Here is a 47,347-nt window from a genome sequence, read left to right as displayed (position 1 = left end):
GTGCTCGACCTCGCGCACGCCCTGCAGGACCTTCTCCCGGGTGAGCAGGTTGATCCGGCCCAGCTCGTCGTCCTCGCCCCAGTCGCCCCAGGTCGAGCCCGGCGGACGCTGCTTCCAACGCTTCGTCGTCATGGTCACTCCACTTCCTGGCGCCAGTCCTCGTCGACGTCCTGCCACCTGCATGCTACGTATTCTGTACCGACCGGTCAATCAAATCTTCGGGGCGCACTCGGCCGGCTCACCCCGGAGAAGCGCGACGATACGAACGTGCGGCGCGGCGCGGCGCGGCGGATGGTGTAGCGGGCTACACCAGGCATCCGGGAGAAGGGTCCCTCGTGGCGGCGCTCGAACGACGGGATCGTGGTCGGCAGAGATCAGAACCCATCCGCTCCCGCCGAAGGAATGTCCGTGAAGACCCTGCTCGCCGCCGTGAAGTCGTTCATCGCCAATCTGTTGCTGTGGTCGTTCTTCCTGGGCGGTCTCACCGCGAGCACCGCGTCCGGCGCCGTCCTGGACGGCACGGAGAAGAACGTGGCCACCTACGCCGGTATCGCCGTCTCACTGCTGGCGGGCTCACGTATCGCCAGGACGCCGAAGATCAAGGCCTTCCTGTCGAAGCCGTCCACGCTCTGGTTCCTGTTCCTGTTCAACGGCAGTGTGGCCGCGTTCTGCTACTTCACGATGGACGGCGTGAAGGGGATCGCGACCGCCGTCGGTATGGGCCTGGTCTCCCTGGGCGCGGCGGGCGGCCTCGTCTCGAGCCGCAAGGAGCGGACGGCACCCGCGCTCGTGGAGCAGCAGCCCTGGGCCTGACCGCCCGAGCACCGAAGCCCTCGTCAACCCATGAAGTGAAGGGACCCTTTCCATGCCCTCGATCCGCCGTCGTGGCCGTCGTACCGCCACCATCGCCACCGCCGTCGCCGCCGTCGCCGCCGTCACCCTGACCGCCGGACTCCTGACCGGCTGCGAAGACCTCGACAACTCCCTCGGCTGCCTCAGCAACGCCGACTCGATCTCGGACAGCATCAAGGCGATCCACGAGGCCGGCTGGGACGCGGTGAAGGACCCGTCGAAGACCGACGACTCCATAGACACCATCGACAAGAACCTCGACAAGATCAACAAGGAGACGGACGACAACAAGGTCGACAAGGCGGTCGACGATCTGGACAAGGCGATAGACGACTACAACAAGTCGATCCTGAACGGCGACACGAGCCCGGACTCCAGCAGCATCGACGCAGCCGCCGACCGACTGAAGGACGTCTGCACGTCGTGACGTGGTGACGTCGTGACGTCATGAGGGAACGTGAACGGGGCCCTGCCGTACGCCGGCAGGGCCCCGTTCACTCAGTAGCGCTTCCCGACCCTCAGCCCTCGTCGGGCGTCAGCCGCAACGAGATGCTGTTGATGCAGTACCGCTGGTCGGTCGGGGTGGCATACCCCTCCCCTTCGAACACGTGCCCGAGGTGTGATCCGCACCGGGCACACCGCACCTCGGTCCGCACCATCCCGAGCGAGCGGTCCGAGATCAGCTCCACCGCGTCGGTGTCCTTCGGGTCGAAGAAGGACGGCCAGCCGCAGTGCGACTCGAACTTCGTGTCCGAGGTGAAGAGTTCGGCGTCGCAGGCCCGGCAGGAGTAGACGCCCTTCGTCTTGGTGCCCGTGTACTCACCCACGAAGGCGGGTTCCGTGCCGGCCTGACGCAGGACCGTGTACTCGGCCGGCGTCAGCTCCGCGCGCCACTGCTCGTCCGGCTTTTCGACGTCGTACGACATGAAGCTCAGCCCCTTACTGCGAAAAGTCACCGCGAAAGTCACCGTGAAGGCACTGCGGAACCCCGAACGTCACCGTGCCAGACGGTCCAGGATCCGCGGGCCCAGGTCCGTGACATCACCCGCGCCCATGGTGAGAACGAGATCACCGGGCTTCGCCATTCCCGCGACGGTCCCGGGCACCTCCGCCTTGTCGGACACGGCCGTCACATCGGCGCCCGCGGCCCGCGCGGCGTCGATGATCAGCGTGCTCGTCACACCGGGGATCGGGTCCTCACGGGCCGGGTAGATGTCGAGGACGACCGACGCGTCCGCGAGCGCCAGCGACTCGCCCATCTCCCTGCCCAGCTCCTGGGTACGGGAGAAGAGGTGCGGCTGGAAGACCACCAGGATTCGCGCGTCGCCGACCGCCGCCCGCATCGCCTCCAGGTCCGCCGTCATCTCGGTCGGGTGGTGGGCGTAGGAGTCGATGACCTGGACGCCCGCCGCCTCGCCCTTCAGCTGGAGCCGACGCTTCACCCCTGTGTACGCCGCCAGGGCGTGGGCCAGCTCGTCGGCGGGCACGCCCAGCGCGACGCCCGCGGCCAGTGCGGCCACCGCGTTGTGCGCGTAGTGCCGGCCGGGGACCGAGACCGTGAAGGTGAGCCGGGCTCCGTCCAGCTCGACGGTCACCTCGCTCTTCAGCCCCTGCGGTACGACGGACAGCACCCGCACGTCCGCGTCCGCCGACTCCCCGTACGTCACCACCCGCACGGAGTCCGGCAGACGCCGCGTCAGCTCGCGGGCACCGTCGTGGTCGGCGGAGATCACCAGCGTCCCGCCGGGCACGATCCGGCCCGCGAACGTCTCGAAGGACTCGTAGATCTCGCCCATGGACGCGTAGTTGGCGTGGTGGTCGAGTTCGACGTTGAGGACGATCGCGACCTCGGGCGCGTACTTGTGGAAGCTGCGGTCCGATTCGTCCGCCTCGGCCACGAAGATGTCTCCGTCGCCGTGCAGGGCGTTCGAGCCGGGCGCGTCCAGGTCGCCGCCGATCGCGTACGAGGGGTTCAGGCCCAGCTCGCTCAGCGACACCGCCAGCATCGATGTCGTGGTCGTCTTGCCGTGGGTGCCCGCGACCGCGATCGGCCGCAGGCCGTCCATCAGCCGGGCGAGCGCGTCCGAACGGTGGACCACCGGGATCCCGAGCTCAGCCGCCCGCGCCAGCTCCGGGTTGTCCGCGCGGATCGCGGAGGAGACCACGACACAGGTGGCGTCGTCGGCGAGATGCCCGGCCGCGTGCCCGATGTGCACGGTCGCCCCGAGCGCCCGCAGCGCCGCGGCGGTCTCGGACTCCCTGGCATCACTGCCGGCCACCACGGCGCCGCGCTGCGCCAGGATCTTCGCGATCCCCGACATCCCGGCGCCGCCGATGCCGATGAAGTGCGGTCGGTCCATGGCGGTAGGAAGGCCGGGTGCCATGTGCTGTTCTCCCCAAGATCCGGTACAGAAGACGAGCCCCCAGCCTATTCCCTGCGAAGGGGGCGCCTCATGGCCGACGCTCAGCTCATCGACCCAGGGGCGCGGGGCCGTATCGATGTGCGGCTCCGCCGCGTGGGCGCGACCAGCCACAGCGGACCCGCAAGCCGCCACCCCACCCCGGCCAACCCCAGCCCCTACGGCGTCACTCCTTGCTGTGGGAGAACAGCTTCAACACAGGCACGCCCACCTTGTGCCGAGCCCGGGAAGCCCAGTCCCGGTGGAAGAACTCCTCCACGTAGTGGGGATCGGTCAGCACGATGACCTCGTCCGCCTCGATCTCGTCGACCAACCCCCGCAACGCATCGAGCGGATGGTCCTCGACGATCCTCCCGTCCGCCTCGTGCCCGGCCACCCGCAGCGCCGCCAGCGACACCGCGAGCGCCCGCTCCCCCAGCACCGCCGCGTCCGCCCCCTCCGGGGTGTCCCGCTCGTGCGCCGCCTCGTCCAGCTCGCCCAGGGCGATGTCGTCGATGGCCCGCAACAGCCGGTCGGCCTGGTCGCCACGGGGCTGGAGCAGCACGTGGAAAGCCACGCCCTCGTCGCCGTGCAAGGTGGTGACGAACTCCACGTCGGCGGACGTCAGGGCCTTCTCGATCATCAGTACGCTTGTGAACACGACAGGCGCCCTTCTCCTCCGTGGGCCGTTCGTAGGCCCCTGCTGAAACCATCCTGCCCCGTGATCGCACGGGGACTGCGAAATTTAGTGTGCCCAGCGAAAGACAAACGGAACGACAGATTCCGGATCGTGCCGGGACGAGCGGGACCCCGCGCGTCAGGAGCGGTGATAGCGGCTGAACAGGAAGCCGGCCTCCTCCAGCAGAGACACCAGTTCGAAGTGACGGGGAACCGGCACCGAGGGCCCGCCCGAGATCCGCTGGGCGTCCCCCACGGTGAGCATCGGGGAGATCGTCAGACACAGCTCGTCGAGCACGCCGGCCGCCACCAGCTGCCCCAGCAGCCGCGGCCCGCCCTCGGCCAGCAGCCGGGTGTGCCCGAGGCCGGCGAGGGCCTGTACGGCGCGTGCCGGGTCCACGCCCATGCCGTCACCGGCGACGACCACCCGGGCGCCCGCCTTCTCGGCGGCGGCGACCCGGTCGGGGGCGGCAGCGGCACCCGTGAGGATCAGTGTGGGAACCAGGGGCGAGGTGAACAGCGGGAGCGAGTAGTCCAGCTCCAGGCTCGCGCTGACGATCGCGATCGCCGCCGCCTCCCCCTGCCCGGCCGCCTCGCGGGCCGCGGCGAACTCCGCACGCGCGCGTGCCGGACGGTAACCCTCCTGGCGTACCGTTTCCGCACCGACGAGGACCACGTCCGCCAACGCTCTCAGGGTGCCGAAGATCCGCATGTCGGAGGCGGAGGAGATGGGCTGGGAACGGCCGTCGTGCTGGGCGGCGCCGTCGAGCGTGGACACCATGTTGGCGCGCAGCCAGGATTCCCGGCGCCCGTTCGTCCGGTCGGGGTAGGCGTAGGCGGCGGCCAGCTCCGCCAGGCTCCACTCCCGGTCGACCGCTCCGGCACCGGGCGGGCCACCGGCATCCACGGCCCCTCCCGGGACCTCGGCCACTGTCTCTTCGGTCACAGGGAACAGGCGTCGCATGCCAGGCAGTCTGGCACGGCCCTTAGCATGGTGAACCGTGCCTACCATCCCCGAGTCCCCCGGCTTCGGTCCGATACCCGAAACGGCCCCGCTGTCCCTGTGCGTGCGCGAGCCGCATGTCCCCGCGGACCGGCTGGTCGCCGAGATGGTGCCGCCGCCCCGGTTCGACTCGGTGCGCTTCGACACGTACATCCCGGACCCGAACCAGCCCAGCCAGACCGAGGCCGTGCGCGTCCTCGACGGCTTCGCGGGCGGGCTCGGCGGGGCGCACGCCATGGGGGGCGGCAGGCGGGGGTTCTTCGGGTTCGGGAAGGTCAAGGCGTCCAAGGTGCCGGCCGGTCCCCGTGGCGTCTACCTCGACGGCGGTTACGGCGTCGGCAAGACCCACCTCCTCGCCTCCCTCTGGCACGCCACCCCGGCCGAGCCCGCGCTCAAGGCGTTCGGCACCTTCGTGGAGCTGACGAACCTGGTCGGGGCCCTCGGCTTCCAGAAGACCGTCCAGACCCTGTCCGGCCACCGGCTGCTCTGCATCGACGAGTTCGAACTGGACGACCCGGGCGACACCGTCCTCGTCTCGACCCTGCTCGGCAAGCTCGTCGACGCGGGCGTCGCGCTCGCCGCCACCTCGAACACCCTGCCGGGCAAGCTCGGTGAGGGCCGGTTCGCGTCGGCCGACTTCCTGCGCGAGATCCAGGGCCTGTCCGCCCACTTCCGCGCACTGCGCATCGACGGCGAGGACTACCGCCACCGGGGCCTGCCCCAGGCCCCCGCGCCGTACTCCGAGGAGCAGGTGACCAAGGCGGCGTACGCCAACGAGGGCACGTCGCTCGACGACTTCCCGCAGCTCCTCGACCACCTCGCCCGTGTGCACCCCAGCCGGTACGGCGCCCTCACGGACGGGCTGAAGGCCGTGTGCCTCACCGATGTACGGCCGGTCCCGGACCAGTCGACGGCGCTGCGGCTCGTCGTGCTCGCCGACCGGCTGTACGACCGCGAGGTGCCGGTGCTCGCGTCCGGCCAGCCCTTCGACCAGTTGTTCAGCGAGGAGATGCTGAACGGCGGCTACCGCAAGAAGTACTTCCGCGCGATCTCCCGCCTGACCGCGCTGGCCCGCGACGCCAAGGGCCTCGTGGAGCCCTCGTGAGCTCCTGACCTGCAAACCATATGAACAACCGCAGGTCAACGATCAGTTCACGTCATCCCACCCACGCTTTTCAGGCTCTCTTCAGCCTGAAACGCTAAGTTAACCCAGCAAACAACTTCGCAGGGTTAACGTGTTTCTTGACCTGCGATTGACCAACCGTTGACGCGTACAAGAGATCGCGAACTGCCTGGAGGGGGGCGCATGTTCCGAGGTGCTACGGCCCGGACCGTGGTTTCCCTCCTCGCTGCCGCCCTGCTGGCCCTCCAGTTCTTCGCTCCTACGGCATCCTTCGCATCCGCGCACACAGCCCGTCATGCCGAGGCCAAGACCGAGCCCAGAAACAAACCCCGCGCGGCAGCCCAGCGCGACGAGTACGTCACCTGTGGTGATGGCGGCCGTCATCACGACCCGAGCCTGCCCCTGCGCACCCGGGACCGGCATCGCATCGCCGATTCGGGTCCCCAGATGCCCGAGCGCCCGCTCCTCGCAGTGGACCCCACGGCCACGCACGAACCGGAATCGCGCGTCACGGCCCGCCATCAGGCGCCCAGATCACTGACCGCGCACACCCCGGCCGCACTCCAGGTGTTCCGCTGCTGACAGCGGCGACGTCCCCCCACGTTCTGTCAACACGTCCGACTGTCATGTACGTCCGACGCGCCCTCGAGGCGCGCCAGGAGGAGTCACCACATGCAGCCCCTCATCGAGAACGCCCGCACCTTCGGCTCGCGCCCCGAGGAGTTCGCCAAGCTCGCCGAAGGCCAGTCCCCCCAGGTCCTGTTCATCACCTGCTCCGATTCCAGGGTCGTACCGGCCCTGATCACAGGTGCCAGGCCCGGCGAGCTCTTCGAGCTGCGCACCGCGGGCAACATCGTTCCCCCGTACGCCTCCGCCCGCCCCACCGGTGAGGCCGCCACCATCGAGTACGCCGTGGAGGTCCTCGGCGTCAGCGACATCGTCGTCTGCGGCCACTCGCACTGCGGTGCCGTCGGCGCGCTGGTGCGCGGCGACGACCTCACCGCCGTACCCGCCGTACGCGACTGGCTCGCGCACGCCGCCGACGCCCCCTCGACCACAGCCACGAACCCGTCCGACACCGGCGACCCGACGGTCGCCTCCGCCGTCCAGAACCACGTCCTGGCACAGTTGCTGCGGCTGCGCTCCTACCCGTGCGTGGAACAACGCCTGGCGAAGGGCCTGCTGCGCCTGCGCGGCTGGTACTACGAGGTGCACACCGGGTCCGTGCGCGAACACCGCGCCGCCACCGACGCGTTCGAAGCGCTGTGAGGGCCGCCATGTCCATACGCACCAAGGTCCCCCAGCTGCGGCAGGACTTCGCCGCCTCGCTCGTCGTCTTCCTGGTCGCCCTGCCGCTGTGCGTGGGCGTCGCCGTAGCCTCCGGTGTGCCGGCCGAACTCGGCCTGATCACGGGCATCGTGGGCGGCATCGTCACCGGACTCCTGCCGGGCAGCAGCCTCCAGGTGTCGGGGCCCGCCGCCGGCCTCACCGTCCTGGTCTTCGAGGCCGTACGCGAACACGGGCTGCCCGCGCTCGGGGTGATCGTGCTCGCCGCCGGACTGCTCCAACTCGCCATGGGCGCCCTGAAGCTGGGGCGCTGGTTCCGGGCCATCTCGGTGTCCGTCGTCGAGGGCATGCTGGCCGGGATCGGGCTCGTGATCATCGCCGGGCAGCTCTACGCGGCGGCCGGGCTGAAGGCGCCGGCCGCCGGGCTCGACAAGATCACCGGGCTGCCCGAGGCCGCCGCGAAGGCCGCGGGGAGCACCGGCGCGCTGGCCTCGCTGGCGGTCGGCGCGGGCACGATCGCCGTGATCGTGCTGTGGCAGCGACTGCCCAGGAAGATGCGGGCGGTACCGGGCGCGCTCGCCGCGGTGGTCCTGGCGACCGTCGTCACCCTCGTGTTCAGCCTGCCGGTGGCGACGGTCGAGGTGAAGGGCCTGCTGGACGCCGTCCAGTTGCCCGGGCTCGGTGCCTTCGGTGAACTGGCGAGCCTGAGCGTGATCGGTACGGTCGTGGCGTTCACGCTGATCGCGTCCGCCGAGAGCCTGTTCAGCGCCGCCGCGGTGGACCGGCTGCACGACGGTCCGCGCACCCGGTACGACAAGGAGCTGATGGCGCAGGGCGCCGGCAACACCGTGTGCGGGCTGCTGGGCGCGCTGCCGATGACCGCGGTGATCGTTCGCAGCTCGGCGAACGTCCAGGCGGGAGCGCGGACGAAGGCGTCCCGGGTACTGCACGGCGTATGGCTGCTGCTGTTCGCGGCGCTGCTGCCCGGAGCGCTGGCGCTCATCCCGCTGCCCGCGCTGGCGGGCATCCTCGTCCACGCAGGCTGGAAGCTCATACCGGTGCGCGGGGTCGTCTCGCTCTGGCGCGAGCACCGGGGTGAGGCGCTGATCCTGGTGGTCACGGCCCTGGCCATCGTGTGCGTGAACATGTTCGAGGGCGTGCTGATCGGTCTCGCCCTGTCCGTTGGCAAGACCGCCTGGGAGGCCTCGCACCTCAAGCTGGAGGTCATCGACAAGGGCGCCGGGCCCGTCCAGGCGTATCTGTCGGGCAACGCGACCTTCCTGCGGCTGCCGAAGATCCTCGACAGCCTGGAGGCGCTGCCCCAGGACCGGCCGATAGAGCTGGACCTGTCGGGCCTGCACCATCTGGACCACGCCTGCCGCACGGCTCTGGAGAGCTGGGCCGAGCGGCACAGCGCGGCCGGCACGGAACCCGTGAAGATGATGACGACCGTGCCATAGCCTCCGCGGCTCTCGCCCGCACGGCTGCCCGGTCCGGGGCTCGACCCGAGCCCCGGACCGGGCATATCGTTTGTTAAAGGTGCCGATCGGCACGTAAGAGACGGCTGCGAGAGGTCGTCGTCATGCTTCAGGAACTACTGACCGCGGGCATCGCCGCCGGGGCCGCCGGGATCGTCTACGTCGGGGCGGCGGCGCGGGTCGTCAAGCAGTACGAACGCGGGGTCGTCTTCCGGCTCGGCCGCCTCGCCGGAGACGCACGGCCGCCCGGTTTCACGCTGGTCGTCCCGTTCGTCGACCGGCTGCGCAAGGTCAACATGCAGATCGTCACGCTGCCGATCCCGGCCCAGGAGGGCATCACGCGGGACAACGTGACCGTGCGCGTGGACGCGGTCGTCTATTTCAAGGTGGTCGACGCGGCGAACGCGATCATCCAGGTCGAGGACTACCGGTTCGCGGTCTCCCAGATGGCGCAGACCTCGCTGCGCTCGATCATCGGCAAGAGCGACCTGGACGACCTCCTCTCCAACCGAGAAAAGCTCAACCAGGGCCTGGAGTTGATGATCGACAGCCCGGCGATCGGCTGGGGTGTGCAGATCGACCGGGTCGAGATCAAGGACGTCTCCCTGCCGGACACGATGAAGCGCTCGATGGCCCGGCAGGCCGAGGCCGACCGTGAGCGCCGGGCCCGGATCATCAACGCGGACGCCGAGTTGCAGGCCTCGAAGAAGCTCGCGGAGGCCGCCGGAGTGATGTCCGAGCAGCCCGCCGCACTCCAACTCCGCCTGCTCCAGACGGTGGTGGCGGTCGCGGCGGAGAAGAACTCGACGCTCGTGCTGCCCTTCCCGGTGGAACTGCTCCGCTTCCTGGAACGGGCGCAGGTTCAGCAGCAGCCGCCAGGCGGGTCACCCGGCTGAGGCGCGCTACGCGCGTGGTTCCCGGGGCCCGTGCGGCGTGATACACACAGCAAGGTCACAGTCCTGTCCGCCAGCAGGAAGGTTGCCCCCATGTCCGCATTCGGCACGCCCGAACACGACGGTTCCGCAACAGACGCTCTCCCCACGGCAGTTGACGACACCCCCGCGTCCCGACGCCAGGTCCTCGCCCGTACCGGCGCCCTGGGGGCCGGTATCGCCTTCACCGGAGCCCTCTTTGAACTCTTCGCCGGTACCGCCGCCGCCCAGGAGCTGGGTCACTCCGGCTACGGCCCCCTGATCCGCGACCCGAAGGGCCTGCTCGACCTGCCGAAAGGTTTCCGCTATCGGGTCCTGTCCCGCGAGGGCGACCCCCTGCGGTCCGGCGAGGGCGCGGTCCCCTCCAACCACGACGGCATGGCGGCCTTCGCCGGCCGGCACGGCCGCGTCCACCTGGTCCGCAACCACGAGAACCGCGTCACCGCCGAGATCCCGGTCCCGACGGTCAAGGGCTTCACCTACGACCCGATGGGCAAGGGCGGCTGTACGTCCCTCACCCTCGACCGGGACGGCGACGTCCTCACGGAACGGGTCGCCATCGCCGGTACGGCCGTCAACTGCGCGGGCGGGCCCACGCCTTGGGGCACCTGGCTGACCTGCGAGGAGACCGAGGACAAGGCCGGTACCAACGGCTACACCAAGGACCACGGCTTCATCTTCGAGGTCGACGGGGCCGACCCGCACCGCACCGGTGCCGTCCCGCTCACGGCGATGGGCCGCTTCCAGCACGAGGCGATCGCCGTCGACCCGAGAAACGGCATCGTCTACGAAACGGAGGACGCCTTCCTCCGCCCCTTCGGCCTCTTCTACCGCTTCCTGCCCAAGAGGCCGCTGGGCGGGGTGGGTTCACTGCGCGCGGGCGGCCGGCTCCAGGCGATGCGCGTGCCGGGCGTACCCGACCTCTCCTCGGTCCAGGACCCGGGTGCCTCCTTCGACCGCGTCGAGTGGGTGGACGTACCGGACCCACTGGCCGCCCAGACCCCCGTCCGGCTCCAGGACTTCGGGCCGAAGGGCATCACGCACGCGCAGAAGCTGGAGGGCTGCTACTGGGGCGGGCGGTGCGTGTACTTCGTGTCGTCGTTCGCCCGCGCGAGCGACGGCTCGGCGGCCACCCACTTCGGCCAGGTCTGGCGCTACGACCCCGCCGCGCGCCGCCTCACCCTGGTCATCGTCTTCGGCCCGGACACGGACGTCCAGCTGCCCGGCGAGTCGCCGGACAACATCTGTCTCGCCCCGAGCGGCGGCCTGATGGTGTGCGAGGACGGGAGCGGCGCCCAGCACGTGTACGGCGTGACACGCCGGGGCGAGGTGTACGCGATGGCCCGAAACGCCCAGGCGATCACATCAGCCGCCACCGCGGCGGGCGGCACCCCGGACGCCCCCGAGTGGGGCGAGTTCGCAGGCGTCACCTTCTCTCCGGACGGCCGGACGATGTACGTCAACTGCTACACACCCGGCACGACATTCGCCGTACGGGGCCCATGGAAGCGATAACGGGCGCCCCCTGAACCGGGACATGGCGGGCAGGCTCTAACCTGTCCGCCATGAACGCATCGGGGGACCTGGTCGACGGGCGGTTCGAGCTGCTGGAGCGGCTCGGCAGTGGCGGAATGGGCACGGTTTGGCGGGCCCGCGACTCCGTACTGCACCGCGAGGTCGCGCTGAAGGCGGTACGGCCCGACGCGGCGGCGACCGATGCCGTACGGGAGCGGGTGATGCGCGAGGCGCGGGCGCTCGCCCGGCTCAACCACCCGCACGTGGTCACCGTCCATCAGATCATCGACGACGACCCTCATCCCTGGATCGTCATGGAGCTGGTGCCCGGCGTCTCGCTCGACAAGCACCTGGAATCGGGCCCGCTGACGCCGGTGGAGGCGGCGCGGATCGGTGGCCAGGTACTGGACGCGCTGCGCGCGGCGCACGCGGCGGGCGTCCAGCACCGGGACGTGAAACCGGCGAACATCCTTCTGCGGCCGGACGGGAGCGCCGTCCTCACCGACTTCGGAATCGCCGCGCTCCAGGGCGCGACCGCCCTGACCATGACCGGAGAACTCGTCGGCTCCCCCGAGTACATCGCCCCGGAACGCGTCCGCGGCCCCTCCGACGACCCGGCCTCCGATCTGTGGTCCCTGGGAGTCGTGCTGTACGTGTGCGTGGAGGGCGTGAGCCCCCTGCGCCGTGAGACCTCGCTCGCGACGCTGGCCGCGGTCCTGGAGTCCGAGGTCCCGCCGCCGTCCCGCTCCGGCCCGCTGACCCCCGTACTCGAGGCGCTGCTCGAACGGGACCCGGCAGCGCGCCCCGACACGGGCCGGCTGGCGGCGATGCTGGGACAGGTGGCGGCGGGCGGGACGGCGAGATCGGTTCAGCGGACGCTGACGGCGCCCCAGCCCATGCCCCACAGCCCGGAGTCCGGTGCGACACCCTCGCACTCCGCCCACATGGCGGCCGGTGCGGACCGGCGCGAGGCGGGACAGCGGATCCCGCCCTCGCCGTACCGCCGTAAGCGGGTCGCCGTGTCCGCCGTACTCGCGGTCCTCGTCGCGGTCGCCGCCGTTTTCCTCACGCCGCGCCTCCTCGACGGGAACGGCACAGACGGTGGCTCGGGCACGTCGGCCGGTACGCGAACCTCGCCCAACCCTTCGACCGCCTCGCCCAGCGCGACCGGCCGTTGGATCGCCCAGCTCCACTCGGAGCCGGTCGACTCCGGGACCGCCGCCCGTGACGCACGGCTCGCCAAGATCAGGGAGTCGGTGCCGGAGGCGGTGTTCGTGCGCAGCGACGAGTACGCGTCCCTGCGCCCGGGTTACTGGGTGATCTACGCCCCCGGCCCCTTCGCCGACGGCCGTGCCGCGCTGGCCTTCTGCAGCGAACGCGGCCTGACGACCCCGAGCACCTGCCTGGGCCGCTATCTGAGCAACGACGTCGCCGACTTCGACGACCAGTGCCGCCCGCCCGCCGCCAACCCCACCGGGCGCTGCACACGGCACTGAGCGCTCTGCGGGAGGCGTGGTGATCAACCTGCGGGCCGGTGGGGGCAGGTCGCGCAGTTCCCGGCGCCCCTTTCCGCCCGGCGGGGCGCGGCCGGCCGGGTGACATCCGTACGAGTCGCCCTCGCGGCGACCTGCCGGGCAACCCGGGCATTTCTACCTTCATACGATGATCAGTCCCGTACGACGAGTCACCACCGCCTGTGTCCTGGGTGCCGCGCTCACCGCCCTCGCCGGCTGTGGCACCACCCCGGTTCCACAGCGGGTCGAGCGGCCTCCCGCGCTCCCGTCCAACGCCGCCCCCTCACGGCCGCCCACCCTCGCCCCCGGGCCCACCGGCCTGACCCCCGTCTTCCGGAACGGCCCGCGCACCCCGGACAAGACCGTCGCCCTCACCTTCGACGCCGACATGACCGCCGGGCAGGGCGACCGGGCGGCGCGAGGTGAGCGGTTCGACAATCCCCGGCTGATCGCCTCCCTGCGGGCGCTGAACGTGCCGGCGACCGTGTTCATGACGGGACGGTGGGCCGAGGAGTACCCGGTCCAGGCCCGCTCCATCGGACGGGACCCGCTCTTCGAGGTCGGCAACCACTCGTACAGCCACTACGCCTTCACCGAGGACTGCTACGGGCTGCCGACCATCGCCGGCTCGGCCTCCGGCCCCGCTGCCGGGGAACGGATGCGCGCCGACGTCGGGCGGGCCTTCGCCGCCTTGCGGGCCGCCGGGGTGCCCAGGGCCATGCCCTACTTCCGCTTCCCCGGCGGGTGTTACGACCGGCGGGCGCTGCGCGCCCTGAGCGCGGCCGGGGTCACCGCCGTGCAGTGGGACGTGGTCAGCGGGGACGCCTTCGCGACGGACGCCGGCGCCGTGGCCCGGGAGGTGCTGGAGGGCGTCCGGCCCGGGTCGGTCGTCGTCATGCACTGCACGCGCAGTGCCGCCCCGGCGACCGAGCGGGCCGTCCGCAGAATCGTGCCCACGCTGCGCGAGCGCGGCTTCCGGTTCGTGAAGGTGTCCGAGCTGATCGGGGCCACGGGTGGGCGGCGGTGACCGGCCTACGCTGGTGCCATGAGTGACGAGCACCAGCACACGCACGAGGATGAAGCGGTTGGGCCGCCGTACGCGGAGTGCGTGCTGTGCCGGGAGCCGACCGAGTACCCGGCGTCGCGGAAGGGCATCACGCTCTGCCCGGTCTGTGAATGGCAGGAGGCTCAGCGCAACGCCTGTTCAGGGTGAGCGGCGTGAGGTGAGGGCGCAGGCCGCGGCGGTCGCCGTCGCCGTGAGCAGGGCCGCCGCGGCCAGTGGCAGCAGGGGCACCGGGATCGTGCCCGAGCGCGAGCCGGTCACCAGGGCCGTGATCGCCGACTTGGCCGGGGAGCCGGTCACCACCATCGCCAGCAGCGCGCCGAGCATCATCGCGGGCACCGCCCGGCCGGGTGAGCGCAGCAGCGGCCAGGTCGTGAGCGCGCCGACGGCAGTGCCGAGCAGGGCGCACGCCAGGGCGGCGAGCAGCCCGGCTCCACCGGCCGGGAGCGGCTCGACCCGGATCCGGTGATCGGCGTTCGCCGGGTCGCTGATCAGGGTCACCACGACGGTCGCGGCCGTAGCGAGCGCCGCCGAGGCGGCCAGTGCCACCAGGAGACAGGCGAGGTGTGCCCGTCCGGGGCCGACGGCCGCGGCCACGGCGGCACGGGCGGCGGGCGGCTCGTTGCCCGCGCAGATCCGCACCAGCCAGGCGGCCACCGGCAGGACGGCCGCCGCGGCATACCCGAGCGAGTCGAGCACCGGCTGCCCGCCCTGCACCCCGACGCCCAGGAACACCGCGTAGAGGATGAACGGGGGCAGCCAGCGCTGCGAACGCACAAGCAGGGCTGCCTGGTAGCGCAGGAGGGCGGTCATCGGCGGCTTTCGTCGGTGGCGAGCGGTGCGGGTACGGCGGTGCCGGCGGGCGTTCCGAGGGTTTCGGGCGTTCCGGCCGTCTCGGGTCGCACGCTCACCACGTGCCAGGGCGGGCGGGCCGTGAGCAGGGCGCGGAGTACGACGTCCGAGTGGGTCCGGGGGACGGTGAGCCGGTGGCCGCCCGGTGTCGCGGTCTCCGCGCTCGACGTCGTCCACCTCAGCGCCTCGGCCGGGGGCCGCGCGCCCGGCGGACCCTGGGCCTCGACGACCAGGTGCGGGCCGGCGGTTTCCGGTGAACCGGCTTGTGTCGTACGGAGGTCGAGGCCGCCCCCGATCACGGTGTACGTCGCGTCGGGCGCCCCCGCCAGGCGGCCCGGGTCGTGGTCGACGAACACCACCGAGGCGCCGGACGCGGTGAGTTCGGCGACGACCCGCTCCAACTCGCCCCGGGCCGCGGTGTCGAGGCCCGTCCACGCCTCGTCGAGGACGAGCAGCTCCGGGTCGGCGAGGAGTGCCTGCGCGACCGCGACCTTCTGGCTGCTGCCCTTCGACAGCTCAGCCATGGGCGTCCGGGCGTACGCGGCGGCGCCGAGCCGCTCCAGCCACTCGTCGGCGGCCCGGGCGGCGGCCGTACGGGACAGTCCGTGCACGGCGCCCAGATGTGTGAGGTAGCCGTGCGCGGTGAAAGGGAGCGCTGCCGGGAAGCGCTCGGGGACGTACGCGGTGCGCGGGCGGCCGGTGAGGGTGCCTTCCGTGGGGGCGTCGATGCCGGCGAGCACGCGCAGGAGGGTGGACTTGCCGGTGCCGTTGGCACCCTCGATACGGGTGAGAGTGCCGGGCGCCAACGCCAGGTCCACGCCCCGCAGGACCCAGGGGCCGCGCAGTCCGTAGCGGCGGCCCACACCGTCCAGTCGAAGGTCACGTCGCACGCTGTCCCCGCCCTCTCCCCCGGAAGAGCCGATCTTCCGCCTGGCAGACTGAAGGACGTGACCAACGACCCGGCCGTTCCCGGCGACAGCCCTTTCCGCTCCGAGCGATCGCCTCGTGACGAGGCCCCTCAGTTCGTCCTCCCTCTCGTCGCCCGGATCGAGAAGGCCGAGCCGCCCGCTCGTACGGACGCGTTGGAGACGGCCGCCCGAGCCGTTCTCGTGATCCTCGGCGACGAGCGGTCGGCTGGCGACGGGGAGTGGGCGGAGGTCATGCGGGACTGGCAGGACGCCCGGATCCGCAAGGTCGTGCGGCGGGCTCGGGGTGCCGAGTGGCGGCGGGCCGAGGCGCTGCCCGGCATCACGGTCACCGGCAAGTCGGCCGAGGTACGGGTCTTCCCGCCCGTTCCGCTGGACGGCTGGCCCAAGGACCTGGCCCGGCTCCAGGTGTCCGGCACCGACCTGGAGGACCCGGAGCCGCCGCTCGGCCCCGACCCGGCGGTGCCCGTCCTCTGGCTGAACCCCGAGCTGGACATGTCGGCGGGCAAGGCGATGGCCCAGACGGGACACGGCGCCCAGCTGGCGTGGTGGGAACTGTCGGACGAGGCTCGCGCGCTCTGGCGGGAGGCGAGCTTCCCGCTCGCCGTCCGCACGGCGGAGCCGGACCACTGGCGCGAACTGACCTCCGGTGGACTCCCATTGGTCCGTGATGCCGGTTTCACGGAGATCGCGCCCGGTTCGGCGACGGTGGTCGCGGACCATCGCCCCCTGGGTCGCACAGGATTCAAACATCTTCGTTGAACATCCCCGGGTTCCCGCTCGTACTTTCTGACGCTGGCCATGTACCACATGCCCAACGACCAGTTGGTTTCCCCGGGAGGCTCCTTTGCCGCGCTTCAACCACTCGGCCCTCGTCATCGCGGCCCTGACGACGACCATCGCCGCGCTCTCGTTCCCGGTGTGGTCCTACGCCGACCGCTCCGGCACCGGCGTGTCGAACACGGCCGCCGGCACGGTGAACACCCAGTGGGGGCCGCTCACCGCCTCGGACCGCAGCCTGATCGTGCGCGTCCGGCTGGCCGGCCTGTGGGAAGGGCCCGCCGGGGAGAAGGCGATGGACAAGTCCAGCAGCGCCACCGTCAAGGCGGCGGCGGACCACCTGCTGGTGGGCCACGGCGACCTGGACGAGCGGGTGCGGAAGGTCGCCGCCCAGCTCAATGTCGAGCTGCCCAACCAGCCGAACGAGGCGCAGCAGGGCTTCCTCGCCCAGATGGACGCCGCCCAGGGCAAGGAGTTCGACCGGGTCTGGGCGAGCCTCCTGCGGAAGGCACACGGCACGATCTTCCCGGACATCGCGACGATCCGGAACCAGACCCAGAACTCGCTGGTGCGTCAACTGGCGACGGACACCAACCAGACCGTGCTCGACCACATCACGATGCTGGAGAAGACCGGAGCGGTCGACTTCGACGCCATCGCCAACGGCACGATCTGACTCGTGTACACGTGACAGCGGCCCAGGCCCGCTCGGTGTCCTGACCACTCCCTCACGTACGTCCCTCACCAGCCACGTATCAGTCCCCAACGACCAGTTGGGTTCCCCCGGGAGGCTCCCTTGCCCCGCACGAACGGCACGTTCCTCGTCGGCCTCGCCATCGCAGGCACCGTCGGCGCGCTCGCGTACCCCGTGTTCTACTCGTACCCGCACCGCAACGACGCCACGACGGCCGCCGCGATCACCGGAGACACGGTGAACACCCAGTGGGGGCCGCTGACCCCCTTGGACCGCGAACTCATCGTGCGCGTCCGGCTGGCCGGGCTGTGGGAACTGCCCGCGGGGCAACAGGCGATGTCGAAGTCCAGCAGTCCCGCCGTCAGGGAGGCGGCCCAGCACCTGATCACGGGCCACAACGACCTCGACAAGCGGGCACGGAGCGTCTCCCAGCAGCTCGGTGTCCCGATCCCCAACCAGCCGAACGCACAGCAGCAGGGCTTCCTGGACCAGATGACGGCGGCCTCGGCCGCGGACTACGACAAGGTCTGGGCGAACCTCCTGCGGCAGGCGCACGGCAACATCCTCCCGGTCATCGCGACGGTACGGAACAAGACCCAGAACACGCTGGTGCGTCAACTGGCCTCGGACACCAACCAGACGGTGCTCGACCACATCACGATCCTGGAGAAGACCGGCAAGATCGACTTCCAGGCGATCGCCGAGAAGGCCGCCGGACCCAGCGCCAGTCCGACCGGTCCGCCGCCGCCGTCCCCCGGAGTGGTGCCGCCCGTCGCGCCCGCGGTGGAGCCGACCGGCAACCCCGTGACGTCCTCGAAGCCGTCGCCGCCGGCACCCGGCACGATCAACACCAACCGGCCGGAGGCCCCGGACCCCAACAAGCTCGCCCAGGGCCAGTAGGCGGACGGGAACGGGCGGGCGCAAGCTCAAATGTTGCTCTGAAGGTCGCCGGGGAGGGGTTCGACCCCGGCAACCCGGGCCATCACTCCGTGGACCGAGAAGGTCGGAGAAGGGGACGGACCATGAAGCGACCGGAGCGACTGGGTACGGGCATCGGGTGGCGGCCGGAGATCGCGGACGCCGTGGAGGCCATGCCGGGCATCGACTGGGTCGAGGCGGTGGCCGAGAACCTCTGCCCCGGGCATCTCCCCGAGTCGCTGCTGCGGCTGCGCGAGCGCGGCGTGACGGTCGTCCCGCACGGTGTCTCCCTGGGCCTCGGCGGCGCGGACCGGCCCGCCAAGGACCGGCTCACCGCGCTCGCCGAGCGGGCCGAGGCGCTGGGCTCGCCCCTGGTGACCGAGCACATCGCGTTCGTCCGGGCCGGCGGTCCGCTGACCGCGTCCCCGCTGCTGGAGGCCGGGCACCTGCTGCCCGTGCCCCGCACCCGGGACGCGCTCGACGTGCTGTGCGAGAACGTCCGTATCGCACAGGCGGCGCTGCCGGTGCCACTGGCCGTCGAGAACATCGCCGCGCTCCTCGCCTGGCCCGGCGAGGAGCTCACGGAGGGCCAGTTCCTGTACGAGCTGGCCGACCGGACCGGCGTACGCCTCCTCATCGATGTCGCCAACCTGTACACGAACCACGTCAACCGGGGCGAGGACCCGGCGAAGGCCCTGGCCGAGCTGCCCGTCGAGGCCATCGCGTACGTCCATGTCGCGGGCGGCTTCGAACGGGACGGCGTCTGGCACGACAGCCACGCCCACCCGGTCCCGCCCCAGGTCCTCGACATCCTCACGGACCTCGCCTCCAGGGTCACGCCGCCCGGCGTGCTGCTGGAGCGGGACGACAACTTCCCCGAGGCGGGCGAGCTGGAGCGGGAGCTGGACGCGATCCGCGGGGCGCTGAAGGCTGCCGCGCCCTCAAAGCCCCCAAAGCCGGTCACCGCGGAGGCGACGGCTCCGGCGACGCCGGCCGCGCCCATGGCCGACGAGGCACCCGAATCCGTCTCCGCCCCCGCCCGCCAGCGCCTCGCCCTCGCGCAGGCCGCGCTGCTCTCCGCGCTCGTCGCGGGGACGCCCGCGCCGGAGGGGTTCGACCGGGTGCGGCTCGGGGTGCAGTCGCGGGCGCTCGGGGCGAAGCGGGCCGATGTCGTGGCGAAGATCGCACCGGAGCTGCCCGAGATCCTCGGGGCGGGATACCGCCCCGCCTTCCTCGCCTACGCGCACGGGCACCCCATGTCCGACGGCTACCGGCACGACGCGCTGGACTTCGCCGCGCACCTGCTGCTCGGCGGGCTGCCCAAGTCCCCCGAGACCCCCGAGAACGCGGAGAGCCGGCGGCGACTGCGCGAGTGGTGGCTCGACCGCTCGGGTCCGGCCCCGCGCTCGCAGCGCCCCACGGCCCGGCTGGCCCGGGCCACCCGACGCGTACTCCTGCGCCGCTGAGGCACTGGAGGCGCCGGGGGCACCGAGCGACGAACGTCACTCCTCCCGCGTACGCCGTCCCACCATCCGCTGCCGGGCGGGCACCTCCACCCCAACCCGTGCAAACTGTGCGGGGATTAACAGTGCCGCCCAATACACGACACTTCACCGTCCGGTTTATTGGCGTTTCACACGGTATGCAACAGGCTCACGCTCCCTCATCCGGCGTTCGCCCCCTCCCCCGGGGCCGTCTCCTCGCGTACCGCAGTCGGCGTACGACCCGCAGTACGATGCGAACTCCGTGCCCGAAGCGCATTAGCGTGCGGTGCCGCAAGCAGGAGGCACCATGCGATCCATCCACCGTCCCGGTCTCGGCGGCACCGGGCTCATCGTCGCGGGTCTGGCGACGACCCTCGTGGCACTGTTCTTCCCGGTCTGGTCGTACACGGACCGCTCCGGCACCGGCGTGGACGTGCTCAACGCGCAGACCGTGTCGACGCGGTTCGGCCCGCTGTCGGCGCTCGACCGCGAGTTCCTCACCAAGGTCCGGCTGGCCGGGCTGTGGGAACTGCCCGCCGGCCAGCAGGCCCAGGAACGCGGCACCACCGAGGCCGTACGGATCGCGGGCCGGCATCTGATCGAGGGGCACACGTTCCTCGACGAGCGGGTCCGGGACGTGGCCGCGCGGCTCGCGTTCGAACTCCCCAACCAGCCGAGCGAACAGCAGCGCGGGTGGCTCGGCACCATGGACGCGGCCCATGGCGAGGACTTCGACCGCGAGTTCGCCAACCTGCTGCGGATGGCGCACGGCAAGGTCTTCTCCGTCGTCGCACAGGTCCGCGCGAGCACCCGCAACTCCCTGGTCCGCACCCTCGCCGACGACGCGAACCGGACCGTCCTCGACCACATCCAGGTCCTGGAGGCCACGGGGTACGTCGACTTCGACGCCCTCGCCCAGGGCATGGCCGCCGCGAGCACCCCGCCGCTCACCAACTCCCCGGCCCCGCCCGGCCCGACGACCGCACCCGCGTCCGCCGTGCCGGTGACGCCCTCGCCGGCCGCGACCTATCCGCTGCCGCCGCCGGCCACCAGCCCGCCGCCGAAGCCCACGGAGCCGACGGAGCCCGCCTAGGAACCCCGAACCGGCCACCGCGCATACGTCGCGTACCGGCCATACCTCGTCCATATCCTGAAAGCCCATGGCGTTCCAGGCACCCTTCGCATAGAACAACGGCATGTTCTGGTCCTTCCTCCTGCTGCTGGCCTGGATCGCCGCCGGTACGGCGTGCCTCCGGCTGTGTCTGGCCGCCGTACACGCGGGTGCCGTCGATCCGGACGCGGGCCCCGGCGGTCGCGGGCGTGACCTGACGCTGTACGAGGCCGCGTTCCTGTCCGGCGGACCGGCGCGGGTCGCCGATCTCACGCTGGTGTCGATGGCCCGCCAACGGCGGCTGCTGCTCGCCCACACCGGCTGGGCGACCGTCGTCGATCCGAGCGGGCGCGACGAGATGGAGCGGTCGGTGATAGGCGCCATCGGGCCGGAGGGCCAGTCACGCATCGCCCCGGTGCGGACGGCCGCGGCCGGCACGGAGGCCGTACGGAGGCTCGCGGACCGGCTCGTCGCGGCGGGCCTGGCCGTGCCCGAGGGCGCCAGGCGTGGAATCGCGTTCGCGGTCCGTCAGGCGCGGGCCGCCGCGCTGGCCGTGTTCACGCTGGGCGCGGTGGCCCTGCTGGTGCCGGGGCGGGGTGCCGTGCCGCGCGACCTGGTCGCCCTCTGGTTCGCGCTCCCCCTCGTCCTCACCCTGAGCTGCCTCGCCATCGCCCGGATCGAGGTCCACCCCTACTCGCGCTGGGCGTCACCGGCCGGACAACGGCTGCTCACCACCCTGACCCGGCGGACCAGGACCACCGACCCCCACGACACCGGCGACGAACGCACGTACCTCACCTCCGTCGCCGTACTCGGGGTCCGCGCGGTCGACGAGCCCGATCTGCGCGCCGCCTTCGCACACCGGGAGCCGTAGGGCCGGTCCGGCGGACCATGGCGGAGACCCCGGCGCCCCGGGGGGTGTGCGGGGGCGCATAGGAGTGCTCGCGGCGACACCGGGCGGGCGGTGCTTGCCTTCGCCGACCGGCGCCCGAAACATCCCTTCTGTTGCCACCGAAGGGATACGCGATGCGAGCTGCCGCCCTCTACTCTGCTGCCGGGTCCTTGCTGCTGACCACCCTGGCCGCCGCCCCCGCGGAAAGCGCCCCGGGCGGGTCCGGCCTACCGGGAGGTCCCGGCTCGGCCGAGTTCCGGGGTTCCGTGCTGGCCGCTGCGCGCGCCGGGACGGCCGGTATCCGCTTCGGGAAGTGCGCGGAGGCGGAGGAACTGCCGGACAGTGTGCGCTGCGGCACCGTCACCGTGCCGCTCGACTACGCGCACCCCGACGGCAGGCAGATCAAGCTCACCGTCAGCCGGACCGACGCGACCGGCAAGGACCCGCGCGACCCCGAGCACAGGGTGGAGCGTCAAGGCGCTCTCGTCTACAACCCGGGCGGCCCCGGCGCGTCCGGCATGTTCTTCCCGATGATCGGCGTCATCCCGGAGTGGAAGCGCATCGCGGGGGCGTACGACCTGGTCGGATACGCCCCGCGCGGGGTGGCCCGGTCGGCGCCGCTGTCCTGCAAGGACCCCAAGCGCTTCTTCAAGGGACCCACGCCGGCACCGGTGCACCCCTCGGAGTCGTACAAGAGGGAGCGGATCGCCGAGGCGAAGGCGTACGCGCGCGGGTGCGCCGAGCGGTCGGGCGACGCGCTGCGCCACTACCACTCCCTCAACAACGCCCGTGACCTGGACGTCCTGCGCGCCGCGCTCGGCGAGGACCGGCTGACGTTCATGGGCGCCTCGTACGGCACGTACTTCGGGGCGCTGTACGCGACGCTGTTCCCCTCGCACGTACGGCGGATGGTGTTCGACTCGGTGGTGAACCCGGACCCGGCCGGGATCTGGTACCGCAGCAACCTCGACCAGTCGGCCGCGTTCGAGAGCCGCTGGGCGGACTTCCGGGCGTGGGTGGCCCGGCACGACGACGTGTACGGGCTGGGCGCCACACCGGAGGCGGTGCTGCGGAGTTACGACAGGGCGGCGGCCCGGCTGGCCGCCGAACCTGCCGGTGGGAAGGTGGGGCCGGGGCAGTTGCAGGGCGCGTTCCTGCAGGCGGGGTACTACGACGACTACTGGCCGCACCGTGCCGCCGCCCTGGCCGCCTACCTCAAGGGTGATCCGCAGCCTCTGATCGACCAGGCGGCACCGGTGACGGAGGCGGCCGTCGAGGCGGAGAACGGCAACGCGGTCTACACGGCCGTCGAGTGCAACGACGCCCCCTGGCCGACGAGTTGGCGGGTCTGGGACCGGGACAACACGCGGCTCGCGCGCACGGCGCCGTTCGAGACCTGGGACAACGCGTGGATGAACCTGCCGTGCGCCTACTGGCCGGCGCCCCGGCAGACGCCCCTCGACGTGCGGACCGGACCGGGCGACCTGCCGCCGGTGCTGATCCTGGCGGCCGAGCGGGACGCGGCGACGCCGTACGCGGGCGCGCTCGAACTGCGCCGCCGGCTGCCCGGCTCGGCCCTGGTGACCGAGCGGGGCGCGGGCACGCACGGCATCGCGGGCGGCCCGAACCGGTGCGTCAACGCCCACCTGGACGCGTATCTGCTGACGGGCCGCCTGCCCGGGCGGAGCGCGGACTGCGCCCCGCACGCGGAGCCTCGGCCCTCGGCCCCGGGCAGCCGTTCCGGCAAGGGAAAAGCAGCCTGAAGCAGCGGTGGCGCCGTCGGGCGAGACCGGCGATCAGCTCGCCGGTCTCCCTCCCCCGGCCGCCCACAGGGCACCGCCCCGGTCAGGCGAGCCCTTCGACCAGTTCGGCGACCGACTTGCGGCGGCCCGTGTAGAACGGGACCTCTTCGCGGACGTGCATACGGGCCTCGGAGGCGCGGAGGTGGCGCATGAGGTCGACGATGCGGTAAAGCTCGTCGGCCTCGAAGGCCAGCAGCCACTCGTAGTCGCCGAGGGAGAAGGAGGCGACCGTGTTGGCGCGCACGTCCGGGTAGCCGCGGGCCATCTTGCCGTGGTCGGCGAGCATCCGGCGGCGGTCCTCGTCGGGCAGCAGGTACCAGTCGTACGAGCGCACGAACGGGTAGACGCTGATGTAGTTCCGGGGCGTCTCGTCGGCGAGGAACGCGGGGATGTGCGAGCGGTTGAACTCGGCGGGACGGTGCAGCGCCATGTTCGACCACACCGGCTCCAGCCTGCGGCCCAGCTTGGTGCGGCGGAAGAGGTTGTACGCCTCCTGGAGCTGGTCGGCGGTCTCGGCGTGCCACCAGATCATCAGGTCCGCGTCGGCGCGCAGCCCCGAGACGTCGTACGTGCCACGGACGGTCACGTCCTTCGCGGCGAGCTGGTCGAAGAGCTCCTGGACCTCGTCGGCGTAGCCCGTGCGGTCCTCGGGCAGGACGTCCTTCAGCTTGAAGACGGACCACAGGGTGTAGCGGATGACCTCGTTGAGGTCCTTGGCCAGCTTGCCCTTGTTCGGGATGCGGGCCGCGTCGGTGGTGGGGGCGTCGTCACTCATGTGCCTATTCTCCCGCTCCGCCGGGCGCGCTCCGCACCGGGTCGGCATCGAGCGGCTCCGGCGGCCGAAGCGGTCCGAGCGCGTCCACGGCCGCGTACGCGCTCGCGATACAGGCCGGGATGCCGACCCCGTCGTACGCCGCGCCGCACACGGCGAGGCCCGGGAGCTTGGCGATGTGTTCGCGGACGCGGTCCACGCGCGCGTGGTGGCCGACGGGGTACTGGGGCAGTCCGTCGTCCCAGCGGGTGACGCGGGTCTCGACGGGGGCCGCCGTCAGTCCGGTCGCCTCCTTGAGGTCGTGGCGTGAGACCTCGACCAGGTCGGCGTCGGGGCGCTGGAGGATCTCCGTATCGGCGTACCGCCCGACAGAGGTCCGCAGGACCAGCAGGTCCGGGTTCTCCTCGGCGATCCAGCCCCACTTCTGGGAGGCGAACGTCGACGCCTTGATGGTGCGTCCGTCGACGGGGGGCACCAGGAAGCCGCTGCCCTCGGGGAGGCTGATGCCGGCGCGGCGGTAGGCCAGGGTGATCAGGGCCATCGAGGCGTACTCCACGCCCGCGAGTTCGGCGGCGGCGGCCGGTGCCTCGGCGCGGAGCAGACCGGCGGCCACCGGGGTCGGTACGGCGACGACCACACCGTCGGCGTCGAGCACCCGCTCCCCGGCGACGACCCGCCACGCCGCCGATGTCCCGGCCGTCCGGCGCAACTCGGTCACGGGCGCCCCGGTGACGATCTCGCCGCCTCGCGCGCGCACCGACTCCGCTACGGCGAGCGGCAGTTGGCCCACGCCTCCCTGGATGCCCATGAAGACCGGGCCGCCCTGCTGGGGAGCGGCGGCCATCCGAGCCTGGATACTGCGCACGCCTTCCGTCAGGGACACATGCTTCTTGGCCACCTCGAAGAGCTGGGGTACGGCCGAGCGCATCGAGATGCGGTACGCGTCGCCCGCGTACACCCCGCCGAGCAGCGGTTCCACGAGCCGGTCGACGACCTCGCGGCCGAGGCGCGCGGCGACGAACTCCCCCACCGCCACGTCGTCCCCGACCTCCGTGCGCGGCAGGTCGGCGTCGCGCCCGATCCGGGCCAGTCCCTCGTCCGAGACGACTCCGGCCAGGACCGAGGCGCTGCCGGGAACGCCCATGACGTGACCCTTGGGAAACGGCCGCAGGGCGCCCCGGGTCCAGATCGAGGCCGTCGAGGTGGCGGGCGGCCGGAGACGGTCGTCGAGGCCCACCTCGCGCGCCAGCGCGACGGCTTCGGGTCTGCGCGCGAGCATCGACTCGGCACCGAGATCGACCCGCGCGCCCGCGATCTCGCCGGGCAGCAGCTTGCCTCCGACGCGGTCGGACGCCTCCAGGACCGTGACCCGCACACCCCGGTCCAGCAGCCGATGGGCGGCGGCCAGACCCGCGATCCCGGCCCCGATGACGACGACATGCCCGGCACCCGCACGGGCCTCCACTGCGCTCATGCGACCACTTTCGCAGACCCCACTGACACTCCCGTCGGCGCACACCGCCCCTTGGTGTCCGGCACGAGTCCCGACCGTGACCTCATCGGGACCGTAACCGGCCAACGTCCCGGCCCCTTCGGGCGTCGAAGGAGCGTCAGTCGTACACCAAGACGTCCCACGACGCCCCAAGACGGTCCGAGACGGTCCGAGACCGTCCGAAACCTTCCAACGACCACCCTCGGGGGGATCCGCAAGATGAACGCCCTGCGCACAACCCGTACACGTCCTGTCCAGGCCCTGGCGGGCGTCCTCCTCGCCGCGGCCCTCGCGCTCACCGGCTGCGGCGCCAACGACACCGGTACGGCCAGCGACTCGAGAAATTCCGCGGACAAGGCCGACGCGGGCGCCCTGCAGGACCAGGCCGGGTCCTACAGCAAGCCGGGCGCCCAGGCCAGCGCGGCGCCCACGGCGGCCACCGGTACGCACATCATCCGTACCGTGTCCGTCTCCGTGCAGGTCAAGGACGTGTCGAAGGCCTTGCTCAAGGTCCGCAGCGTCACGGCGAACGCGGGCGGTTTCGTCGGCAGCGAGACGACGACCCTGGACAAGAAGGAGGGCGGCGAGAACACCGACGTCGTTCTGCGGGTGCCCGTCGCCGAGTACGAACAGGTCCTCAAGGACCTGGAGGGCACCGGCAAGCTCCTGCACCGGCAGGCGGAGGCGAAGGACGTCACCGAGCAGGTCGTCGACGTGGAGAGCCGCATCACCACGCAGCGCGCCAGTGTGAACCGCATCCGCGAGCTGATGGACAAGGCCACCAAACTCTCCGATGTGGTCACCCTGGAGGGCGAGCTGAGCCGCCGTCAGGCCGACCTGGAGTCGCTGCTCGCCCGCCAGTCCTCCCTGAAGGACCGCACGAGCCTGGCCACGATCAACCTCTCCCTGTCCGAGACCCCGCCCAAGGAGTCCGACAAGGACGACGACCCGGGTGTCCTGGACGCCCTCGCGGGCGGCTGGGACGCGTTCGTGGCGATGCTGCGCTGGATCGTGGTGGCCCTCGCCGCGGTGCTGCCGTTCGCGGCGGTGGCGGCCCTGCTGGTGTTCGTCTGGCTGCGCCTCACCCGCACGCGCCGGCAGCCCTCCGCCCCGGCGACAGCCACGGGCCCCGCACCGACGGCTCCCCCGGCCCAGCCGAACGGCCCGGACCAGGACTGAAATGCCAGGACCCGTAGCGTGTTCGCATGAGCATGAGTGATGGCGATGACGATGGTGATGGCCGTACGAGCGACACGAAGCGTGGGACCGAGCGTCTGGTGGTGATCGGCGGCGACGCGGCGGGCATGTCCGCCGCGTCGCAGGCACGCCGGCTCAGGAAACCCGACGAACTGGAGATCGTGGCGTTCGAACGCGGCAACTTCACCTCCTACTCAGCTTGCGGCATCCCCTACTGGGTGAGCGGCGACGTCCCCGACCGGGACATGCTGATCGCCCGCTCGGCCGAGGAGCACCGGGCCCGCGACATCGACCTGCGCATGCGGACCGAGGTCATGGAGATCGACGTCCCGGGCGGCCGGGTACGTGCCCGTGACCTGGAAACGGGCGCCGAGGCATGGACGTCGTACGACAAACTGGTGATCGCCACGGGTGCCCGTCCGATCCGTCCCTCACTGCCGGGCGTGGACGCCCCCGGGGTGCACGGCGTACAGACGCTGGACGACGGCCAGGCACTCCTGGACACCCTGGCCACCACCAGGGGCCGCCGCGCGGTCGTGGTCGGCGCGGGCTACATCGGCGTGGAGATGGCCGAGGCGCTCGTCAAACGCGGCTACGAGGTGACGGTCGTCAACCGAAGCAAGGAGCCGATGTCCACGCTCGACCCGGACATGGGCCGCCTGGTGCACGAGGCGATGGAGGGCCTGGGCATCACCATGGTGAACGACGCCGAGGTCACGAGGCTGCTCACCGGCGACGACGGCCGGGTCCGCGCGGTCGCCACCAAGGACGCCGAGTACCCGGCGGACGTGGTCGTGCTCGGCATCGGCGTCCACCCCGAGACGACGCTCGCACGGGCGGCGGGACTCCCCCTGGGCGACCACGGGGGCCTCCTCACCGACCTGGCGATGCGGGTGCGCGGGCACGAGAACATCTGGGCCGGCGGCGACTGTGTCGAGGTCCTGGACCTCGTCTCCGGCCAGGAACGGCACATCGCGCTGGGCACGCACGCCAACAAGCACGGCCAGGTCATCGGCGCGAACGCGGGCGGCGGCTACGCGACCTTCCCCGGCGTGGTGGGCACCGCCGTGAGCAAGGTCTGCGACCTGGAGATCGCCCGCACCGGCCTGCTGGAGAAGGACGCGCGCCGGGCGGGCCTACGGTTCACAGCGGTCACCATCGAGTCGACGAACAGCGCGGGCTACTACCCCGGCGCAGCCCTGATGACGGTGAAAATGCTCGCCGAACACCGAACAGGCCGCCTCCTCGGTGTCCAGATCGTCGGCCGTGAGGGCGCGGCGAAGCGGGTCGACATCGCCGCGGTGGCCCTCACGGCATCCATGACAGTCGAACAGATGACAGCCCTGGACCTGGGCTACGCGCCCCCGTTCTCCCCGGTCTGGGACCCGGTACTGGTAGCGGCCAGGAAAGCCACCGCAGCAGTACGCGGGGGCACTTGTTGACAGGGGCGCAGGGAACCCACGTAGGGGCGCGAGGCTGTGCCGATTTGCGGCTCCGCCGCGTGGGCGCGACAAGCCACAGCGGACCCGCATCCGGCAATCCACAAGCACCCCCACGGCGCTACGCAGTCCCGTTGATCCGGTCAATCGCCTGACGCGCCTGCTCCCCCGGCGGCCGGGACGGCAACGCGGACACGGACGCCGACGCCGACACAGACGGCGCCTGCTGCTGAGCCTGGGCCGGCTTCGCGTGGGCGCCGAGCCCACTGGACCGCAGCCGATGGCTCACGGCCTCGTCGAGCGACACCGGGCGCTGCATCTGTGTGGCCAGCCGCCCCGCCTCCTGGCCGAGCCGGGCCACGTCCTCCCATGGCAGGTGGACCACCAGCGCGAGCTCGGCCTCGCCGTTCGGCAGGGCCTGCACCGACTGCATCGGAGGAGTAACTCGGTCGTTCATCGCCTGTTCCTCACGTCGTCCCCGCGGCGCGCCTTCGTCGTGCCGCGGACGTTGAGGACAGATACGGACACACGGACAGTCGCGTTCACCGATTCGCGAGACGCATCGCGGGCAGTATTTTCTTGTGGTCATCCCCGTCCATGACGTGAACCCCGCAAGTCGCACCCCCTGGGTCACGTACGCGCTGATCGTCGCCAACGTCCTCGTGTTCCTCTCCATGCCCGGCACAGCGGGCTCGGTGACGGGCGAGAGCGGCCTGGCACAGTTGTGCCATCTCCAGGCCTTCCTGGACCAATATGCCGCTGTACCGCAGGAGTTGATCCACCATCAGCTGCCGCGCCTGGTGCCGACGGGCGACGTCGGGATCGGCACCGGAGGGCCGGGCTGCGTGGTCGGCCCGCCGGGCTACGACAAGTCCCCCGCGCTCTCCGTGTTCACGGCGATGTTCCTGCACGGCGGCTGGCTGCATCTGCTGGGCAACATGCTGTTCCTGCTGATCTTCGGCAACAACATCGAGGACCGCCTCGGACATGTGCGGTACGCGCTCTTCTACGTCGTCTGCGGCTACGCGGCGTCGTACGGCTTCGCGCTCGTCAACGCCGACTCGGGCGACCCCCTGATCGGCGCCTCCGGGGCCATCGCCGGTGTCCTGGGCGCCTATCTGGTGCTGTTCCCGAAAGCCAGGGTCTGGGTCCTGGTGCCCTTCCTGGTCTTCCTGCCGCTGCGGCTGCCGGCCTGGATGGTGCTGGGCTTCTGGTTCGCGCTGCAGGCGGTGTACTCGTCCGGCGAGGGCGTCTCCGAGGCCGGCACCGTCGCGTACGCCGCCCACGTCGTCGGCTTCCTGGCGGGCATGCTGCTCGCCTGGCCGCTCAGGGCCGGCACCCCGGCACCGCCCGAGCCGGGCGCCCTGCTGTGGGGCAGGCAGGCACGGCATACGTGGTGACGGGCGCCCCGAGACTCGGCGACCTCAGCGGGCGGTGCTCGTGTGGACGTACTCCACGAGGCGGGTCAGGGCGTCCGGGGGCGTGTTCGGCATGACGCCGTGGCCGAGGTTGAAGATGTGGCCCTCCAGACCCTTCGCGGAGTCGAGGACCTCGCGGGTCTTGGCCTCGACGGCCTCCGTGGAGGCGAACAGGACCGTCGGGTCGAGGTTGCCCTGGAGCGCCTTGCCGGGGCCGATCCGGCGGGCGGCCTCGTCGAGCGGGACGCGATAGTCGACGCCCATGACGTCCACACCGGCCTCGCTCATGGGGGCAAGCAGCTCGCCGGTGCCGACGCCGAAGTGGATGCGCGGCACGCCGTACCCCTCGACGGCCTTGAAGACCTTCCGGGAGGCGGGGAGAACCGAACGGCGGTAGTCGGCCGGGGCGAGGGCGCCGGCCCAGGAGTCGAACAGCTGGACGGCACTGGCGCCCGCCTCGATCTGGACCTTGAGGAAGGCCGCCGTGATCTCGGCGAGGCGGTCGAGGAGGTCGGCCCAGAGCTGCGGGTCGCCGTACATCATCGCCTTGGCGTTCTCGTACGTGCGGGACGGGCCGCCCTCGACGAGATAACTCGCGAGAGTGAAGGGCGCGCCGGCGAAGCCGATGAGCGGGGTGGAGCCGAGTTCGCGGGTGAGCAGGCCGATGGCCTCGGTGACGTACGGGACGTCCTCGGGGGTGAGGTCGCGGAGCTGGGCGAGGTCCGCGCGGGTGCGGATCGGCTTCTCGACGACCGGGCCGACGCCGGGCTTGATGTCGAGGTCGACGCCGATGGCCTTGAGCGGGACGACGATGTCGCTGAAGTAGATCGCCGCGTCCACGTGGTGCCGGCGCACCGGCTGGAGGGTGATCTCGCTGACCAGCTCGGGCCGGGTGCAGGACTCCAGCATGGGGATGCCCGCGCGGACCTTGTGGTACTCGGGCAGGGAACGCCCGGCCTGGCGCATGAACCACACGGGCGTGTGCGGCACCGGCTCGCGCCTGCACGCCTTCAGGAAGGCGGAATCCTGCACGGCGTCGTTCTTGACGGCGGCAGACGTCGCTGTCGGCTGCTGGCCCGCGGGGCTCTGGTTCGTGCTCACGACCAGAAGTCTCCCACGCCCTACGGACGGTCCCGCGAACGGCCCTGCCGACGGCTCTCACCGGACTGTGGCCCGTCCCACGGGTGTCCCTCCCCGCGCAGAGGCTCCGTTCCCCTTAATCTTCCCCGCATGGCTGCGGCTCAGGGACGACTGTCGGACGGTGCTGGCGGAATGGACGACGCGAAGGGGGGAGACCGGGATGCGGTGGAGACGGCTCCGTTGCCCTTCCGGGCCGCTGTCGACGCGTTGCGGACCGCGCGGCTGAGGCCGCAGATCGAGATCGAACCGACGCGGGCGCCCCAGCGCCTGGCGCCGTTCGCGTACGCACTGGAGGCGGCGGTGGTCGACGGCGAGGAGGATCTGGCCGACGGCCGGCTCGTCCTGCTGCACGACCCGGCCGGGCACGACGCCTGGCAGGGCTCCTTCCGGCTGGTGACGCTGGTGCGCGCCGAGCTGGAGCCGGAGATGGCCGCCGACCCGCTGCTGCCCGACGTGTGCTGGTCCTGGCTGACCGGGGCGCTCCAGGCGCGCGGGCTGTCGTACGGCGAGGCCAGTGGCACGGTCACGCGCGCGAGTTCGCACTACTTCGGCGGGATGTCGGAGCGGCCGGCCGCCTCCCAGATCGAGATCCGCGCCTCCTGGACGCCTCGTGAGGGCCTCGGGGGCACCCCGGACACCGCGGCCCACCTCGCCTCCTGGTGCGACCTGCTCGCCCAGATCGCGGGCCTGCCGCCGGCCGGCCCCGGGGACGCGTCGGTGGTGACGCTCCCGCAGCGGCGGGGGCCCCAGTCCCGCTGAACCCGCCCTGAGCACCCGCTGACCGGCTGAACGGCCTTGCGGTTCCCGTACGGGGACCGCAAGGCCGTTCCTTTATATGCCCGCCCATTCCTCGCATCGGCACGCCGTCTTTAGTAGCTCTTTGTCGATACGGCCACTTTCGGCCGCGTATCGACGCAGATTGAAACCGTTCGGTCTTCGGATGATCGATCGCGTGTCCGAATTGCACGGATTGTTACTCACCAGATCGTGATCTTTCTCTAAAGGAGCACAGGTTTGATGCCGAAGACCTCTGTGACCTTGAAAGCACGGTCGATCCGGTTTCACCCCCAGGACCGGATCCGTTCCGCACTCCAGGAGGCCTGGTGTCCGTTCTTCTTGAGCAGCCCGCAAGCCTGGTCGCCTACCGCCCGAACAAGCCGACCGCCATGGTGGTCGTGGCCGACCCCCGCGTCCGCTCCACCGTCACCCGCCATCTGTGGGCGCTCGGTGTGCGCGACGTGATCGAGGCCTCGTCCATCGCGGAGGCTCGTCCCCGCATCGGCAACCCCCGCGACATCTGCGTCGCCGACGTCCACCTGCCCGACGGCAGCGGGCTCACCCTGCTGTCCGAGACCCGTGCCGCGGGCTGGCCCAACGGCCTGGCCCTGTCCGCCGCCGACGACATCGGAGCCGTGCGCAACGCCCTCGCGGGCGGTGTGAAGGGCTACGTCGTCACCGGCACCCGCAACAACATCGGGCTTCCCAACCGACCGGGCGGCGCCCCCATCGGCGCCGGCGCCCGTATGCACCGCCGTCCCCCGGGCGCCCCGAGCCACCCGGGCGGCTACCGCGAGCTGTCCGGCCGCGAGGTCGAGGTCCTGCGACTGGTCGCCGAGGGCCAGTCGAACAAGGCGATCGGCGTCTCCATGGGCCTGTCCGCGCTGACCGTCAAGAGCCACCTCGCCCGTATCGCCCGCAAGCTGGGCACGGGTGACCGCGCCGGGATGGTGGCGGTGGCCCTGCGGACCGGAATCATCCACTGACACCGATCCTGAACCTGACTTGATCACTGATCCTGATCACTGACGAACGACCATCGGCGACCGGCCGCTGACGACCGCTTCGCCCCCACTCCTGACCGAGATGACCGACAGAATTCACTGACACGTGTGACACGTGACCGGTTTACGACCCCAAGGCGCCCGCCGACGGAACGTTCCGTCGGCGGGCGCCGTCCATACACAGATACCCTTGACAGGTGACCGAAGCCCAAGAGACCGCAGCAGACAGCTCACTGCGAACCACCGGAGGCGCTCCTCCGGACGACAACGGATCTTCTGAGGCTCAGGCGCCGATCCCGCTCCTCGAACCCCGCGACGGGATTCCGCCCGTCGTCGCCGACGAGCACTCGCTCGCAGAAGTGATCGCCGCGTTCGCCGCGGGCACCGGCCCCGTCGCTGTCGACGCCGAGCGCGCGTCCGGTTACCGCTACGGACAGCGCGCCTATCTGGTGCAGCTGCGCCGCGAGGGCGCCGGCAGCGCGCTCATCGACCCCGTCGCCTGCCCCGACCTGTCGGGCCTCGGCGAGGCGCTCAGCGGCGCGGAATGGGTACTGCACGCCGCCACCCAGGACCTGCCCTGTCTCCGCGAGATAGGTATGGTCCCCACCCACCTGTTCGACACAGAACTGGCCGGACGGCTGGCCGGGTTCCCCCGGGTCGGCCTGGGCGCAATGGTCGAGGGCGTCCTGGGCTTCGTACTCGAGAAGGGCCACTCGGCGGTCGACTGGTCGACCCGGCCGCTGCCCGAGCCCTGGCTGCGGTACGCGGCACTTGACGTCGAACTCCTGGTCGACCTGCGGGACGCTCTGGAGAAGGAGCTGGACCGGCAGGGCAAGCTGGAGTGGGCCCGCGAGGAGTTCGACGCGATCGCGTCGGCGCCGCCGCCGGAGCCGCGCAAGGACCCCTGGCGGCGTACGTCCGGCATGCACAAGGTGCGCCGGCGCCGGCAGCTCGCCGTCGTACGTGAGCTGTGGGAGACCCGGGACCGGATCGCGCAGCGCCGGGACGTTTCTCCGGGCAAGGTGCTGTCGGACGCGGCAATCGTCGAGGCCGCGCTCGCCCTGCCGGTCAACGTCCACGCACTGGCCGGGCTGACCGGCTTCGGGCATCGGATGGGGCGGCGGCAGCTGGAGCAGTGGCAGGCGGCGGTGGACAGCGTGAAGGAGCTGACCGACTCGCAGTTGCCCCAGCCGGGGCAGCCCGTGATCGGGCCTCCGCCGCCGCGCGCCTGGGCCGACAAGGATCCGGTGGCCGCGGCCCGGCTGTCCGCCGCGCGGGCCGGGGTCTCCGCCCTGGCCGAGCAGCTGAACATGCCTCAGGAGAATCTGATCACTCCGGACACGGTGCGAAGGGTCTGCTGGGAGCCGCCCACTCCTGTGGACGCCGGGGCCGTGGCCATCGCCCTCGCGGGATACGGGGCGAGGGACTGGCAGGTGGAGCAGGTGACACCGGTCCTGGTCGAGGCACTGTCCGCCGAGGCTCCGTAAGCACACCGCGGGATCACCTGGTCGCTCCCTTCATGAAGCCGTTGTAGATGAACCTCTGCAACGACAGAAACGCGATCAGTGTCGGCAGGATGACCAGGACCGCACCCGCCGAGATGGTCTCCCAGTGGGCGGCGAACGGGCCCTTGAAGCGGAAAAGGGACGTCGAAATCACGCCAAGATCTTCGGAGGGCATGTAGAGGAAGGGGATGTAGAAGTCGTTGTAGACGGTGATCCCCTTCACGATCACCACCGTGGCGATCGCCGGCCTGAGCAGCGGGAAGATGATCTTCCGGTAGATCGTGAAGGCGTTGGCCCCGTCGAGGCGTGCCGACTCGTCCAGGGAGATCGGGATCGACCGGACGAACTGCAGGAAGATGTAGATCGACACGATGTCCGTGCCCATGTAGAGCGCGATGGGCGCCCAGAGGGTGTCGAACATGCCGAAGCTGTTGACGATCTGGAATGTCGCCACCTGCGTCGTGACTCCGGGGACCAGCGTCGCCACCAGGAACAGGGCGATCACCAGCTTCCGGAAGCGGAACGTGAAGCGGTCGATCGCGTACGCCGTCATCGAACCGATCAGGACGGTCCCCGTGACGGCGAACAGCAGGATGAAGGCCGTGTTGGCGAACGCGGCCATCATCTCGCCGTCCTGGAACGCCGTCACGTAGTTGTGGAAGTTCAGGAGGTCGCCCGGCAGCGAGAGCGCCCCGCTGTCGTCCGCCATCTCCTGCTCGGTCTTGAGCGAGGTCAGCACGATCACGCCCAGCGGCAGCAGGACGACCACCACCGCGAGGACCAGGGACAGGTACACGAACGTACGGGCAACCGCTCGGCGCGTCATACGAGATCCACCCTGTCGTCCGGAACGAGCCGCCGCTGCACCCAGGTCGCGGCGAGCACGATCAGCAGCAGTACGACGGCCGCCGCCGAGGCGAGCCCCGTCTTGTTGAACTGGAACGCCAGCTTCACCGTCTGGATCACGAAGGTCTCGGTGCCGGTCGCCCCGCCGGTCATGATGTACGGGATCTCGAAGACCGACAGCGAGCCCGAGATCGACAGGATCACGGTGAGGCTCAGCACCGGTTTGATGCCCGGCGCGATGATGTACCGGAACTGGTGCCAGCGGTTCGCCCCGTCGAGTTCCGCCGCCTCGTACAACTCCCCCGGGATGGACTGGATCGCGCCCAGGAACAGCACGAAGTTCAGGCCCGTGTAGCGCCAGACCGAGACGCCGGCGAGCGAGATGTTCGCCGACGCCGGGGTGCCCAGCCAGGCGTGGTCCGTGTGGACGCCGAACACGCCCAGCACCGAGTCGAGGGTGCCGCCGTCCTGGAAGAAGTAGAGGAACACGAAGCCGATCGCGACCCCGTTGATCAGGTACGGGAAGAACAGCACGCCTTTGAAGAAGTTCCGGAAGCGGACGTTGAAGCTGAGGATCGTCGCGAAGTAGAGCGCTGCGACGATCTGGAGCGCGGAGGCGGCCAGGTAGTAGCCGCTGACGAAGAACACCTCGAACAGTTCGGGACGGGTGAGGAGTTCGGTGTAGTTCTCGGCGCCCGTGTAGTGCAGTTCGGGGCTGACACCGTCCCAGTCGGTGAAGCTGTACGCGACCATGTTGACGATCGGCGCGTAGGTGAAGGTCAGCAGCAGCGCGAGCGGGGCGATCAGGAACAGCCAGGGGGTCACCCCCCGCCACAGGCGTGACCTGCGCGGGGGTGACGGCGGGCCCGGGGTGCCGGGGGCGGGCGCGGGCGGCGGTTCCTTCCGTCGCGGCGCCCTTCGCCCCGCCATGCCGGCCTCGGTCGTGTCCGTCACGACGACCCCACGGATCGCTGCGCCTCGGTCCAGCGCTTGCCGAGGTCACCGAGGAAGTCGTCGAGGCTGCCCTTGCGGGCGCCTCGGGCCAGGTCGACGAGATCCTGGCGGTAGTCGGGGGCGTAGAGACCGACCTCCGACTCGGTGTCGATGAGCTTGAGTTGCGCTCCCGCGGTGTCGTCGACCTCGATGAACTTCACCCCCGCCTCCTCGTACGGCTGGAGCACCTCGGGCAGCGGGGCGTCCTTGAGCGGGGAGATGGCCAGGTTGTCGTCCGCGTAGCCGGACTTGTCGGTGAACCAGTCGATCCAGGCGCGGGCCGCCTCCTTGTGCTTGCTGTGGACGTTGACGCCCTGGTTGTAGTCGGGGCCGACAACCGCGCAGAACTTTCCGCCCACTTGGTACGGGAAGGGCATGAACCCGATGTCGGCGGGGTCCACGCCGGCCTTCTTGGCGGCGTCCTGGAACTGGACGATCGCCCAGGTTCCGAGCCACTGCGTGGCGATGTCCCCCTTCGCCATCCTGGGCTTGGAAGCCTCCCAGTTGGTGGTCGTCGGGTCCTTCTCGGCGAGCCCGTCGTGCACGATGTCGTACAGCAGGGTGTCGCCGACGCGCAGGTCCGCGCCCTTGGCCCACGGGTCGCTCTCGACCAGTTTCGTCGTCGCCCCGGTGTCGCAGCCGACCGAGCCGTTGACGGACGTCCATGACGTGAGTGGCCACTGGGCGGCGAAGTTGGTGTAGTACGGGTCCGCGTCCGTCTTCGACTTGATCGCCTTCAGGGCGGTGATGAACTCGGCGGGTGTGGTGGGCCAGTCGGTGATGCCGGCCTCCTGCCAGATCCTCTTGTTGTAGAGGAACCCGGGTGCCACTCCTACCGGACTCTGGCCGTAGACCTTGCCGTCGACGGTGGTGAAGTCGGTGAAGCGGTACTTCTTGGCGCGCTCCGCCCGGGTGCCGAGCGAGGCGAAGAACTTCGGGTAGTCGCTCTTCTTGATCACCGCGGGGATCAGCAGGACATCGCCGTAGTTCTCCGTGTTCATACGGATCTTGACTTCGGCCTCGTAGTTGGTGAGGCCCTCGAACTCGACCTTCACCTTCGGATACGTCTTCCGGAAGTCGTCGGCGTACTTCTTCAACGTGCCGTCCTGCAGGAGATCGGTCCGCACGGTCAGGACCTTGATGGTGCCGGTCACTTTTGACGGATCGTCAGGTGCCTTGGCGTCGGCGCCCTTCGATGTTCCACCGGTTCCGGTGCACGCGGAGAGCACCAGGCCGGCGGTGAGGAGTGCGGGAATCATGCGGCGGTTCATGTGCATCAGCTCCGTTCGGGACGGACGAGCACTACAGGGATGGCTGATTCGGCACTCTGACACCACTTACTGAACCGGTACAGTCCCTATTTCGCCAAGGGTGCCACCATATTTTCCGCGCCTGACCCACGCGGGAATGGAACGGTTTAGGAGTGCGCATGCTGGAGGCCACACCACTCACCGAGGGCTGGACCGTGCGGTACGAGGCGGGCGAACTGCCGGCCACCGTCCCCGGGTGTGTGCACACCGACCTGCTGGCGGCGGGAGTGATCCCGGACCCCTTCATCGGCCGGAACGAGGCGGAGGTCGCCTGGGTGGGGCGCCGGGAGTGGACGTACGGGACGGACCTATCCGCTGCGCTCGCCCGTGAACGGCACGAACGGCACGAGGTTCGCGGGGTTCATGACGTTCATGACGTTCATGAGCAGACCGATCTCGTCTTCGACGGGCTCGACACCGCCGCCGAGATCCGGCTCGACGGTCAACTCCTGGGCCGGGTACGGAACATGCACCGCTCGTACCGCTTCGACGTGACCGGGATGACCGGGCGCCTGTCCGTCCACTTCGCCTCCGCCTATGCCGAGGCGGAGGCCGTCCGGGAGCGGCTGGGTGAGCGGCCCGGCGCCTACGCCGAGCCCTACCAGTACATCCGGAAGATGGCCTGCTCCTTCGGCTGGGACTGGGGGCCGACCCTCGTCACCGCCGGGATATGGCGGCCGGTGCGCCTGGAGCACTGGTCGACAGCCCGGATCAGCCGGGTGCGCCCCGAGGTGACGGTCGACGAACACGGCGTGGGGCGAGTGGAGTTGGCAGTCGACGTCGAGCGCACCAGAGTCGAGGCCGGGCTGACGCTGGAGGCCCGGGTCAGCGGTGGTGGTCTCTCCGGTGGCGGCGAGGTACTGGCCCGGGGCGAGATCAACGGGACCAGCGGTGTCGTACGGCTGGAAGTTCCGGACGTGGAGCTGTGGTGGCCGCGCGGCTATGGGCAACAGACGCTGTACGACGTTGAGTTGACGCTCCGTCATGGTGATGTCCCACTGGACGGCTGGCGGCGGCGGGTGGGGTTCCGGACCGTCGGCCTTGACACGTCCTCCGACGTCCACGGGACCGGGTTCACCCTGGTCGTCAACGGGGAGCGGTTGTTCGCGCGGGGCGTCAACTGGATCCCGGACGACGTGTTCCCGTCCCGGATCACCCCGGAGCGGTACCGGGAGCGGCTCGCGCAGGCGGCCGGCGCCGGTGTGGACCTCGTCCGGGTGTGGGGCGGCGGGATCTACGAGAGCGAGGACTTCTACGACGTCTGCGACGAGTTGGGGCTGCTGGTCTGGCAGGACTTCCCCTTCGCGTGCGCCGCCTATCCCGAGGAGCAGCCGCTGCGGGGCGAGGTGGAGGCGGAGGCCCGGGAGAACGTCGTACGGCTGATGCCTCATCCCTCGCTCGTGCTGTGGAACGGGAACAACGAGAACCTGTGGGGCTTCAGGGACTGGGGATGGGAGCAGACGCTCGCCGGCGAGTCGTGGGGCGAGGGGTACTACCTGGGCGTACTGCCGCGCGTGGTGGCCGAGTTGGACCCCACGCGGCTGTACACCGCGGGCAGTCCCTGGTCCGGGTCCTGGGAGCGGCATCCGAACGATCCGGCGCACGGTACGCACCACTCGTGGGAGGTGTGGAACCGGGAGGACTACGCCGACTACCGGCTCGAAGTCCCACGTTTCGTGGCCGAGTTCGGGTGGCAGGCACCGGCCGCGTACGCCACGATGCGGCGCGCGCTGCCCGACGAGACACTCGCATCGGACTCTCCCGGCATGCTGCACCACCAGAAGGCCGACGACGGGAACGGCAAACTGGAGCGCGGGCTCGCCCGGCATTTCCCCTTCCTGAGGGGGACTTCGACCGGTGGCACTACCTCACCCAGGTCAACCAGGCCCGTGCCGTCGCCGCCGGGATCGAGCACTGGCGTGCGCACTGGCCGGTGTGCGCGGGGACGATCGTGTGGCAGCTCAACGACTGCTGGCCGGTGACGTCCTGGGCGGCGATCGACGGGGACGGGCGCGAGAAACCGCTCTACCACGAGCTGAGACGGCTGTACGCGGACCGACTGCTCAGCCTTCAAGTGCGGGGGGAGACAGTGGTGTTGGCGGTCGTCAACCAGACGGCGCAACAGTGGGCGGGGACGGTGGAGCTGCGGCGGGTGTCCGTGGACGGGGGCGTGGTCGGCGAGCCGGTGCGAGTCGGGTTCACGGTGGAGCGGCGGGCGGTCACCGAGGTGCGGGTGCCGGGGGAACTCGTGCCGGTGGGAGCCAAGGAGTTCCTGGTCGCGGATGTCGACGCCGACACGGAGGGGGTCGTCCCGGACAGTTCCGGCGGGGCCGACGGGGAGGGGCTGCGGGCGCTGTATTTTCCCGTGCCGGACCGTGAAGTCCCTTACCCCCGGCCCGAGTTCGACGTGAGCGTCGCTCCGGGAGCCGTCACGGTGACGGCTCGTACCCTCGTACGGGATCTGCTGCTGCAGGCGGACCGGCTGGACCCGGGAGCGCGGGCCGATCGCGGTCTGGTGACCCTGTTGCCCGGGGAACGGGTGACCATCGGGGTGCGTGGCTGGGAGACTCCGGATGCCGAGACCGCCCGATCGGCCCTGTACTGCGTGGAGCCCGCCAGATGACGGCATCGCCGACCCCCCGCGTCACCATCAAGGACGTCGCCGCGCGCGCCGGCGTGTCCAAGGGGGCCGTGTCCCTCGCCTTCAACCACAAGCCGGGGCTCGCCGAGGCGACCCGGGACCGGATCTTCACCGCCGCACGCGAGCTGGGCTGGGAGCCGAACCTCACCGCGCGGTCACTGGCCGGGGCCCGGGTGGACGTGGTGGGGCTGGCGATCTGCCGGCCGGCCCGGCTGCTCGGGCTCGAACCGTTCTACATGGACTTCATCTCGGGCGTGGAGAGCGTCCTGACCGAGCATTCGTGCTCGCTGCTGCTCAGGCTGGTGCGGAATCTGGAGGAGGAGGTCGGGCTCCAGGAGTCCTGGTGGAAGGGGCGGCTCATCGGCGGGGCGATCCTGGTGGACCTCCGGGCGGACGATCCCCGGGTCCCGGCCGTCGAACGGCTCGGGATGCCCGCGGTCGCGGTCGGGCATCCGTCCTTCACCGGCAACCTCACCTCCGTGTGGACCGACGACGCCACGGCCGTGACGGAGGCGGTGCGGTATCTCGCGGCGCTCGGGCATCGGCGGATCGCCCGGGTGGGGGGTGCGGCGGCCCTCGGGCACACGAACATCCGTACGGCGGCTTTCGACGAGGCCGCGCGGGGGCTCGATCTGGCCGGGGCGTCACAGGTCTCGACCGACTACTCCGGCGACGCGGGGGCCCGGGCCACCCGGTCGCTGCTGTCCGCCGCGCCGGCGGACCGGCCCACGGCGATCCTGTACGACAACGACATCATGGCGGTGGCGGGCCTCTCCGTGGCCGCCGAGATGGGGCTGAGCGTGCCGGCCGACGTGTCGCTGCTGGCCTGGGACGACTCGCAGCTGTGCCGGTTGACGCGGCCCACGTTGTCGGCGATGAGCCATGACGTGCACGGGTTCGGGGTGGACGTCGCCCGGACGTTGTTCGGGGTGATCGCCGGGGACGGCGGCGGGTCGCATCCGGTGGCTACGCCCGTACTCACTCCCCGGGGTTCCACCGCGCCGCCCAGGGGGTTCCCGCACTCCTGATGCCACCGGCGGTTGGGGGCACCTGCCGCCCAGCGCTCACACAAGCGCAGGCATAGGAGTTGCACCACCCCTTCTTGCCCCGCCCGAGCCCACGACTGAGACCAGGGACCGCAGGGTGGCACCGCTCACCGCAACGAGGCGGACCTCAACCGCGCGGACCTCACCGGCGTGAACTTCTCCACGGCCAGGGCCATCACCCTGGGACAAGTGGTGAGCGCACGCCCTGACCGGTCTGCCGACCTTCCGAGGCAGCCGGCATCGGATCCGCGAGTGCGGGCGCGAATCGCGGCTGTGACGGAACAACGGGAGGAAAACCGGTGACGCATGGCGCCCGACTCCGTGTTCTGGCGACCCCGGTCGCCTCGACCCCGTCGGCCATCCGGCGGAACTCCGACGAGGACTTCGCCGACTGGTACCCGCGACGGACACCTCGGCATCTCCCCCGCCCAAGTGCCCGCCGCGTGCGTGCTGCAGCTCTTGGTCTGCCTGTCGGACCGGCAGGCGGCCGAGGCGGTGCGCCGCCACAACGATTTCGCCAAAGGCAGGTCCGAATGAGAGCGTCCCGGTTCAGCTCACCCGGATGCATCTCCGTCCGCCAAGGTGCACGGCGATGCGGTTGAAATTCATTAGAAACCGACCAAACGGGACATGCAACCACGCCAACCCCGCTTGTCATCCTATGAATTTCTCCAACCCCCCTCTCTGCGCACACCGTTGACAGCATCGCGACTCCGATCGATCATCAGACATCCGATGAATTGGAGCCGCTCATGGGTACGTATCCGAGGCGCCAGGTCCTGGGCGCCGCGGCCGGAGTCGCCGCAGCAGCAGCCCTTCCCCTCACCTCAGCCAGCGCCGCGCACGCCGCCGAACCACTCGCCGGGCACGCCGGGCCGTGGGCTCCTGTCCCCGACCCCGTCCCGGTCCCGCTCGACTCCCTCTACGACAACGACGGCATCGACACGACCTCCGCGCGCGGCGGCGACTTCGACGGCTCGGGCTACACGTTCCCGGGCGAGGAACTGCCCACGGGCCGTGTAGAAGTCGACGGCACGCCCTTCGTCCTCCCGACCTCGGATGCCGGCGCGAAGAACAACGTCGTCGCACTCGGCCAGCGCGTCGAACTGCCCCAAGGCCACTACCTCTCGGCAGCCTTCCTCACCGCGGGCAGCTATGGCAACGCCTCCGGCAAAGCCACGGTCCACTACGCGGACGGCTCGACCACGACCGCCACCCTCGGCGGGTCCGACTGGTACGCCTCGGGCGGATCCCTGTCGGTGCCGTACCGCTATGGGCCGGACGGCACCAAGGACGAACACCGCGTGGGGATCGGCACGTCCGAGCTGTGGCTCGACCCACAGCGCGACGCCGTGGCGATCACACTCCCGGTGACCAACCCGGCACAGGCGAACAAGGCGTCGCTCCACGTGTTCGCGCTGTCCCTGCAACCTGCCGCTCAGGGACGCGCGCTGGTCCTGCGCGGGGCCAGGTCCACGGACTCGCTCCTGGAATCGTCCGGCGCCCAGAGCGTCGAGGCCACCGTCGTCAACGCGGGGACCGTCGCCGTCCTGGCCGCGGACGGCGTGTCGGTGCGCGTCGACGTTCCGGGAGCGCGCACCGTCGAGGCCGCTCGGGTCCGCCGCCTTGACCCCGGCGAGCAGGCCCGCGTCCGCGTGGGTATCCGCAACCGCGCGGGCACCGCCCCCGGCACGGCTCGGGACGGCTCGGTGACCGTCACCGGACACGGAGCCCAAGTCGCCTCGCAGAAAAGCCGGTTGACCCTCGGTGTCGCCGACTACCAGCCCACTGAGGCTTCTCTCTCCGGCCACCAGGCACCGTACTGGTTCCAGGGCGCCAAGTTCGGCATCTTCATCCACTGGGGCGTCTACTCGGTGCCCGCCTGGTCGCCGGTCGGAAAACAGTACGCCGAGTGGTACTGGAACCACATGCAGGATCCCCAGAACGCCGTTTTCGCGTACCACCGCGAGAAGTACGGCGAGGAATTCGCCTACGACGACTTCATTCCGATGTTCACGGCGGAGAAATTCGATCCGCGCGCCTGGGTCGAACTGTTCCGGGACGCGGGCGCCGAATACCACGTGCTCACCTCGAAGCACCACGAAGGCTTCGCCCTGTGGGACACGAAGGTCTCCGATCGCAGCTCCGTGAAGATGGGCCCGAAACGCGACCTCGTCAAGGAACTCTTCGACGCGTCCCGCCGCTATACACCCGAACTCCACCGCGGGCTCTACTTCTCCATGCCCGAGTGGTTCAACCCGGACAATCCCTGGATGGGTCACGCCCCGCGCAATCCGTACACCCAGAAGCCGGTGCCGTACACGGGCTACACCGCGGGCAAGGACTTCGTGAAGGACTACCAGGCCCCGCAGATGCTGGAGCTGATCCAGGGCTACGACCCGGAGCTCATCTGGTGCGACATCGGCGGCGCCAACGACAGCCTCCATGTCCTGGCCGAATACTTCAACCACGCGAAGAACCGCGCCCGGCCCGTCGACGTCACCGTCAACGACCGTTCGGGCATCGGCTTCCACGACTTCACAACGCCCGAGTACACGACGTACGACAACACGGTCGTCGCCAAGTGGGAGTCCAGTCGCGGTCTGGACCCGTTCAGCTACGGCTACAACCGGGCGACACCGGACGACGCCTACATGACGACCGAGGCGGTGGTGCGCAGCCTCGTCGACATCGTCTCCAAGAACGGCAACTTCCTCCTCGACATCGGCCCGCGTGCCGACGGCACCATCCCCGAGATCATGCAGACCCGGCTGCGTGAGACGGGCCGCTGGCTGCGCACCAACGGAGAGGCGATCTACGGCACCACGTACTGGTCCCGGATGGCCGAACTGGGCGAGGACCTGCGGTTCACCGTCCGCCCGGACGAAGCCTTCTACATCCACTCCCTGGCCAGGCCGGGCGCCAAGCTCACCGTCGAGGCCCCGATCCCGATCCGCAGCGGCGACAAGGTCACGATGCTCGGCCACGGCCGGCCCCTGACGTGGACCCTCAGCAACGGGGCGCTGGTGATCGACGTCCCCGAAGCCGCACGCAGGGCGGGGCAGCACGCGTGGGTCTTCAAGGTGCACTGGCGTGCCTGAGACCCGACGGACACCCTGAGCACGACCGGAGGCCGCGACGGCATGACGCCGTTCGCGACACCGACGGGCACAGGTCCGACAAGGCAGGGGCATGGTTGAACCGGTCGCCGCGGTTGCCCACCGGGTCGGTTGGTCCCGCGCCGAGCGCGGGACCAACCGACCTTCACGTTGCCGCTGCCGGCTGCCGGCTGAACCATTCGTCCTACTCCGCACCCGCGGGTTTCACGGCGACCGGCTCCGCCGGGACGGTGACATCCCTCGGGGTCTGCGGGGGATGAGGCTCTCGAAGGCGAAGGCGAAGGCACCGGCGCCCCAGGGCCAGGACGGCCCGCAGGCCGTTCTCCGCCGGAAGGCGCACGACGTGCCCGAAGGCCGCGGGCGTCGCGGTCGATGTCGAGGCGTTCGGGGTCGCTGACGAAGCCGGGATCGAGGCGTCGCCCAGGCCCCACATTCACCCGATCTATCGACTGATCACACCTCACTGCTCCATGACTTGACCCTAGCGCCTGAGTGTATTCACCAGTTCAGTCCCGGGTTTCCGTCGAACCCCTAGACAGGGCCTCGATCGGTGCTCGTTAATACATCCGACGTCACTCCGGTCAGCCCGGATGTCGAGCCGCAACGCCGTGCGCTGCCCACACCGCCGCCAACACCGCGCGCTGTCCTGCGAACAGTCGGGAGAAGACCTTGCCAGAGCCGATCACCCGCCGAGGGCGCGCTCGCCGGTATGGCGGTCCGGCGACGGCAGGCCCCGCCAGTCCGCCGGGGCCCTATCGGTGAAGGAGCTCCTGCGGCCCGGCGCGCCGCAGTGTTCGCGTCGACCGTCTCCCTGAGTGCGCTCAGGCCGCCACCGTCCGGAATCCGCGCCCGGACCGCTCGGTCAAGGTGCACGCCTCCCACGCCAGCCACTCAGGTTCCCGGGGAGCGCCGTCTCGCAGCCCTTTTGCCACGTCGTTCCCGAGTGGGCGGCAGATACCTCCCTCGGACCCCAGCCCAGACCGACGTCGGATGCCGTCCGCGACGTCGGCACCGCAACCAATGCCGACAACCCACAGGAGTGGTCCATGTCCTCACGAAAAATGACTCGCCGTACGTTTCTCGGCGCGGCGGGTGCGGCGACCGCCGCGACCGCTCTGCCGCTCGTCCCCGGCTTCTCGGGCCTGCTGTCGCAGGCGTCCGCCGCGGACGCGCAGACCAACCTGAGCAAGATGGTCGACATGCGGTTCGGCATGTTCAACCACTTCAGCCTGGGCACGTTCACCGACCAGGAGTGGGCGGAACCCAACCAGAGCCCCGCCCTCTTCGCTCCCCCGAGTGTCAACTGCGCGCAGTGGGCCGACGCGGCGGTCGCCGCGAAGATGGGTTACGGCATCCTGACCAGCAAGCACCACGACGGCTTCGCCCTGTGGCCGAGCGCCTTCGGCACCCAGAACGTGGCGAACAGCTCGTACAAGCACGACGTCGTACAGGCGTACTGCGACGCCTTCCGGGCGAGAGGGCTGAAGGTCGGGATCTACTACTCGATCTGGGACCGCACCTTCGGTGTCGAGGCATGGGAGAGCCGGCACAACGTGAGCGGGCTCGAAGTCACCGATGCCATCCAGCCCGGCGACATGACCTTCATCCTCGGTCAGATCCGCGAGCTGCTCACCGACTACGGCACCATCGATATGTTCATGACCGACGGTTACGCCTGGCAGATGGGGCAGCAGGCCGTCTCCTACCAGCGGATCCGTTCGCTGGTGAAGGAGCTGCAGCCGGACTGCGTCATGATCGACATCGGTGGACTGGTCGAGCCCTTCCTCAGCGACGCGATCTTCTTCGAAGAGCCGCTGGGCATCACAGCACCGGCGGGCAACACCTACGCCGGAATGCAGGGGCAGACCATCAGCAACGGCTGGTTCTGGCACCCCTCCACCCCGGCCGAGAGCCTGCTGAGCAAGTCCGCGATCCTCTCCCACCTGGCCGACCTGGAACCGAAGTACACCTCGTTCATCCTCAACTGCCCGCCCAACCGCAACGGCCTGCTGGACACCAATATCGTCAACCGGCTCGCCGAGGTCGGCGCCGCATGGAGCCCGAACACCTCCAGGCCGTCGCTGCCCACCCAGTTGCTGCGCGCCGAGCACCCCGTCACACCGGTCAACGCGTACGCCACCGCTTTCCACACCGGCGAGGGACCGCTCAACGCCATCGACGGACTCAGCGACGTCCGCTACGAGACCTGTTGGTCCACCTGGGGCCTGTCGCTGCCACAGGCGATCACCATCGACCTGGGCGGGGTGTGGAGCAATGTCTCCACCCTCGAATACCTGCCGAAGCAGTGGAATCGCAACGACTCCACCGACGGCGACATCACCTCGTACACCATCCACACCAGCACCGACGGGGTCACCTTCACCCAGGTCGCCACCGGCACCTGGGCCGGCAACCGCACAACCAAGCCGGCCGAGTGGACCGCCCGCAACGTGGGCTTCGTACGCATCCAGGTCAACGCCGGCACCGGCAGCTACGCGAACATCGGTGGAGTGAGGATCGGTGGCCGGACAGCCAAGCCCGCCCTGGTGTCATCCGTCCTGCCGGGGGACGCAACCGTCTACCGGCTGAGCGCCCGGCACAGCGGCAAGGTCGCCGACGTGGCGAGCGCGCGCACCGCCAACGGCTCCAACGTCCTGCAGTGGCCCTGGCTCAACCAGGCGAACCAGAAATGGACCTTCACCAGCACCGGCGACGGCTACTACAAGATCAAGGGTGCGGGCAGCGGCAAGCTCCTGGAGATCGCGGACCTCTCCCGCGTCGACGGCGGCAACGCCGACATCTGGCAGGACGCCTCCGCGCCCCAGCAGCAGTGGGCCGTCACACCCACCGGCGACGGCTACTACTTCCTCATCAACCGCTACAGCGGACTCTCCCTCGGCGTCGACGAGGGCAGCACCACCGACGGGGCCAACATCGAGCAGCAGCCGTACACCTCACAGGCCCGGCAGCAATGGCAGCTCATCCCCTCCTGAACCTGCCCCGCCGACATGGTGCGGAGGGCCGCCCGCGGTTTTGGCGAAGTTCAGCTGGGCCCGCAGCACCCGCAGCGCGGTCCGTCCCCGCTTCTCCGCGCCATGGCGTTGCCTCGACACGGTCCCGCAGCGCGGCGAGGACGTCGTAGGCGTGGTGACGCGACGCGACTCCAGCACTCGCGTCACTGCGAGCACAGCCGAGGCGGTGGCCGGCACCCGGCGGATGCAGTCAATGGCGAGTGCCGGCCGTCGCGCCATCTCTTGCCGGTTCGCACGTTGATGCCGACGATCCGGCAGGCTTCCGTGTTGTTGTGCCCCTACTGCGTGAGCCGAAGGTATGTCTCCCGCTCAC

General features: G+C 70.5%; 40 protein-coding genes and 1 pseudogene. 28 read left to right on the top strand and 13 right to left on the bottom strand.

What is annotated here, in order from left to right:
• Positions 1 to 408 precede the first annotated feature (408 nt).
• Positions 409 to 813, top strand: a complete 405-nt coding sequence (locus G3I56_RS29940; RefSeq protein ID WP_164414352.1) for a DUF751 domain-containing protein — start codon at positions 409 to 411, stop codon at positions 811 to 813.
• Between the two features lie 52 nt (positions 814 to 865).
• Positions 866 to 1,279 (top strand): hypothetical protein, encoded by a 414-nt coding sequence (locus G3I56_RS29935; protein WP_164414349.1) that lies wholly within the window; start codon positions 866 to 868, stop codon positions 1,277 to 1,279.
• A 91-nt stretch (positions 1,280 to 1,370) separates the two neighbouring features.
• Here the strand turns inward: G3I56_RS29935 and msrB are convergent, their stop codons facing one another.
• From msrB to G3I56_RS29915, 4 genes are all read right to left on the bottom strand, one after another.
• Complete coding sequence (gene msrB / locus G3I56_RS29930) at positions 1,371 to 1,778, bottom strand: peptide-methionine (R)-S-oxide reductase MsrB (RefSeq protein ID WP_164414381.1); 408 nt, start codon at positions 1,776 to 1,778, stop codon at positions 1,371 to 1,373.
• Positions 1,779 to 1,847: 69 nt separating this feature from the next.
• Complete coding sequence (gene murC / locus G3I56_RS29925; protein WP_203690943.1) at positions 1,848 to 3,236, bottom strand: UDP-N-acetylmuramate--L-alanine ligase; 1,389 nt, start codon at positions 3,234 to 3,236, stop codon at positions 1,848 to 1,850.
• Positions 3,237 to 3,438: 202 nt separating this feature from the next.
• A complete protein-coding gene (locus G3I56_RS29920; protein WP_164414345.1) occupies positions 3,439 to 3,912 on the bottom strand; it encodes an indole-3-glycerol phosphate synthase in 474 nt (157 codons plus the stop codon).
• 156 nt (positions 3,913 to 4,068) lie between these two features.
• Positions 4,069 to 4,893, bottom strand: a complete 825-nt coding sequence (locus G3I56_RS29915) for a dihydrofolate reductase family protein (RefSeq protein ID WP_203690942.1) — start codon at positions 4,891 to 4,893, stop codon at positions 4,069 to 4,071.
• A 37-nt stretch (positions 4,894 to 4,930) separates the two neighbouring features.
• Between G3I56_RS29915 and zapE the strand changes: the two genes are divergently transcribed.
• The 9 genes from zapE to G3I56_RS43325 all read left to right on the top strand — a co-directional run bounded on the left by zapE (position 4,931) and on the right by G3I56_RS43325 (position 13,994).
• Positions 4,931 to 6,037 carry a cell division protein ZapE gene (gene zapE, locus G3I56_RS29910; protein ID WP_164414341.1) on the top strand — a complete coding sequence of 369 codons (1,107 nt, stop codon included), beginning with the start codon at positions 4,931 to 4,933 and terminating at the stop codon, positions 6,035 to 6,037.
• Positions 6,038 to 6,238: 201 nt separating this feature from the next.
• Entirely contained in the window at positions 6,239 to 6,637 is a 399-nt protein-coding gene (locus G3I56_RS29905) for a hypothetical protein (protein WP_164414339.1), read from the top strand.
• Positions 6,638 to 6,727: 90 nt separating this feature from the next.
• Positions 6,728 to 7,324 (top strand): carbonic anhydrase, encoded by a 597-nt coding sequence (locus G3I56_RS29900; RefSeq protein WP_164414337.1) that lies wholly within the window; start codon positions 6,728 to 6,730, stop codon positions 7,322 to 7,324.
• A gap of 8 nt (positions 7,325 to 7,332) precedes the next feature.
• Complete coding sequence (locus tag G3I56_RS29895) at positions 7,333 to 8,802, top strand: SulP family inorganic anion transporter (protein WP_164414335.1); 1,470 nt, start codon at positions 7,333 to 7,335, stop codon at positions 8,800 to 8,802.
• A gap of 122 nt (positions 8,803 to 8,924) precedes the next feature.
• Entirely contained in the window at positions 8,925 to 9,716 is a 792-nt protein-coding gene (locus G3I56_RS29890; RefSeq protein WP_164414332.1) for a slipin family protein, read from the top strand.
• Between the two features lie 90 nt (positions 9,717 to 9,806).
• Complete coding sequence (locus G3I56_RS29885) at positions 9,807 to 11,267, top strand: alkaline phosphatase PhoX (protein WP_239135181.1); 1,461 nt, start codon at positions 9,807 to 9,809, stop codon at positions 11,265 to 11,267.
• A gap of 50 nt (positions 11,268 to 11,317) precedes the next feature.
• Positions 11,318 to 12,763 (top strand): serine/threonine-protein kinase, encoded by a 1,446-nt coding sequence (locus G3I56_RS29880; RefSeq protein WP_164414330.1) that lies wholly within the window; start codon positions 11,318 to 11,320, stop codon positions 12,761 to 12,763.
• A gap of 166 nt (positions 12,764 to 12,929) precedes the next feature.
• The gene (locus tag G3I56_RS29875; protein ID WP_164414328.1) at positions 12,930 to 13,808 is read left to right on the top strand and encodes a polysaccharide deacetylase family protein; all 879 of its coding nucleotides are present in this window, start codon (positions 12,930 to 12,932) and stop codon (positions 13,806 to 13,808) included.
• Between the two features lie 18 nt (positions 13,809 to 13,826).
• Positions 13,827 to 13,994 carry a hypothetical protein gene (locus G3I56_RS43325; RefSeq protein WP_203690941.1) on the top strand — a complete coding sequence of 56 codons (168 nt, stop codon included), beginning with the start codon at positions 13,827 to 13,829 and terminating at the stop codon, positions 13,992 to 13,994.
• On the opposite strand, the gene G3I56_RS29870 is transcribed toward G3I56_RS43325, so the two are convergent.
• On the bottom strand, positions 13,986 to 14,657 hold the full coding sequence (locus G3I56_RS29870) for an ABC transporter (RefSeq protein WP_164414326.1): 672 nt from the start codon (positions 14,655 to 14,657) through the stop codon (positions 13,986 to 13,988). The two genes, G3I56_RS43325 and G3I56_RS29870, sit on opposite strands and share 9 nt — an antisense overlap.
• Positions 14,654 to 15,586 (bottom strand): ATP-binding cassette domain-containing protein, encoded by a 933-nt coding sequence (locus G3I56_RS29865; protein ID WP_164414324.1) that lies wholly within the window; start codon positions 15,584 to 15,586, stop codon positions 14,654 to 14,656. Before G3I56_RS29865 ends, G3I56_RS29870 begins: the two co-directional genes overlap by 4 nt.
• 57 nt (positions 15,587 to 15,643) lie before the next feature.
• Between G3I56_RS29865 and G3I56_RS29860 the strand changes: the two genes are divergently transcribed.
• The 7 genes from G3I56_RS29860 to G3I56_RS29830 all read left to right on the top strand — a co-directional run bounded on the left by G3I56_RS29860 (position 15,644) and on the right by G3I56_RS29830 (position 23,264).
• A complete protein-coding gene (locus G3I56_RS29860; protein WP_164414322.1) occupies positions 15,644 to 16,384 on the top strand; it encodes an aminoacyl-tRNA hydrolase in 741 nt (246 codons plus the stop codon).
• 85 nt (positions 16,385 to 16,469) lie between these two features.
• Positions 16,470 to 17,078, top strand: coding sequence for a DUF4142 domain-containing protein (locus G3I56_RS29855; RefSeq protein ID WP_164414320.1), 609 nt, complete (start codon positions 16,470 to 16,472; stop codon positions 17,076 to 17,078).
• 120 nt (positions 17,079 to 17,198) lie between these two features.
• Positions 17,199 to 17,996 carry a DUF4142 domain-containing protein gene (locus G3I56_RS29850; RefSeq protein WP_164414318.1) on the top strand — a complete coding sequence of 266 codons (798 nt, stop codon included), beginning with the start codon at positions 17,199 to 17,201 and terminating at the stop codon, positions 17,994 to 17,996.
• Positions 17,997 to 18,118: 122 nt separating this feature from the next.
• Positions 18,119 to 19,480 (top strand): DUF692 domain-containing protein, encoded by a 1,362-nt coding sequence (locus G3I56_RS29845; protein WP_164414316.1) that lies wholly within the window; start codon positions 18,119 to 18,121, stop codon positions 19,478 to 19,480.
• Positions 19,481 to 19,805: 325 nt separating this feature from the next.
• Entirely contained in the window at positions 19,806 to 20,591 is a 786-nt protein-coding gene (locus G3I56_RS29840) for a DUF4142 domain-containing protein (protein WP_164414314.1), read from the top strand.
• 103 nt (positions 20,592 to 20,694) lie between these two features.
• Entirely contained in the window at positions 20,695 to 21,483 is a 789-nt protein-coding gene (locus G3I56_RS29835) for a TIGR04222 domain-containing membrane protein (protein ID WP_164414312.1), read from the top strand.
• Between the two features lie 152 nt (positions 21,484 to 21,635).
• On the top strand, positions 21,636 to 23,264 hold the full coding sequence (locus G3I56_RS29830) for an alpha/beta hydrolase (protein ID WP_164414310.1): 1,629 nt from the start codon (positions 21,636 to 21,638) through the stop codon (positions 23,262 to 23,264).
• Between the two features lie 82 nt (positions 23,265 to 23,346).
• On the opposite strand, the gene hemQ is transcribed toward G3I56_RS29830, so the two are convergent.
• Positions 23,347 to 24,078: a hydrogen peroxide-dependent heme synthase gene (gene hemQ, locus G3I56_RS29825; protein ID WP_164414308.1), complete on the bottom strand. Its 732-nt coding sequence runs from the start codon at positions 24,076 to 24,078 to the stop codon at positions 23,347 to 23,349.
• A gap of 4 nt (positions 24,079 to 24,082) precedes the next feature.
• Positions 24,083 to 25,549 carry a protoporphyrinogen oxidase gene (gene hemG / locus G3I56_RS29820; protein ID WP_164414306.1) on the bottom strand — a complete coding sequence of 489 codons (1,467 nt, stop codon included), beginning with the start codon at positions 25,547 to 25,549 and terminating at the stop codon, positions 24,083 to 24,085.
• A gap of 237 nt (positions 25,550 to 25,786) precedes the next feature.
• Between hemG and G3I56_RS29815 the strand changes: the two genes are divergently transcribed.
• The gene (locus G3I56_RS29815) at positions 25,787 to 26,746 is read left to right on the top strand and encodes a DUF4349 domain-containing protein (protein ID WP_164414304.1); all 960 of its coding nucleotides are present in this window, start codon (positions 25,787 to 25,789) and stop codon (positions 26,744 to 26,746) included.
• 32 nt (positions 26,747 to 26,778) lie between these two features.
• Positions 26,779 to 28,206: an FAD-dependent oxidoreductase gene (locus tag G3I56_RS29810; protein ID WP_164414377.1), complete on the top strand. Its 1,428-nt coding sequence runs from the start codon at positions 26,779 to 26,781 to the stop codon at positions 28,204 to 28,206.
• Between the two features lie 118 nt (positions 28,207 to 28,324).
• Here the strand turns inward: G3I56_RS29810 and G3I56_RS29805 are convergent, their stop codons facing one another.
• Complete coding sequence (locus G3I56_RS29805) at positions 28,325 to 28,660, bottom strand: hypothetical protein (protein ID WP_164414302.1); 336 nt, start codon at positions 28,658 to 28,660, stop codon at positions 28,325 to 28,327.
• Positions 28,661 to 28,784: 124 nt separating this feature from the next.
• Here G3I56_RS29805 and G3I56_RS29800 point away from each other — a divergent pair, with 124 nt between their 5' ends.
• The gene (locus G3I56_RS29800; RefSeq protein ID WP_164414300.1) at positions 28,785 to 29,603 is read left to right on the top strand and encodes a rhomboid family intramembrane serine protease; all 819 of its coding nucleotides are present in this window, start codon (positions 28,785 to 28,787) and stop codon (positions 29,601 to 29,603) included.
• A gap of 24 nt (positions 29,604 to 29,627) precedes the next feature.
• Here the strand turns inward: G3I56_RS29800 and hemE are convergent, their stop codons facing one another.
• A complete protein-coding gene (gene hemE, locus G3I56_RS29795; protein ID WP_164414297.1) occupies positions 29,628 to 30,722 on the bottom strand; it encodes a uroporphyrinogen decarboxylase in 1,095 nt (364 codons plus the stop codon).
• A gap of 171 nt (positions 30,723 to 30,893) precedes the next feature.
• On the opposite strand from hemE, the gene G3I56_RS29790 reads away from it, so the two are divergent.
• From G3I56_RS29790 to G3I56_RS29780, 3 genes are all read left to right on the top strand, one after another.
• On the top strand, positions 30,894 to 31,520 hold the full coding sequence (locus G3I56_RS29790) for a DUF3000 domain-containing protein (protein ID WP_164414295.1): 627 nt from the start codon (positions 30,894 to 30,896) through the stop codon (positions 31,518 to 31,520).
• Positions 31,521 to 31,864: 344 nt separating this feature from the next.
• Positions 31,865 to 32,524 carry a response regulator transcription factor gene (locus G3I56_RS29785; protein WP_164321772.1) on the top strand — a complete coding sequence of 220 codons (660 nt, stop codon included), beginning with the start codon at positions 31,865 to 31,867 and terminating at the stop codon, positions 32,522 to 32,524.
• A 215-nt stretch (positions 32,525 to 32,739) separates the two neighbouring features.
• Positions 32,740 to 34,029 (top strand): ribonuclease D, encoded by a 1,290-nt coding sequence (locus G3I56_RS29780; RefSeq protein ID WP_164414293.1) that lies wholly within the window; start codon positions 32,740 to 32,742, stop codon positions 34,027 to 34,029.
• A 13-nt stretch (positions 34,030 to 34,042) separates the two neighbouring features.
• Here G3I56_RS29780 and G3I56_RS29775 read toward each other — a convergent pair whose 3' ends face one another.
• The 3 genes from G3I56_RS29775 to G3I56_RS29765 are packed head-to-tail and all read right to left on the bottom strand — an operon-like array spanning position 34,043 to position 37,157.
• Positions 34,043 to 34,873, bottom strand: a complete 831-nt coding sequence (locus G3I56_RS29775; RefSeq protein WP_164414291.1) for a carbohydrate ABC transporter permease — start codon at positions 34,871 to 34,873, stop codon at positions 34,043 to 34,045.
• Positions 34,870 to 35,847 (bottom strand): sugar ABC transporter permease, encoded by a 978-nt coding sequence (locus G3I56_RS29770; protein ID WP_164414289.1) that lies wholly within the window; start codon positions 35,845 to 35,847, stop codon positions 34,870 to 34,872. The genes G3I56_RS29775 and G3I56_RS29770 overlap by 4 nt, the downstream gene beginning before the upstream one ends.
• Positions 35,844 to 37,157, bottom strand: coding sequence for an ABC transporter substrate-binding protein (locus G3I56_RS29765; RefSeq protein WP_164414287.1), 1,314 nt, complete (start codon positions 37,155 to 37,157; stop codon positions 35,844 to 35,846). The genes G3I56_RS29770 and G3I56_RS29765 overlap by 4 nt, the downstream gene beginning before the upstream one ends.
• Before the next feature lie 158 nt (positions 37,158 to 37,315).
• Between G3I56_RS29765 and G3I56_RS29760 the strand changes: the two are divergent.
• From G3I56_RS29760 to G3I56_RS29745, 4 genes and pseudogenes are all read left to right on the top strand, one after another.
• A pseudogene (locus G3I56_RS29760) lies at positions 37,316 to 39,819 on the top strand (glycoside hydrolase family 2 protein).
• Positions 39,816 to 40,865, top strand: coding sequence for a LacI family DNA-binding transcriptional regulator (locus tag G3I56_RS29755; RefSeq protein ID WP_164414285.1), 1,050 nt, complete (start codon positions 39,816 to 39,818; stop codon positions 40,863 to 40,865). The pseudogene G3I56_RS29760 and the gene G3I56_RS29755 overlap by 4 nt, the downstream one beginning before the upstream one ends.
• A 770-nt stretch (positions 40,866 to 41,635) precedes the next feature.
• Entirely contained in the window at positions 41,636 to 43,984 is a 2,349-nt protein-coding gene (locus G3I56_RS29750) for an alpha-L-fucosidase (RefSeq protein ID WP_164414283.1), read from the top strand.
• 1,064 nt (positions 43,985 to 45,048) lie between these two features.
• Complete coding sequence (locus G3I56_RS29745; RefSeq protein WP_164414281.1) at positions 45,049 to 46,995, top strand: RICIN domain-containing protein; 1,947 nt, start codon at positions 45,049 to 45,051, stop codon at positions 46,993 to 46,995.
• Positions 46,996 to 47,347: the final 352 nt, after the last annotated feature.

The sequence above is a fragment of the Streptomyces sp. SID12488 genome, from assembly GCF_010548275.1.
Classification (GTDB): Bacteria; Actinomycetota; Actinomycetes; order Streptomycetales; family Streptomycetaceae; genus Streptomyces.
The sequence above is the reverse complement of the archived record's forward strand: the minus strand, read 5'-3'. Positions and strand labels throughout refer to the sequence as shown.

Bases quoted from the DNA above. Each gene is read 5' to 3' on its own strand.
- G3I56_RS29765 (WP_164414287.1), bottom strand. From the start codon at position 37,157: ATGAACCGCCGCATGATTCCCGCACTCCTCACCGCCGGCCTGGTGCTC.
- G3I56_RS29900 (WP_164414337.1), top strand. From the start codon at position 6,728: ATGCAGCCCCTCATCGAGAACGCCCGCACCTTCGGCTCGCGCCCCGAG.
- G3I56_RS29815 (WP_164414304.1), top strand. From the start codon at position 25,787: ATGAACGCCCTGCGCACAACCCGTACACGTCCTGTCCAGGCCCTGGCG.
- G3I56_RS29870 (WP_164414326.1), bottom strand. From the start codon at position 14,657: ATGACCGCCCTCCTGCGCTACCAGGCAGCCCTGCTTGTGCGTTCGCAG.
- G3I56_RS29915 (WP_203690942.1), bottom strand. From the start codon at position 4,893: ATGCGACGCCTGTTCCCTGTGACCGAAGAGACAGTGGCCGAGGTCCCG.
- G3I56_RS29845 (WP_164414316.1), top strand. From the start codon at position 18,119: ATGAAGCGACCGGAGCGACTGGGTACGGGCATCGGGTGGCGGCCGGAG.
- G3I56_RS29790 (WP_164414295.1), top strand. From the start codon at position 30,894: ATGGACGACGCGAAGGGGGGAGACCGGGATGCGGTGGAGACGGCTCCG.
- G3I56_RS29775 (WP_164414291.1), bottom strand. From the start codon at position 34,873: ATGACGCGCCGAGCGGTTGCCCGTACGTTCGTGTACCTGTCCCTGGTC.
- G3I56_RS29830 (WP_164414310.1), top strand. From the start codon at position 21,636: ATGCGAGCTGCCGCCCTCTACTCTGCTGCCGGGTCCTTGCTGCTGACC.
- murC (WP_203690943.1), bottom strand. From the start codon at position 3,236: ATGGCACCCGGCCTTCCTACCGCCATGGACCGACCGCACTTCATCGGC.
- G3I56_RS29885 (WP_239135181.1), top strand. From the start codon at position 9,807: ATGTCCGCATTCGGCACGCCCGAACACGACGGTTCCGCAACAGACGCT.
- G3I56_RS43325 (WP_203690941.1), top strand. From the start codon at position 13,827: ATGAGTGACGAGCACCAGCACACGCACGAGGATGAAGCGGTTGGGCCG.
- G3I56_RS29890 (WP_164414332.1), top strand. From the start codon at position 8,925: ATGCTTCAGGAACTACTGACCGCGGGCATCGCCGCCGGGGCCGCCGGG.
- G3I56_RS29805 (WP_164414302.1), bottom strand. From the start codon at position 28,660: ATGAACGACCGAGTTACTCCTCCGATGCAGTCGGTGCAGGCCCTGCCG.
- hemG (WP_164414306.1), bottom strand. From the start codon at position 25,549: ATGAGCGCAGTGGAGGCCCGTGCGGGTGCCGGGCATGTCGTCGTCATC.
- hemQ (WP_164414308.1), bottom strand. From the start codon at position 24,078: ATGAGTGACGACGCCCCCACCACCGACGCGGCCCGCATCCCGAACAAG.
- G3I56_RS29810 (WP_164414377.1), top strand. From the start codon at position 26,779: ATGAGTGATGGCGATGACGATGGTGATGGCCGTACGAGCGACACGAAG.
- G3I56_RS29835 (WP_164414312.1), top strand. From the start codon at position 20,695: ATGTTCTGGTCCTTCCTCCTGCTGCTGGCCTGGATCGCCGCCGGTACG.
- msrB (WP_164414381.1), bottom strand. From the start codon at position 1,778: ATGTCGTACGACGTCGAAAAGCCGGACGAGCAGTGGCGCGCGGAGCTG.
- G3I56_RS29750 (WP_164414283.1), top strand. From the start codon at position 41,636: ATGGGTACGTATCCGAGGCGCCAGGTCCTGGGCGCCGCGGCCGGAGTC.
- G3I56_RS29755 (WP_164414285.1), top strand. From the start codon at position 39,816: ATGACGGCATCGCCGACCCCCCGCGTCACCATCAAGGACGTCGCCGCG.
- G3I56_RS29745 (WP_164414281.1), top strand. From the start codon at position 45,049: ATGTCCTCACGAAAAATGACTCGCCGTACGTTTCTCGGCGCGGCGGGT.
- G3I56_RS29895 (WP_164414335.1), top strand. From the start codon at position 7,333: ATGTCCATACGCACCAAGGTCCCCCAGCTGCGGCAGGACTTCGCCGCC.
- G3I56_RS29935 (WP_164414349.1), top strand. From the start codon at position 866: ATGCCCTCGATCCGCCGTCGTGGCCGTCGTACCGCCACCATCGCCACC.
- G3I56_RS29880 (WP_164414330.1), top strand. From the start codon at position 11,318: ATGAACGCATCGGGGGACCTGGTCGACGGGCGGTTCGAGCTGCTGGAG.
- G3I56_RS29875 (WP_164414328.1), top strand. From the start codon at position 12,930: ATGATCAGTCCCGTACGACGAGTCACCACCGCCTGTGTCCTGGGTGCC.
- G3I56_RS29905 (WP_164414339.1), top strand. From the start codon at position 6,239: ATGTTCCGAGGTGCTACGGCCCGGACCGTGGTTTCCCTCCTCGCTGCC.
- G3I56_RS29840 (WP_164414314.1), top strand. From the start codon at position 19,806: ATGCGATCCATCCACCGTCCCGGTCTCGGCGGCACCGGGCTCATCGTC.